General features: G+C 40.3%; 52 protein-coding genes and 2 other annotated features (1 of these 54 cut by a window edge). Of the genes, 19 read left to right on the plus strand and 33 right to left on the minus strand.

Annotated elements, in window-relative coordinates; all coding sequences use genetic code 11:
* Window positions 1-2,877, minus strand: partial view of a SpaA isopeptide-forming pilin-related protein gene (locus EBQ12_RS15325; RefSeq protein WP_125590546.1) — the 5' portion only. It extends 3,267 nt beyond the left edge of the window; only the first 2,877 of its 6,144 coding nucleotides appear in the window; the start codon lies at window positions 2,875-2,877; the stop codon falls past the left edge of the window.
* A 707-nt stretch (window positions 2,878-3,584) separates the two neighbouring features.
* Here EBQ12_RS15325 and EBQ12_RS15330 point away from each other — a divergent pair.
* The gene (locus EBQ12_RS15330; RefSeq protein ID WP_125590548.1) at window positions 3,585-5,093 is read left to right on the plus strand and encodes an AcpB/EbpR/MafR family transcriptional regulator; all 1,509 of its coding nucleotides are present in this window, start codon (window positions 3,585-3,587) and stop codon (window positions 5,091-5,093) included.
* 56 nt (window positions 5,094-5,149) lie between these two features.
* Here EBQ12_RS15330 and EBQ12_RS15335 read toward each other — a convergent pair whose 3' ends face one another.
* The 12 genes from EBQ12_RS15335 to EBQ12_RS15390 all read right to left on the minus strand — a co-directional run bounded on the left by EBQ12_RS15335 (window position 5,150) and on the right by EBQ12_RS15390 (window position 18,038).
* Window positions 5,150-5,431: a hypothetical protein gene (locus tag EBQ12_RS15335; protein WP_017366847.1), complete on the minus strand. Its 282-nt coding sequence runs from the start codon at window positions 5,429-5,431 to the stop codon at window positions 5,150-5,152.
* 356 nt (window positions 5,432-5,787) lie between these two features.
* On the minus strand, window positions 5,788-7,071 hold the full coding sequence (locus tag EBQ12_RS15340) for a hypothetical protein (RefSeq protein ID WP_125590550.1): 1,284 nt from the start codon (window positions 7,069-7,071) through the stop codon (window positions 5,788-5,790).
* A 26-nt stretch (window positions 7,072-7,097) separates the two neighbouring features.
* Complete coding sequence (locus EBQ12_RS15345) at window positions 7,098-7,664, minus strand: hypothetical protein (RefSeq protein WP_125590552.1); 567 nt, start codon at window positions 7,662-7,664, stop codon at window positions 7,098-7,100.
* A 173-nt stretch (window positions 7,665-7,837) separates the two neighbouring features.
* Window positions 7,838-9,757, minus strand: coding sequence for a threonine--tRNA ligase (gene thrS, locus EBQ12_RS15350; protein ID WP_125590554.1), 1,920 nt, complete (start codon window positions 9,755-9,757; stop codon window positions 7,838-7,840).
* A 51-nt stretch (window positions 9,758-9,808) separates the two neighbouring features.
* Window positions 9,809-10,035, minus strand: a binding site (T-box leader).
* Between the two features lie 38 nt (window positions 10,036-10,073).
* Window positions 10,074-10,297, minus strand: a binding site (T-box leader).
* Between the two features lie 74 nt (window positions 10,298-10,371).
* Complete coding sequence (locus EBQ12_RS15355) at window positions 10,372-11,556, minus strand: DUF1835 domain-containing protein (RefSeq protein ID WP_125590556.1); 1,185 nt, start codon at window positions 11,554-11,556, stop codon at window positions 10,372-10,374.
* A gap of 273 nt (window positions 11,557-11,829) precedes the next feature.
* Window positions 11,830-12,660 carry a DNA alkylation repair protein gene (locus tag EBQ12_RS15360; protein ID WP_125590558.1) on the minus strand — a complete coding sequence of 277 codons (831 nt, stop codon included), beginning with the start codon at window positions 12,658-12,660 and terminating at the stop codon, window positions 11,830-11,832.
* A 190-nt stretch (window positions 12,661-12,850) separates the two neighbouring features.
* Complete coding sequence (locus tag EBQ12_RS15365; protein WP_125590560.1) at window positions 12,851-14,038, minus strand: MFS transporter; 1,188 nt, start codon at window positions 14,036-14,038, stop codon at window positions 12,851-12,853.
* A 26-nt stretch (window positions 14,039-14,064) separates the two neighbouring features.
* A complete protein-coding gene (locus EBQ12_RS15370) occupies window positions 14,065-14,892 on the minus strand; it encodes a MerR family transcriptional regulator (protein ID WP_025206945.1) in 828 nt (275 codons plus the stop codon).
* Between the two features lie 134 nt (window positions 14,893-15,026).
* Window positions 15,027-15,545 (minus strand): hypothetical protein, encoded by a 519-nt coding sequence (locus EBQ12_RS15375; RefSeq protein ID WP_125590562.1) that lies wholly within the window; start codon window positions 15,543-15,545, stop codon window positions 15,027-15,029.
* Between the two features lie 26 nt (window positions 15,546-15,571).
* A complete protein-coding gene (locus EBQ12_RS15380; protein WP_125590564.1) occupies window positions 15,572-15,982 on the minus strand; it encodes a DUF6508 domain-containing protein in 411 nt (136 codons plus the stop codon).
* A gap of 322 nt (window positions 15,983-16,304) precedes the next feature.
* Window positions 16,305-16,610, minus strand: coding sequence for a hypothetical protein (locus EBQ12_RS15385; RefSeq protein WP_041506592.1), 306 nt, complete (start codon window positions 16,608-16,610; stop codon window positions 16,305-16,307).
* A 12-nt stretch (window positions 16,611-16,622) separates the two neighbouring features.
* Window positions 16,623-18,038 (minus strand): lipase, encoded by a 1,416-nt coding sequence (locus EBQ12_RS15390; protein WP_125590566.1) that lies wholly within the window; start codon window positions 18,036-18,038, stop codon window positions 16,623-16,625.
* A 50-nt stretch (window positions 18,039-18,088) separates the two neighbouring features.
* On the opposite strand from EBQ12_RS15390, the gene EBQ12_RS15395 reads away from it, so the two are divergent.
* Window positions 18,089-18,451 (plus strand): DUF1433 domain-containing protein, encoded by a 363-nt coding sequence (locus EBQ12_RS15395; RefSeq protein ID WP_024720253.1) that lies wholly within the window; start codon window positions 18,089-18,091, stop codon window positions 18,449-18,451.
* A 272-nt stretch (window positions 18,452-18,723) separates the two neighbouring features.
* Here EBQ12_RS15395 and rlmD read toward each other — a convergent pair whose 3' ends face one another.
* Together rlmD and EBQ12_RS15405 are read right to left on the minus strand one after the other, a co-directional pair.
* Entirely contained in the window at window positions 18,724-20,109 is a 1,386-nt protein-coding gene (gene rlmD / locus EBQ12_RS15400; RefSeq protein ID WP_373368004.1) for a 23S rRNA (uracil(1939)-C(5))-methyltransferase RlmD, read from the minus strand.
* Between the two features lie 102 nt (window positions 20,110-20,211).
* Window positions 20,212-21,081, minus strand: a complete 870-nt coding sequence (locus EBQ12_RS15405) for a DNA-3-methyladenine glycosylase family protein (protein WP_125590568.1) — start codon at window positions 21,079-21,081, stop codon at window positions 20,212-20,214.
* Window positions 21,082-21,514: 433 nt separating this feature from the next.
* Between EBQ12_RS15405 and EBQ12_RS15410 the strand changes: the two genes are divergently transcribed.
* The 3 genes from EBQ12_RS15410 (at window position 21,515) to EBQ12_RS15420 (ending at window position 23,633) form a co-directional block, all read left to right on the plus strand.
* Window positions 21,515-22,015 (plus strand): stress protein, encoded by a 501-nt coding sequence (locus EBQ12_RS15410; protein WP_125590570.1) that lies wholly within the window; start codon window positions 21,515-21,517, stop codon window positions 22,013-22,015.
* A gap of 130 nt (window positions 22,016-22,145) precedes the next feature.
* On the plus strand, window positions 22,146-23,105 hold the full coding sequence (gene corA, locus EBQ12_RS15415) for a magnesium/cobalt transporter CorA (protein ID WP_007496624.1): 960 nt from the start codon (window positions 22,146-22,148) through the stop codon (window positions 23,103-23,105).
* A 33-nt stretch (window positions 23,106-23,138) separates the two neighbouring features.
* The gene (locus EBQ12_RS15420; protein ID WP_125590572.1) at window positions 23,139-23,633 is read left to right on the plus strand and encodes a DUF2716 domain-containing protein; all 495 of its coding nucleotides are present in this window, start codon (window positions 23,139-23,141) and stop codon (window positions 23,631-23,633) included.
* A gap of 232 nt (window positions 23,634-23,865) precedes the next feature.
* Here EBQ12_RS15420 and pdaA read toward each other — a convergent pair whose 3' ends face one another.
* Both pdaA and EBQ12_RS15430 read right to left on the minus strand, forming a co-directional pair.
* Window positions 23,866-24,657: a delta-lactam-biosynthetic de-N-acetylase gene (gene pdaA / locus EBQ12_RS15425; RefSeq protein ID WP_039168013.1), complete on the minus strand. Its 792-nt coding sequence runs from the start codon at window positions 24,655-24,657 to the stop codon at window positions 23,866-23,868.
* A 102-nt stretch (window positions 24,658-24,759) separates the two neighbouring features.
* A complete protein-coding gene (locus EBQ12_RS15430) occupies window positions 24,760-24,951 on the minus strand; it encodes an SE1561 family protein (protein WP_003218031.1) in 192 nt (63 codons plus the stop codon).
* A gap of 147 nt (window positions 24,952-25,098) precedes the next feature.
* Here EBQ12_RS15430 and yfkAB point away from each other — a divergent pair, with 147 nt between their 5' ends.
* From yfkAB to EBQ12_RS15450, 4 genes are all read left to right on the plus strand, one after another.
* Window positions 25,099-26,220 (plus strand): radical SAM/CxCxxxxC motif protein YfkAB, encoded by a 1,122-nt coding sequence (yfkAB, locus tag EBQ12_RS15435; protein WP_017358799.1) that lies wholly within the window; start codon window positions 25,099-25,101, stop codon window positions 26,218-26,220.
* Window positions 26,221-26,227: 7 nt separating this feature from the next.
* Window positions 26,228-27,064 carry a mechanosensitive ion channel family protein gene (locus EBQ12_RS15440; protein ID WP_025206933.1) on the plus strand — a complete coding sequence of 279 codons (837 nt, stop codon included), beginning with the start codon at window positions 26,228-26,230 and terminating at the stop codon, window positions 27,062-27,064.
* A gap of 91 nt (window positions 27,065-27,155) precedes the next feature.
* Complete coding sequence (locus tag EBQ12_RS15445; protein ID WP_224562626.1) at window positions 27,156-27,566, plus strand: nuclear transport factor 2 family protein; 411 nt, start codon at window positions 27,156-27,158, stop codon at window positions 27,564-27,566.
* A gap of 132 nt (window positions 27,567-27,698) precedes the next feature.
* A complete protein-coding gene (locus EBQ12_RS15450; RefSeq protein ID WP_007496614.1) occupies window positions 27,699-28,418 on the plus strand; it encodes a YebC/PmpR family DNA-binding transcriptional regulator in 720 nt (239 codons plus the stop codon).
* 374 nt (window positions 28,419-28,792) lie between these two features.
* Here EBQ12_RS15450 and EBQ12_RS15460 read toward each other — a convergent pair whose 3' ends face one another.
* From EBQ12_RS15460 to EBQ12_RS15470, 3 genes are all read right to left on the minus strand, one after another.
* Window positions 28,793-29,575: a YfkD famly protein gene (locus EBQ12_RS15460; RefSeq protein WP_017366830.1), complete on the minus strand. Its 783-nt coding sequence runs from the start codon at window positions 29,573-29,575 to the stop codon at window positions 28,793-28,795.
* 67 nt (window positions 29,576-29,642) lie between these two features.
* Window positions 29,643-30,710, minus strand: coding sequence for a calcium/proton exchanger (gene cax / locus EBQ12_RS15465; RefSeq protein WP_035391339.1), 1,068 nt, complete (start codon window positions 30,708-30,710; stop codon window positions 29,643-29,645).
* 65 nt (window positions 30,711-30,775) lie between these two features.
* Window positions 30,776-31,153, minus strand: a complete 378-nt coding sequence (locus tag EBQ12_RS15470) for an OsmC family protein (RefSeq protein ID WP_058214339.1) — start codon at window positions 31,151-31,153, stop codon at window positions 30,776-30,778.
* A 75-nt stretch (window positions 31,154-31,228) separates the two neighbouring features.
* Here EBQ12_RS15470 and EBQ12_RS15475 point away from each other — a divergent pair, with 75 nt between their 5' ends.
* Together EBQ12_RS15475 and EBQ12_RS15480 are read left to right on the plus strand one after the other, a co-directional pair.
* A complete protein-coding gene (locus EBQ12_RS15475; protein ID WP_058214340.1) occupies window positions 31,229-32,392 on the plus strand; it encodes an MFS transporter in 1,164 nt (387 codons plus the stop codon).
* Between the two features lie 14 nt (window positions 32,393-32,406).
* Entirely contained in the window at window positions 32,407-32,916 is a 510-nt protein-coding gene (locus tag EBQ12_RS15480; protein ID WP_125590574.1) for a GNAT family N-acetyltransferase, read from the plus strand.
* Window positions 32,917-33,123: 207 nt separating this feature from the next.
* Here EBQ12_RS15480 and EBQ12_RS15485 read toward each other — a convergent pair whose 3' ends face one another.
* The 3 genes from EBQ12_RS15485 to EBQ12_RS15495 are packed head-to-tail and all read right to left on the minus strand — an operon-like array spanning window position 33,124 to window position 34,784.
* On the minus strand, window positions 33,124-33,942 hold the full coding sequence (locus EBQ12_RS15485) for a YihY/virulence factor BrkB family protein (protein ID WP_125590576.1): 819 nt from the start codon (window positions 33,940-33,942) through the stop codon (window positions 33,124-33,126).
* A gap of 18 nt (window positions 33,943-33,960) precedes the next feature.
* Entirely contained in the window at window positions 33,961-34,293 is a 333-nt protein-coding gene (locus EBQ12_RS15490) for a hypothetical protein (RefSeq protein WP_019743536.1), read from the minus strand.
* Window positions 34,294-34,313: 20 nt separating this feature from the next.
* Complete coding sequence (locus EBQ12_RS15495; RefSeq protein ID WP_008341755.1) at window positions 34,314-34,784, minus strand: low molecular weight protein-tyrosine-phosphatase; 471 nt, start codon at window positions 34,782-34,784, stop codon at window positions 34,314-34,316.
* A gap of 174 nt (window positions 34,785-34,958) precedes the next feature.
* Here EBQ12_RS15495 and EBQ12_RS15505 point away from each other — a divergent pair, with 174 nt between their 5' ends.
* Window positions 34,959-36,314 (plus strand): alanine/glycine:cation symporter family protein, encoded by a 1,356-nt coding sequence (locus tag EBQ12_RS15505; protein WP_007496593.1) that lies wholly within the window; start codon window positions 34,959-34,961, stop codon window positions 36,312-36,314.
* A 75-nt stretch (window positions 36,315-36,389) separates the two neighbouring features.
* Window positions 36,390-36,605, plus strand: coding sequence for a DUF1128 domain-containing protein (locus tag EBQ12_RS15510; protein WP_008341757.1), 216 nt, complete (start codon window positions 36,390-36,392; stop codon window positions 36,603-36,605).
* Window positions 36,606-36,712: 107 nt separating this feature from the next.
* On the opposite strand, the gene EBQ12_RS15515 is transcribed toward EBQ12_RS15510, so the two are convergent.
* Window positions 36,713-37,231: a type 1 glutamine amidotransferase domain-containing protein gene (locus EBQ12_RS15515; protein ID WP_007496591.1), complete on the minus strand. Its 519-nt coding sequence runs from the start codon at window positions 37,229-37,231 to the stop codon at window positions 36,713-36,715.
* 254 nt (window positions 37,232-37,485) lie between these two features.
* Here EBQ12_RS15515 and EBQ12_RS15520 point away from each other — a divergent pair, with 254 nt between their 5' ends.
* Window positions 37,486-41,766 carry a multifunctional 2',3'-cyclic-nucleotide 2'-phosphodiesterase/3'-nucleotidase/5'-nucleotidase gene (locus EBQ12_RS15520; RefSeq protein WP_125590578.1) on the plus strand — a complete coding sequence of 1,427 codons (4,281 nt, stop codon included), beginning with the start codon at window positions 37,486-37,488 and terminating at the stop codon, window positions 41,764-41,766.
* 97 nt (window positions 41,767-41,863) lie between these two features.
* Here EBQ12_RS15520 and EBQ12_RS15525 read toward each other — a convergent pair whose 3' ends face one another.
* The 7 genes from EBQ12_RS15525 to EBQ12_RS15555 all read right to left on the minus strand — a co-directional run bounded on the left by EBQ12_RS15525 (window position 41,864) and on the right by EBQ12_RS15555 (window position 50,296).
* Window positions 41,864-42,298 carry a hypothetical protein gene (locus EBQ12_RS15525; RefSeq protein ID WP_048002063.1) on the minus strand — a complete coding sequence of 145 codons (435 nt, stop codon included), beginning with the start codon at window positions 42,296-42,298 and terminating at the stop codon, window positions 41,864-41,866.
* A 66-nt stretch (window positions 42,299-42,364) separates the two neighbouring features.
* Window positions 42,365-43,081, minus strand: a complete 717-nt coding sequence (treR, locus tag EBQ12_RS15530; RefSeq protein ID WP_125590580.1) for a trehalose operon repressor — start codon at window positions 43,079-43,081, stop codon at window positions 42,365-42,367.
* 19 nt (window positions 43,082-43,100) lie between these two features.
* Window positions 43,101-44,801 (minus strand): alpha,alpha-phosphotrehalase, encoded by a 1,701-nt coding sequence (gene treC, locus EBQ12_RS15535; RefSeq protein WP_125590582.1) that lies wholly within the window; start codon window positions 44,799-44,801, stop codon window positions 43,101-43,103.
* 15 nt (window positions 44,802-44,816) lie between these two features.
* Window positions 44,817-46,250, minus strand: coding sequence for a PTS system trehalose-specific EIIBC component (gene treP / locus EBQ12_RS15540; RefSeq protein WP_017358785.1), 1,434 nt, complete (start codon window positions 46,248-46,250; stop codon window positions 44,817-44,819).
* A 162-nt stretch (window positions 46,251-46,412) separates the two neighbouring features.
* Window positions 46,413-46,799 (minus strand): DnaJ family domain-containing protein, encoded by a 387-nt coding sequence (locus EBQ12_RS15545; protein WP_008341761.1) that lies wholly within the window; start codon window positions 46,797-46,799, stop codon window positions 46,413-46,415.
* Window positions 46,800-46,881: 82 nt separating this feature from the next.
* A complete protein-coding gene (locus EBQ12_RS15550; RefSeq protein WP_125590584.1) occupies window positions 46,882-48,606 on the minus strand; it encodes a methyl-accepting chemotaxis protein in 1,725 nt (574 codons plus the stop codon).
* Between the two features lie 31 nt (window positions 48,607-48,637).
* Entirely contained in the window at window positions 48,638-50,296 is a 1,659-nt protein-coding gene (locus EBQ12_RS15555) for a pyridoxal phosphate-dependent decarboxylase family protein (protein WP_007496575.1), read from the minus strand.
* 578 nt (window positions 50,297-50,874) lie between these two features.
* Between EBQ12_RS15555 and ltaS the strand changes: the two genes are divergently transcribed.
* Both ltaS and EBQ12_RS15565 read left to right on the plus strand, forming a co-directional pair.
* Complete coding sequence (ltaS, locus tag EBQ12_RS15560) at window positions 50,875-52,857, plus strand: lipoteichoic acid synthase (protein ID WP_125590586.1); 1,983 nt, start codon at window positions 50,875-50,877, stop codon at window positions 52,855-52,857.
* Between the two features lie 102 nt (window positions 52,858-52,959).
* Entirely contained in the window at window positions 52,960-53,547 is a 588-nt protein-coding gene (locus EBQ12_RS15565; protein ID WP_125590588.1) for a YjgB family protein, read from the plus strand.
* A 42-nt stretch (window positions 53,548-53,589) separates the two neighbouring features.
* Here the strand turns inward: EBQ12_RS15565 and EBQ12_RS15570 are convergent, their stop codons facing one another.
* Window positions 53,590-54,093: a DoxX family protein gene (locus EBQ12_RS15570; RefSeq protein ID WP_007496570.1), complete on the minus strand. Its 504-nt coding sequence runs from the start codon at window positions 54,091-54,093 to the stop codon at window positions 53,590-53,592.
* Between the two features lie 194 nt (window positions 54,094-54,287).
* Here EBQ12_RS15570 and EBQ12_RS15575 point away from each other — a divergent pair, with 194 nt between their 5' ends.
* Window positions 54,288-55,046 (plus strand): DUF817 domain-containing protein, encoded by a 759-nt coding sequence (locus EBQ12_RS15575; protein WP_050827055.1) that lies wholly within the window; start codon window positions 54,288-54,290, stop codon window positions 55,044-55,046.
* 18 nt (window positions 55,047-55,064) lie between these two features.
* Here EBQ12_RS15575 and nagE read toward each other — a convergent pair whose 3' ends face one another.
* Window positions 55,065-56,429 (minus strand): N-acetylglucosamine-specific PTS transporter subunit IIBC, encoded by a 1,365-nt coding sequence (gene nagE / locus EBQ12_RS15580; protein WP_125590590.1) that lies wholly within the window; start codon window positions 56,427-56,429, stop codon window positions 55,065-55,067.
* A gap of 190 nt (window positions 56,430-56,619) precedes the next feature.
* On the opposite strand from nagE, the gene map reads away from it, so the two are divergent.
* Together map and EBQ12_RS19400 are read left to right on the plus strand one after the other, a co-directional pair.
* Window positions 56,620-57,369, plus strand: a complete 750-nt coding sequence (map, locus tag EBQ12_RS15585) for a type I methionyl aminopeptidase (protein ID WP_008341769.1) — start codon at window positions 56,620-56,622, stop codon at window positions 57,367-57,369.
* A gap of 123 nt (window positions 57,370-57,492) precedes the next feature.
* On the plus strand, window positions 57,493-57,654 hold the full coding sequence (locus EBQ12_RS19400; protein WP_008341770.1) for a hypothetical protein: 162 nt from the start codon (window positions 57,493-57,495) through the stop codon (window positions 57,652-57,654).
* Window positions 57,655-57,671 lie beyond the last annotated feature (17 nt).

A 57,671-nucleotide genomic window follows, 5' to 3' on the forward strand; every position in this document is an offset into this window, starting at 1 on the left:
ATACAGATGAAATGAGTTTTCTATTATGGCTTGGTTACTGCTCGGATGGTCTATAATCGTCGCATCTTGGACTGTTGATTGACCAAAGTTGATATTCAGTTTCCAATCAATGACTTTCCCTTGTTGATTTCCTGATTTGCTCGTGTATTTCCCTCCATTTGGAATGGACACCACAGCATTCACATCTGATTCTTTCGTCTTTCCATCATAAAGGGTCGCTTTATTTTCGTAGGTTTTCTGTACTAAATCCATTCCTTCAACACTTGTTTGATACGTGATTTTGTATGGGGAATCAATGGCATGTTTGAAAATGACTTCGAAGCCTGATTCTCCCTTTTCATTTTCAAGGAATTTGATGTCATAATGTTCTTTCCCTAATACCTCTTTTTCTTCCGCCCCATTTTCTCCGCCTTGTAAATCAAGCGAGTAGACGATAATTGAATCTTTAAGCAAACGCTGATTTCCTTGAATGAAATCCTCGATTTTCGCCTCTTCTAAATGTTTCAAGTTATAGTTCACACCGATATTCCATGTGATCTCTTTTTTCTTTGCATCATATGTTCCGTTTTTGAACCCATTTGACTGCGTGTATGTGTCAGGCGTAAAGACAGCTTGATTTTCCTTCGTCAAATCCTTGCCATCTTCATTTACCCATTCAAGTTTTACATGGTTACGCAGGTTCTTTTGATCTTTATCTGCTCTTTTTTCATAATCAAAAGACGTTGTATATGTGACGGTATGTTCTGTCTTGATTTCTTTCGTAAATTGAATATCAAATCCATTTGCATGTTCAACGATTTGATAATCTGTGCCTTCTTCAAGCACTGTATTACCTGTCGTCACTTTTAAACTATCTTTTTGCAGCGTCAATCCTTCGTTTGTGAACGTATCTTTTAATAGTAGATTGTTCATGGTTTGTTGATCTTTGTTGAAGGTGATACGCCATGGAATGGTTTTGTTCTTGTAATTCGGTGTTCCGTGGTTTTTCGTTAGGATTTGCTGATCAATTCTTTGCTTCGCTTGTTTGCTCTCTTTGCCAGCTGTCACAGTATTGATAATCTCTTCAGCTTCGAAAATTCGATCGGTTGCTTTTGTTTGATATGTGATGAGATAAGCCGATTGAATATCTTGATTGAATTGCAAGGTAAACCCGTTTTGTTCATCCTTTTTTTGAGGTTGAACCACGTAATTTTCAAATGCTTTTGTTCCTGCTTCGTTGCCGTTCTGATCAATTGTGACTTCTTTGACTTGAATTGAGTCAGATATTAGCGCCTGTGTACCGTTAAAGAAGTCTTCTATCAAAGCATCCTTTTGAGCCAGCTTTTTTTCGTTATAGTTATACCGAATTTCCCAAGTAATCGTTTGTGTGACTGGATCGTAGTGGGCGGCTTTTTTATTTAAAGGACTGCCTCTTGTCACATTCACTGTTCCTTCTGCTGAACTAATCACTTTATCAGCAGAAACAAGGGACGCTTTATTACGAAACGCAGACTGATCTTGATTCGTAATGTCCGTTTCATACATTAAACGGTAAGCGAGATGCACGTCATCTTTAAATTCAATCGTGAAATCTTGACCATCTGCTGTTTGGCCGATTGTGTAGTGGTTTTCGTCAAGCAGCTGTCCAAGCGATGTTTCACCATTTAGCTTTGTATCTACACGATAAAGCTTGATTGAATCTTTTTTTAACGCTTGACCTTCTTGAATCGGATCTAACAGTTTCGCTTGTTTCACATCACCTAAGTCCATATTAAAATCGACTGTCCATTGAATGGTTTCAGCATTGTAAGATCGATTGGGTTCTCCCTTTTTAGAGACATTTGGACCATTTGGAATGTATTGAATCGGGATCGATATCGTATCTTTGCCTTCAATCGGGGTAATGACTACTTCTTTTTCTTCAGTGATCACTGTTTTTTTATCTAATTGTGTCCATACTTGAAGTGTTCCTTGGATATTTGAATATTGTTTAATAAAATCTGTGAACTCGATGGAGGCATTTCCGCTTTCATCTACAGAAAAATAACCGATGGTCGATTGATTAAATTTCATCTCGAGACGATCGATTTTTTCATAAATGACTAATTCCTCTGGAACCTTGAAATGGAATTCATCCCCGCCATTATAGCTATGACCATTTGGGATCGCCCACTCATAGTTAATGGAAATAAGCGAGTTGATGTCAGGCCTTTCTACTGAATTTCCTTCTTGATCTTCAAATATCAATTGCGCATCAGTGAGAAGATTTTCTTGGATCGTCATTTGTTTTGAGACACTTTGCAATCCTACACGTTTAGACACGTTCACTTTGTTTTTTAGTAACTCATCTTCATCGCTTTGTGTCTTTTGAACAGTTTCTTGATTGTTAGCAACTTTGTCTTTCTCCGATGAGGTTGAATCATCTTTTGAAAGGTTTTCTTCACGCTCGTTTTGCTTTGTTTTCTCTTTTTTCTCAGCTATACTGGTGACGTCAATAACTATAGATCCTTCTAAATTCGGATCAAGCTCAATATCCTCATTGAATGTGACCGTCACTTCATTTTGTTTCGAAACGGTATACTCACCAACAGGTATGTCATCGACAGTAATGAGTTCTTTCTGCTCCTTCTCTACCTGAATGACTGAAGGAAGAGAGAGAATATAAGGATATTGCTTTTTGAGATCAATTCCTTTAATAGACCAATGCACAATGGCCTTTCTAACTTGCTGATCTTCTATGCTTGATAACTTGTTGCCTTCGCTATCAGCAAACTCAATATTCCCATAAATATTCTCTTGAGTGTCTTTAGCTTGTGCCCCTGCTAAAGGCAAGATTCCTAATATACTAGACTGTATGACTAACATGGTCATCAGTGCCACCGACAATATTCTTTTCAATACATCCACCCTTTTCTACAATTATTTTTCAACAACGATTAAAAAATCATTTGTATACTGTCTGATCAATCACTCCGCTTCTGATCAAATTTTTCTAAAAATTGCACCTTAAGACCCTATGAATAAAATGAGTTGATGAATCATGAGTTTGAAAGGTCATCATGAGTAGTAGATATAGTAGTTGGATAGGGGTCTATAGCAATGGGGAATAGTGAGAGGGAACATAAAAAGAAGACATGTGAATTTTTCTATTTATACTGGAATGAACACCAAATGATTAGTACATGCATATATAAGCATGTATTCACATATAGAACGTTCATATAAAACAAGCATGACTCATATGGTATGTATGGTGAGATAGTTCAGCATCATATAGATCGCATTCCTTCTACTCCCTTTCATATGGTAATCAAAAAGCCGATGCTTTTTATTCTTACATTTACCGTTTAAGCAGCAAAAAAATAAACAAAATGATCCATTTTTATAGGATTCATGGCATACTTATCACCTTTTAAAAGAAAAATATGGAGAATCAGCGAATAACATTTGTTTTCGTCTAATTTTTTTCTCTTTTATCGTCAAAAGTGAAGACAAAACGATTTAGGCAAAACATTACAATCATTTCATGCCTATTTTGAGCTCAAATGTTCTTCATCTGAACTTCATAATATAGAGGCAAGTCAAAGGAAGGAGTTAGTTGTTTGATGGAGCTCATTGATAATAAATCAAAGAGATGGATAAACATTTTAAAATTGCTTGTATCCAAAAATAAGTGGTGGAGCCTTCAAGAGATATCGAATGAAAATATCGGCTCGGTTCGTGCGATTCAAAGCGATTTAGAACAAATGAAATCGTTCCAAACCGAGAACGGAGAGCCGTTAATCCACATAAAGCCAAGACAAGGCATTTCCATTTGTTATACCGAGACAATTCGAGTGGACTACTTTATTAAAGAAATTTTAAAAGATACGATTGAAATCCGATTGATTGACGGCATTTTTTTCGAAGAAAACAGATCTTTCTATGAATGGATGGACACGCTTAATATCAGTAGATCCACACTGTATAACACGATTCATAAAATCAACTCGATCCTTACATCCTATGACATTGAGTTACGTCCAGATAGTATGCAGTTTCATGGGAATGAGAAGGAGATTCGTCAATTCTTTGTTGAATTTTTGTTTGAAGTGTATGGAAGCCGCCTTTGGCCATTTGATGATATTCAAAAACAAGACGCAGTTCATTTATTACAAGAACTATTTCAGGTGCTCGAAGTCAATGTACCAGATGTCGCGATAGATAAATACTGCCTGTGGCTCGGCGTTTCCATTCACCGAATGCGAAAAGGTTTTACAATCAGCCGTAAATATACATACTCAATGAATGAAGAAAAACAAACCTCTACGGCTAAAGGAATCTATGATCAAATTAGAAGATGGGAAGAGCACATCTGCCGAATGGCCAAAGACGTATTTGATGTGACGCTGGATCATCATGAATTTGTCTTTTTGCTATTGATCGAACCAGCTATTGGACACTTTAAATCAATTGAAACTGTCGAAGAAAAATTGACGTTCTTTCAGTCGCATACACCACGCCTCTATGATGCCATTCATTCATTTATCACCCAGTTGGAGTCGATTTTTCATCAAGAAATAGCAAATCGTAAGGTGATGACACTCGTTCTTCTCCAATATTATGTGTATTCCAATGAAATTACCGTGAGAGATGGATTCCTTTTCAAAAAGAAATCGAGCTATTTATCAGAGGTGAAAAAACAGTTTCCCTACTTCTATTCGAGGATTAGTCATATCATCCAAGAGTTAAAAACAGACGATATCCTTGCTTCTTTTGTGAAAAATGAACGGGAATTGATTCGTATCATTACATCTTCTTGGAGAGGGCTTGTTCATTTGGAGATGGAACGGAGAAACGTGCTGAACATTTTTGTTATTTCAACATTAGGTTATTATCATAGTTTGTTTATTGCTGATTTAATTAAATTAAGCGTGCCTCCTCTCATTCACATTTTCACAAGTCCAGAAAATTCGTTAAATGATGTCACGATGGATCAACTTGGGGTTGATATGATTGTGACCGATACTGAGCTTCCTCTTCAATTCGGTCGATCTACGCTGCTGATCAGCTCTTTTCCAACAAAAAAAGAATTGGACAACTTACACCGAAGATTGGTTGATATGACAAACTAATGTTCATCATAAAAAAAAGCTGCTGAGACATTCTCAAGCAGCTTTTTGGTTCTGTATTAATGAAGCACGATTTGTTCATTCATCAAATCAATGGCGTAAAGCGATTGCCCATATTCATCTAATAGAAGGTATACTTTGAGCGGGGCAGTGGTTTGATCTGTTTGCTGCGTGAATAGGACACAAGTGAATTTTTCAATCCCATCTGGCAGCTTGCTTTTCAGAAAAGGATGAAGAATAGGAGAGATTCGAAGGGTATCAACATCTTTCAGCCAAAGCTCATCTTGTAACGCAGGATAATGGTCAACCAAAAACTGACGAAACACTTCCAATGTACTCAAGGTAGATATCCTCACTTTCTTCTAACTTGGCTTCAAACTCACCTAAAAACAAACGGAACCAACTCATCATATGATCTCGGCACACGTATTTTCGCATACGGCTTGAGACATGATCACTCACTTTTTAGACATGAACTGTAGATCGACTGTACTGTCACGAATGTTCAATATGTATAACGTTTCCTATGTCATCTCATTGACTCCACCACGAATTCAAACAATGGACCTATGATCATATTCTTACCTGTTTTCTTTCGTGATGAAACGACAACTTCCTGCTACAAAATTCCATTTTTCTGCAAAAAAGAGGGAGATGGGACAAAAAAAAAGAACAGCACTGACTGTTCTTTTGGAAGTTATGAAAAGTCTGTCAAAGAGAACACTTCGCCGCTCACTGCATCAACGCCATCATGACAATCGAGCTTGCCGCATAAAACATATTGTTTTTGCACATCGTCATAGACATAGATGGGTGTCAGTTCGAGGCGTTCTCTCAATGTTTCAAAGGCTTCTTTCTGAGTTATGGTGATTTCACTAGCTGTTTGAGATGGATTGAGTATCCCACATACTTGAAACATCTCTTTTTTATCTATGTAATTAATGGCTTCAAAAGTGTTGGCATCAATGAAGACCTTGATTTTATCCATAAATCCACAGCCTTCTTGCTCATTCGTTTTTAATATCGCATGGATGTATCCATGATCACGTTGGAGTGTTTTTAGAACCCACTTCCCTGTATCGTTTGAATATTTTTGCGCCAAAAAGGTTCGAACCGCTTTGATACACTCATCCTGGTCTTCTTTTGATATCGGGAGGGAATCTGGTGACGGTTCCAATGAGAAAGCTTGTTCAGCTGAAATGTTCTCATGAATGTCCATTTCCTTTTTTTCAAAGGCATTGTTTATCGGTTCATTCCACTCAATGACTTCATTCATGTGTATACAATGCGTTTCTTCACGCCCAACCTCAAACGGAAGAGTTCCTGTTCCATCGTTCTTCACATAGATTTCTTCTAACGCATAAATAGAACGGATTTGATTGTGCTCGAAGGAAGGCCATTGAAACATCTGCACTTGCTGCTTGGCTAAGTTCTTCACCTGATCAAGGGAAAGCACATATTTCTCATCTTTCAGTAATGTTTTGGCTAAAAATGGACCGTGGTGTGTAAAGTACATGAGCTGTCCATGTTCATTCCATTTCACTTCGATTCTGCCTGAAGGTGCTACTTTCACACCATCTATTGCTTCTTCGAAAGAAAGTTCCCCTTTCTCCTTCTGATGCATATGAAAATGCTCTCCATAGATCAATCCTGTTTCTTGTTCGATCCATTGAATGACATGAGCTGGATAAGGTCTCTTAAACGTGACACCATGCTGCGCATAGGTTTTGTCCATAACAAAAATAACCGACTCGGTCTGTCCTGTATTCAAGTTCACTTCAATGACAGCTGTGCCGTCTGGGTTTAGATCATCGTCCTCGGGTTCCGTTTCATGAGAGGGAAACCATTCCATATTCAATGTATACACCGTTTCATTGAACATATTGACGTAGCGATGAAAACTGTGTCTTTTTAGATAGTAAAGATCTAATCCAAATGTCACTTTTGTCTGATCGATTAGTTGTTGAATGTTTGCATTCAATGAATTCACCTCAAAATGATGATGTTTTATGGAAGAACAAAAATAACGATAAAGATGAAGATGATGATTGCCATAAAAAATCCTAAAGCGATTGCCATTATATTTGACTCTTTTGTGTAGCCTGTTAATTCACCTACAGTCGATCGGTCGATTTTTCTAAAACGAAAAAGCATGCTTATATTTAAAATGGCTAGAACCATCAAAAACAAGAAAATGATCAATGCAGGATCGACGTCACTGAATGCATTATCCACATTTTGTAAAGTGAATGATTGAATAAACATAATGACACTCAATATGATTTTCCACACATGATCTAACCGTTTTTCCTTTTCCCACTCTTTCCCTAATTTCTCTTTTTCATAAATAGCTACCTGCTCTAAAATAGGTATGAAAGACTTTGTTGTTCCTTTTCTGATAAAGCCTAGAATGCCTTGGATAAGGATTAAAATTCCTAAACAAAAAAGGAAATGTGTCAGTTGGATTTTAACAATTTGAATCAACATAAAAAAAATGATGATCATAAGTCCGACAAATAAATTAGAGATAACGATTTGTTTTGTCCTCATCTTTTTTAGTGCAGCTTGTTCCATGTGATAAACTCCTCCTCGTTTCAAATTTTTCTGATAAACGCTCTATCCTTATTACGATTTTAACGAAAAAATGTTTCAATATTTTCCCTTTCAATTGTCAATTCGGCTTTTTCACAAATGAAAAGACGCCCACATTCAATGGACGTCTTATCCTTCTTCATGAAATCAGCACATCATATTTGAGCTGTTCTGTCTTTTATTTGCTGGGCTGCCAGGTGTTTAAAGTCATCAATAGACAGCAGCTTTGACATTTTTTCTCCATGTTGTCTGATGTTCAGTGTTTTTTCTTGCATTTCTGTATCTCCAATGACAGCGATATAAGGAATTTTTTGCATTTGTGCTTCTCTCATTCTATAGCCGAGTTTTTCATTCCGTTCATCGATTGTGACTCTAATTCCGATATTTCTTAATTGCTGCTGCACCTCTATGCAGTAATCAAGGTGAACGCTTGAGACAGGTATGATTTGTACTTGGATTGGTGCGAGCCATAACGGGAAGACGCCGGCAAAATGTTCAATGAGAATACCAAGGAACCGGTCAAGTGAACCAAAAATGGCACTATGAATGACAACTGGCCGCACCTTTTCATTTTTCTCGTTGATATATGTTAAATCAAATTTCTCTGGCATTTGAAAATCCAGCTGAATTGTGGCGCACTGGTGGCTCCGCTTTAGTGCATCTTGAATATGAAAGTCGATCTTCGGACCATAAAATGCCCCATCTCCTTCATTTAAGTAGTAGTTAATCTTTAACTGATCAAGCACATTTTTTAGCGCTATTTCGGATATATCCCAAATAGCGTCATCCCCTAATGCTTTTTCTGGGCGAGTGGATAGTTCGACTGAATACTCAAAACCAAATGTCCGATACACATGATCAACTAATTGAAAAATCCGTTTGATTTCAGCTTCGATTTGATCTTCTCTTAAAAAAATATGGGCATCATCTTGGCAAAATGTTCTGACCCTGAACAATCCATTTAATGCTCCGCTAAATTCATGACGATGCACTTGACCAAATTCAGACATTCTAATTGGAAGGTCTCTATAGGAATATAAGTTATTTTTGAACATGAGCATATGCCCTGGACAGTTCATCGGTTTTAAAGCAAAACTTGTATGGTCTACTTCTGAGAAATACATATTTTCATGATAATGATTCCAATGCCCTGACTTTTCCCAAAGTTCTTGGTTCATCATAAATGGAGTACTTACTTCTTCATATTGCGCTTGACCTCTCACTTCTCTAGAAAAGGCCATTAATTCATTTCTGACAATCTGACCTTTTGGTAAATAAAACGGCATGCCTGGCGCTTCTTCTGAAAACATAAAGAGGGATAACTGTTTCCCTAATTTCCGGTGATCACGTTTATTTGCTTCTTCCATGAAATGAAGATAATCAGTTAGATGATTCGGATGCTGAAATGCTACACCATACACTCGCTGCAAGACATCCAGATTGCTATCTCCCCGCCAATAAGCCCCTGCCACACGCATTAGTTTAAATGCCTTTAAATACCCTGTAGAAGGCAAATGAGGTCCACGGCACAAATCTATAAATTCTCCTTGCTGATAAATCGTGATGGCTTCTTGTCGAGGGAGACTTTTTAAAATATCCAGTTTATATGGATCATGTGCAAACATCACTTCAGCTTCTTTGTAAGAGACCTCCATTCTTTGAATAAGGTGATTCTCGTTTATGATGTTTTTCATCTCTTTTTCAATCATTGCCAAATCCTCTACGCTTAACGTTTGATTCAGCTTCATATCATAGTAAAATCCATTCTCAATGACAGGTCCGATCCCCAGTGTCACATTGTCATATAACCTTTTCACAGCTTGGGCTAATACATGTGCAGCTGTATGACGTAACACTTCCAGCCCTTCTTTTGAATCAAGTGTTAGAATCGAAACCCCCGCATCGTTGTTTAACGGATAACTTAAGTCCACTGTCTGATCATTGATCTTTCCCGCTACTGCTTTTTTTCTTAAACTTGGGCTAATATGGGAGGCAACCTCTGCGACTGTCGTACCTGCGGAGAACTCCTTGATCTTTCCATCTGGAAATTGAATTTTTACCATTTTTTCTCTCATCACTGACACACCTTTCTCTTTTTTGAAATAAAAAAACACACCCATCCCTCATAGAGGGACGAATGTGTAATCCGTGGTTCCACCCAAATTCCCATAACGCGCGTATTCGCTTTATGGCTCTGGCGCCGTAACGTGGCGTAGACGGTATTGGATACTGCGATGTTCCCCAATACAGCTCAAAGGTGGTAAGATAGCTTTTCTGCGTTAGGAAGATTTCACCGTGACTTCCCTCTCTGTGAACCGATAAAAGCTGCTCATGTCCTTTTCAAAGCAATCATGCTATAAAAGTAAACAAAAAAAACACACCCATCCCTCATAAAGGGACGAATGTGTGATCCGTGGTTCCACCCAAATTCCCATAATGCGTATTCGCTTTATGGCTCTGGTGCCGTAACGTGGCGTAAACGGTATTGGATACTGTAATTTCCCCAATACAGCTCAAAGGTGGTAAGACAACTTTTCTGCGTTAGGAAGATTTCACCGTGACTTCCCTCTCTGTGAACCGATAAAAGCTGCTCATGTCCTTTTCTTCGCTTTTGATTTCTCCATATATTACATGATGATGGGGAATGATGTAAAGATTTATTTTGTACAGTGCTATTGAATTTTATTCTTTAAATGAAATGTCTTGTCATTTCACTGGGGCTATATTCGACTTGATACTTAGGAGATAACGCATTCTTTACTTCTTCCGTTATACACTCCCCTGCTTGATTAAACTTCTTTTCCATTTCTACCCCTTCTGGCAGCAAGTCATCTGTTTCTTCATCAAACCAACAACCATACTGTATGGCCCAATTCCATATTTTAGAGAATAGTACATCGCTTATAGGTACATCATCTCTTTCTAAATGACATTGACAATGTCCGCATTGAAAAGGTTCGCCACCATAGGTTCCTTCAATTTTCACATAAGGTTGGTGCTCAAAATCACGACAGCATACCCATTTTTTGAAGTCCTGACCAAATGTTGTCAGTTTTATCGAGTAATAACGCATGGACGTTCGTTTTCCTTTCATAGCAAAAACACCTTGATCAATCAGCTTCTTTAGCCGATACTCAATAAAATCATCTCCGATATATTGTTCTAAATGACCAAGGACTTCTCCAATTAAGCGTGGAGTTACGATGTATTCCTCTTCTGGCTCGGACAGATGAAGCCGCTTAGCCATTTTTACTAAATAAGCATCAAATTCATCTTCTGATACGTTGAGCGTTTGTTCATTTCGCCATATCCTAAGTGTATGATCTGTTTCGGCAATGTGAAGCCACTCTTCTTGTAATCGTTCTCTTTCTTCCTTGGAAATGGTGTGAAAGTGATTTTTACTTTCATAAATGATTTTAAATTTTTCAGATGGGATTTCCCCAGTATGTCGAAGGTCCATGCGAATCGTCTTTGTATTAAAATGGTGATCATATGCAATCGCTGTATTAATGACAGAGACGTCCACGTTTTTTCCTTTTAATAAATAGATGGCAAATCGCAGACCTATTTGTTCGTGTGCATTGTTGCCTATCCATATCATCATATGTGAGCCATCTTTTACATCCTTCACTTGTTGAATCATTTTTTGCTGATCGATTACCATATCATCAAATCTACCAAACTCATTGGACATGACATGACGAAGCCACTCCATACGAGTCTCTTGTCCTTGACGTTCATGTAAGTGTGTAAGTGGGCCAATGGAGTAGATATCATCAAAGGTGATGATGTCTTCCACTGGTTTTTGCTTCATTTCACGTAATGCTTGCTTTAAACTACCAGCAGTTGCTGCCCCAAATACGATATGTATCATTATTCGTCTCCCTTTATCTTACATTTTATATCATCTTCGCCTATTCATGGTTCTTACGTCAATTCTATTGAGTCAATTTCATTCAAAAGTACGACGATGAGAGGATAAGACCTATATAAAGAATGCAGAATTGGGGAGACTAGATTTTTTATAAAAAATGAAGAACCCCACGAAATGGGGCAGTCAGTTTACTGAGTAACTTTGAGGCTTTCTTACTAATGATCTATTGATAGAAATACCCTCCAAAAAGGGAAATTCAGTTTATGTACTTCTTCACAAGTTCCCCTTCACAATCGTTCTTTTGGCTTTCTTGACAATCCTCCTAGTTGCTTTTGTATCAGAATCTTTTAACCACTGTTCACACAGGTTTATGACCCAATTTGGTTGTGTTTTACTAGCGTCATTGAGCCAGTTTCCAACAGAATCTTGAACATATGTTGATGGATCAGATTTGAGCAAATCTAGAATAGGCTGTGCCCTCATTGGCTCTTGTTTTAATGACTCAATATGCTTTGTCCACACACCCCTTGGGCGAATAGCTTCTACTGAGAATCGGCGAATATTTTCATCTTTACTTTTAGCCCATGCTGTTAAATGTTCTATACTTTGATCGAGCTGATCCGTTAGGCTTTCTCTCACTGACATCCACGCAATTTCTCGAACTCCAAAATGATGATCAGCTGCAAATGGTTGAATGTACGCCAATTTCTCTTCCAAAGTTGATAAACGGTGTTTGTTCATATAAGCAGCCCAACAGCGGACGCTATCAGATACATGGTGAGTAAATGCCTGTAGCACTTCCGCTTGTTTTTCCCCATTCTCTTTCTGTAGCCATTCATCTAACAATTGACCGATGAGACGAATTGCTTTCATTCCAGACTCAGCCTTTTGTTGAGTGATCTTAGATGTTAAACCGTCTAAATGATGGTCTAAACCAACGGATGGCAAAACATGACGTAATAGCGTCATATGATTGACAGCCAGCCATTCAGTTAAATTCACACTCTCTATTTTTCCCTGATTCAAAAGGAACAAGATGTCATGAGGGATATCAGTTCCCTTTCGAGCACCTTTTCGATTGATGATCTCCTCGCTTATTTGCATTTATTTTCTCTCCTCGTCTAGTGGTTCTTTTGTTTGATATTCATCGTTTTTAAAAGAAATATATGAATGCCTTCAATCTTTGGATATTGCCCCCTATTGTATCAAATAAACAACTTTACTGGTGCATTCTTCAAATTAAAAAGGAACTACCCGAAATAAGTAGTCCCTTCCATACAAAATTGAATTTAAGTTACCTTCCTTGTTCGATCACCTTCAAACTCTTCTTCTGAGAGATTCTGTCAAACGCCACCATCAAGATGGTCATGAGTAAAGCGAGAAGAACCGTTCCAGCACTGATCCAGCTCAGGTGCAATATAGATGTCCTGCTCAATACAATCCCCCCTAACCCCGAGCCTAAAGCAAATCCGAATTGAATAAATGATGTATTGACACTTAATGCGATATCAGGAGATTTCGGAACAAGGGTTACAAGATATAGCTGCTGCGCTGGTGATGTACTCCATGTAGCGATCATCCATATCATGATAACAGCCACCATGACCATGAGATTCCCTGTGACAAATGCTAGTAGCATGAGCATCATGATTTGCAAAGTGATGCCAGAAAAAATCGTGAAGATTGGTCCTTTTTTATCTGCTGCCATCCCTCCAAGGCTTGACCCCAAAAAGCTGCATATTCCCGCTAGTAATAAAATGCCACTGATTTCTGTGATGCTAAGGTTTGCTGATGCTTGCAGGAAGGGCGTTAAATAGGTAAATAACGTGGAATATCCCCCTACATAGAATAACGTGACTGCCACTGCAAGTAATATACGCTTGTCTTTTAAAATCGATAATTGCATACGAAGCGTCACCGGCTCTTGTTCTTTCATAGAAGGGATCCGCCTATACACCACAATCAGCGGAATAAGCGTGATCACTCCAATGGCTGCGAATAATGCTTTCCATCCGATCATACTGCTTAGAAATGTCCCGATTGGAACGCCTAAAACCAAGGAGCTGCTTAATCCCATTAAAATGATGCCGATCGCTGTTCCTCTTTTTTCCCGTTCTACAAGACGAGTTGCAACCGCCATCGCCACTACAATCGCCGTTCCCCCACTGATTCCTTGTAAAATTCTTGTGATCATGACCATTTCAAACGAATGGCTGATACTTGTGATGAAGTTACTTAAAATAAAAATGATCAGCGTCCATGTTAATATTTTTCTGCGGTCCATATTGATGGTTAGTGCGATGACAATCGGTGCACCGATTGCGGCCGAAAGTGCTAAAGATGTGACCAATAAGCCAGCAGTAGACGTTGTGACATGTAAATCATGTGCGACCATTTGAATAATGCCAGTAATGATGTATTCGATCGTTCCGATTAAAAAAGCTGCTAAAGCAAGTAAATAGACAACGGTTTTATTTTGCATCGTGACGTTTCTCCTTTGGGCCATGTTTACGATTTGATTTCATTCTTAATAGGAATTTGAATTTCAATGAGTCTGCCTTCTTCATTTTCTGACAATGGGTAATAGATTTCTCGGCCCGGCTGATCATCTTTCACGCGGTATCCGTTATGTTCAATCCATGTCGCCAGGTCAACACAAGCAGTTTGTGCGGATGGAGAATGTGAATGAAATAAGAGTGTTGCCATGGTGTCTTCTGCAGGTAACGTGCGAATTGTCATTCCCTGAGGAAGCGAGCACCTTAACGATTTGACGGAATACCCCACCTCAAATTCGAACTCACTTTCTTTATCCAGTGATTCTCTCCATAACACTACTTGTGGTCCCGAGATCGATTCTTGTTGATGTTTATGTAATAAATGATGAAACATTTGAAAGAATGAAGGGATTTCTTCAACAGTTCCGTTGGATTGAAAAGACATGATGCGTTTACTTTCAACAGATTTAATGATGACCTCCTGTTCTTTTTCAACACACCCCTCTCGTTTGATGAGGTGCATCCGCTCCTTAATACGGGCTAATTTCTGTTGTTCTCTCTCGATCAATTGCTGAATCTCACTCTCTTTCAAGAGAAACATGCCCTGAATTTGCTCTACTGAGATATCTTCACGAAGAAGCTGCCCCATTTGCTTTAACGTAAAGCCTAATTCCTTATAAAGAAAAATTCGATTGACCTCAAGTAACTGCTCAGCTGAGTAATAACGGTATCCTGAATCTTGATCGATCTGCTGAGGCTTTAATAAATCAATTTGGTCATAATACCTTAAGGTTTTGACAGGCACTTTACTTAACATAGAAAAATCGCCGATCTTGAACATCCTGCATCTCCTCCGTTTTGTTGATCTGATCACAGTATAAACCTTTCAGTTAAGGGGAAGGTCAACATGAAGTTGATTAAATTTATCAAAAGCACGAAAAAACCTAGATTTTAGAGAAATCTAGGTTTTGCTCATTATCCTACTATTTTTTCTAACAATCCCATCTCTTCAACAATCTTTATATCATCCATAAATCGTTGCAAACTTACTTTATGTTCTTTCTTTTGTAAATCTGTTGAATAACCTAAGCATAGATTAAAAATACAATCTAACCTTTGTCCGACTCCACTATAAAAATAATTCGTCAATATTCCATTATTTTCACTTGCAAGAACCACAACTGTAGCGATCTCTAATACATATTCTATATCTTCTATAGAAATCGTTCGATCCTTTTTCTTAGCAGTCATGAATTCATGACTATGAATAGAACGATTCCTACCTTCAAGTAAATTGAGTATAGACCTTTTATAGATGACATACACACTGTGAATATGATGTTTATCAGGACAATAGGGATCTTGTAAAATGAATTTTATACGTTCATCTTCTTTTTCCATTTTTATTGCATCAAAATCATATAATAAAATATGATCAATTTCTTCTATTTTCATAGGAGGAAACATGTGGGCTACATCTGTTTTGTTTTTCATTTGATCACCCCGAAAACTAGTCTCTCTTACTCCAAACGTTCCAATCTTTCAAGCCACTTGACAATAGTTCCGTTTGTAAAGAAATCGAGTATGACACCCTCGCAAAATCGTTCAGCTCTCAGAACCCCCATGATGAGAGCCAGTACACACTGCGCATTTACATTTGAGGTGTCCACATTCTCCATATCGTTCGTTCCACCCTCAATACCATTTTCTTTGAGGATCTCACTGTAGCGGGTAAGCCTCATTTCTTGATGTTGTTCTGCAAAGGTATAGACATCCTCGATAAAACGACGGACCGTTTCGGAATAATTCACATAGGGCATCTGAATCGGATGTTCCGCTGTTCCATCATTTTCTTTATCTATGACCCATTCACCAATATCATCGCCTTGAAGCATAGGGATATAGTTTGTTAAGATGTTAAATTGACTCAATCTCATCCTCCACCTTTCCATGAATTAAAAATTCTTTGATCGCTCTCTCTCAATAAGTTAATAAAAAAGTCCGTGATGATCGTACAAACGAGAAGCCAGTATTCAAGTCACAAACCATTTTTATTCATTTCACTCTTTACACTGGTACCATCGATACAACTGTCCCCACATGCACGGTATTAATCATCTTGCTTGTCAACGTTTATGTGTCATATTAAATAATAAGCTGATACCAGTTGTGAATAAAGCGTCAAGGAATTTATAAGACGATTCCCAAATAAAAAAACACCTCTGTCACATCGTTGCGAAGAGGTTATGTTCACTATTTTGTCTTTATACTTCTTAGAAAGGCACTTCTGTTCTCTGTTGCATTTGTCAGCATCTTCGCATTTTCATTGAGTCTTTGTATCAATGCATCCTTAGCTTTTCCTTCAAATGAAGAGAGTAAAGCAACATACACTTCAGCTACAACCTGTTGTGCTGAAGAAAAGTCTGACGCATGTTTTGTGTCTTCTTTTAGATTCTGACAATGCGTTTTTAAACTTGAACCTACAATTTTTTTTAATTCCTCATTCTGTTGTAATCGTCTGTAAAACTCATCTGCATCCATATTAACTCCATATGGCAATTGAAATCCTCCTTACAACCGTAACCATCTTGCTAATTCATTATCCTTATCTTTTAAATTCTCCGCCATTTTCACAATAAACTCACTAATATCCTCTAAATCTCTAATCAAATAATGTAGAGAAGCCTCAGTTTGATACTGTTCTTCTGAGTCATAAAATGCTGCTCCATCTTTCACAAAAGGGGCGTGAAACAATATAGCTTTTTCAACGTCACTTGGATCTAAATCCTTGAATTCTCCTAACCTCTTTCCGCAAATAGATTTCACGTCATACACCATTTTGCTGTGATCATGAGGGAATTGTTCAATTGCTTGTTTTTTTGTTTTTAAGTCTTCGATAGCTGCCTGTAATCGACGAGCTAATTCTTTTGCATATTTGGCATCCACTTTGATGGTTTGTCCATTCATACCTGAATAAGATGAGAACGATTCGATATTCTGGTTATAAACACCTTTGCTTCCATCCACACTTTTGATATGACCATTCTTATCAAAAGTAAAGTTCGACTCATTTAAACTATGAGTATCCGGATCTTTTGCGAATGCTTGGCCATAGAAGGAAGTAATCAAATTTCCTAAAACCCCAGGAACACCAAGCGGTGACACAAACCGATCTATACGCTCTCTTCGTGATTGACTGGGATCTTTCGTATAAATTGTCGTTCCGTTGTGCCTGTCATATTCCAACAACCAACCTGCCCCCACCATATCATCGGGATTAATGATGGCTTTATGATACAAATCAAATTCGCCGTTTCTAATTTTCTTCTGAGTTTCTTCATCATGCAGCTTAACAATGGAAGGGTTGTTAAAGGCTACACTGTAAACATGATTGTTTACACCAGCGTATTCCGCATCTGCCCCTCCAAGTGAGTGACCCGTTGTTGAAATCACTGTATTAGTGCCAGCATACTTTTTCACTTCATTGGCGACGAGCTTATCACCTTGATCAAATTGAGATGTCTTAGTGACAATTTTGTAATCCCCACTTTTCAACAACATGGCTTGTTCCATACTACCGTTATACTTGGTAATCGCTTTAGAGTTTTCAGGTGCCTCTTTTTTCATGATGTATTTGACTTTCCTTTTCGGGTCTTGACCCATTACCACGTTGCCGCCATCTGCACTTATCACGTCAGCTTTGATTTGTTCTTGATTTGTTCCTTGAAAACCTACGACAACATTCTCAGGCTCTTTTGGTTTAACCCATTTACCTTCTTTTTTCTTGGCTTGGACAAATACGTAAACATCTAGGCCTGTGTCTGGGTCTTTTTTGATTTTGTCTACGTAAAAAGCCTTTTTTGATCTAACTTGGATTGGAATTTTATTTTCATAGGCTTCTTGCATTATCTTTTCATTATATGTATTTTGGCTTAGAAAATAATAGTCCTTATCTGATAAATTAGGTATGTCAGTCTTTGTATTCATGTACAATGCCCCTTCTCTCATGTAAAATCTAAGATAGAAAGGATGGTTTTATGAAAAAATACATAATTATCCTTATGACTTTGGTTATTATAACACTTGGAGGGATATTTATGAAGGAACAACACGACAAAAAAACAGCTGCCCAAGAAGCTAAAAAAGAAGAATTGTATTCCTTGGCTAAGAAAAGAATGACTGACTTTATTAAAACAAACTATAATGATATCAAACGAATTGATTTTACTAATGATTATGAGGTAAACCCAATGGGGGGCATTTCAATTAATGGTTATTTAAATGGAAACAAGGACAAAAAAATTTGGGGAATATATGATAAGGCAAACGATGAAGTAGGTTCATTTATTGTTGATGCTAAAGAAAAACCTGAGTGCGAAGATAAAGTATGCGAGTATTAAAAAGAGGATAAATCATCGAATAAACAAAAACGTCCCCTCGAAATTTCAAGGGGACTATTTGTTTACTTCAAGAAGGCTTCGAGCTGCGCCTTTTTCTTTGGTTTTGGACCATAGATACCATCTGCGATAAGACCATGCATATATTCATATAAAACTTTCATTGATAAAACATGACTGGTGATATTTATGCTCACTTAGAAAAAAATTTGGTGATTACTTCATATTAGAAGGTTAAATGATCATAATGGCCTTTCGCAGTTCTTTGCCCACTATTATTTAAGGACTAAAGACACCACACACTCCACATGCGCCGTATGCGGAAACATATCCACTGGCTGCATGTATTCGATCTTATAGTCTTTTGACATGTATTCGAGGTCTTTTGCTAGTGTAGATGGGTTGCAAGAGACGTAGACAAAGCGTTTTGGTTTGACTTGTTTAACCGTGTCTAGGAAAGTGCGTTCGCAGCCTGTTCTTGGCGGGTCGACGACGATAACATCGGGACGGAAGCCTTCTTTGACCCATTTTGGCAGCCAGTGTTCGGCTGTGCCTGTCACATAAGTTGCATTTTTCATGCCGTGTTTTTTGGCATTTTTCTTCGCGTCATCAATTGATTCTTTGATGACATCCATACCTCTTACTTCTTTTGCTCCATCTGAGAGCCACATTCCAATGGTTCCAACGCCGCAATACGCATCGACTACCTTTTCTTTGCCAGTCAGTTTGGCCGCTTTTTTCGCTTCGTCGTAAAGCTTTAATGTCTGCTTCGGATTCAATTGGAAGAAAGCCCGTGCACTCAATTCAAATGAGACGTCTCCTAAAAATTCTTGGATGACCATGTTGCCAGCTAGGAGCGATGTTTTATGCCCAAAGATGACTGACGTTTTTTCGCCATTGATATTGTGCATAATAGACGTCACTTCTGGCAGACGTTTTTGAATGGCTTCGGCGATTTCTTTTTTCTTTGGAAACTCAGGCTTTGATGTGACAAGGACGACTTGTACTTCACCTGTTTCAAAGCCGACACGCACAACAATCGAGCGCACGTCGCCTTTTCTTGTCCGCTCGTTGTAGACAGATACGCCGAATTTCTCTAAAATTTTGCGGACGACACCTGTTGTTTTGTTCGTTTTTGGATGCTGGACGATACATTCCTTGATTGGGACAAGTTTATGAGAATTCAGTCCATAAAGCCCTGCGATGATGTCGCCGCTATGTGATCTTCCGACTTGGAACTGACTTTTATTCCGGTAGTGCCACGGATCTTCCATACCGATTGTTGGTCTAATGTCGATCTTTTCAACCGACAGCTTTGTATGACGCTCCATTGATTGAATGACAATATCGCGTTTTTCCTTTAACTGCTGCTCGTATGCCAAATGCTGAAGCTGACAGCCTCCGCACTCTTCGTATACTGGGCACGGCGGTTTCACTCGATGTTCTGAGCGCTTGCGAACTTTCCTCACCGTACCTTCTGCATATTTCGCTTGAACATTCGTTGCTTCAACTACTACTTCCTCACCTGGAAGTGCACCTGGGACAAAGACCACTTGCTTTTTAAAATAACCGACCCCTTCCCCATTAATGCCAAGGCGTTTAATGGTAAGCGGGAACTGCTGCCCCTTTTGCAGAAGGGCTCCTTGCTGTTTTTCTTTCACGTTTATTCTCTCCGTTCTATTTAAACCTTTATCGGTTGTCCTCATTTTATTCCATCTGAATAGTATATCACGACTTGGACGAAGAGAGAAAATGCCTTTCAATTATTTATCTGTCTCTATACTTCTCCATAAATAAAGGGAGGCGTAGCTTAAATAAGGTGCCCACTCCTTGCTTAAAACTGCCATCTCTTCTTTTGTTGGCTTTTCTGGCAGGTCAAAGTGACGTTTGATCGCATTTTGAATCCCGATATCTGCCATTGGAAAGAGATTTGGTCTTCCAAGTCCATTCATGAGGACATTTTGAACCGTCCAAGGTCCAATTCCTCTAATCGGAAGCAGACGTTCTTCAATTTCAATATCCGTTAAGTCGTGTAATTCTTCTAAATTCAGAGAGCCGCTCACTATTCGCTTTGAGACATCAATCACATATTCCGCTTTTCGCTGACTGAATTGCAGTTTTCTCAAATCATCGGTTTCAAGTGATGCAATGGTTTCCGGTAAAGGATCAAACCAGACGCCGTCGATTTGCTCACCATACGTATGAACAAACCGTTTCGTCAGCTCATAAGCAAATGCAAGATTGAGCTGCTGATGAATGATGCATTTCATCAAGCAATGATATAGATGGAAATCCAGCATAAGCGGCGTTCCGATATGACGGTCAAAAATGGACGCAAGATTTGTTTGAGCAAAATGGTCATGCACGGCATGTAATTGATGCTCCATGCCAAATATCCGCTTCACCTCAGAAAGGATCGCTTCCTCCGGCCCGTTTGCCTGTACCCGGAACGAAGGTGCTTCTTTTGTTCCTGTCGCTTGAACGACTGCAACGTACGGTTTATGATTCAGCCTCATCGGTACTTTGATTTCTCTTTTATCCAGATCGACCGCCTTTAATGGATCGCTCGACAAACGTCTCAGCACTTGATCGAAGTGATAGGGCGGTTCAACCAATAGGTGTTTTTCCCACATGTTTTTCCTCTTCCTTTCTGTCAACACACGCAGATGTGATTGTTTCACTTTGCATGAATGATTCTCTATATTGAATACTTTTAAATATAAAGAGTACAAGAATTTATCAGTTATATCTTCCTTATTTATGGTCATTCTCCTTTTGGATAGATGAAAATTTTTAGTCGAATTCAGCTAAAATTCGACAGCAATCTTCAACATTTTAGGATCATTTTCCTTAAATTAGAAATAGAACCTATGGGTGATATCTTCTATTTCAAAAATATTTGTATAATTATGACATATCAAGGAGGTGAACAAAGGAATTAGCGGATTAGGCAATCATTTGTTTCATCTTGCAGGAACATATTTACCTCATTGATAACCGGCTTCACCTAGTTTCACGTTTTACTAAAAGAAGACCCAAATTTTAAAAACAAAGGAGATCCGACCAATGAAAAAAACAATTCTTTCTGTTGCCCTTGCCACTGCTGTTTCTTCGACACTACCAGTATTCGCTGACGCTGCTGAAAAAACATCATCAGCACCCGTCTCTACTACACTACAGCAAACTGTTTTAAACAAAGCTGCTGAAGAAAAAGCTACTACAAAAGCAGGAAACGTAAACATTAACTTTGATGTACTAGGAATCGCAGATGCTCTATTTAATGCGGCAAATAATTATAATAATCGTGAAGGTTTTGTAAAAGGTTTAATGGAATCTGCTTTCTATGCTGCTGGAGAAAAATATAATGTGTTAGTATTTAATCTAGCAAATAAGTATGATAACCGTCTAACTGGTGTAAAAACTTTTGCCACTGCAAATCTTAATGGTGTCAATTTTGGTATCTGGGTATTCCAAGGTGGTACGTTCGTTAATTATGGTGACGGGGGCTATATTAACTGGGCCTATAAAGGCTGGTTGACTAGAAACGGTGGTACTCTCAATTTCTGAACTTATTAATGTCTAAATCATACACGCACATTGAACCGATCTCAGGCGATGAGATCGGCTTTTTTATGGCGAAAACGTATAAATTCACCGCTGCTGCTTCATGATATAATGCAAGTCTGGAGGGGTGCACATGCTGAAAAAACTTGCAGTGACAAAAAACGGCGACTTGATTGAACATGCAACATTGCAGCAGCTTTCAAGCCCCGATATTGCCTGGTATTGGATTGATTTTTATGCGCCAACGGAAAAGGAAGCAGCACTGTTAAAGGAATTTTTTCAGTTCCATCCGCTTGCGATTGAAGATTGCTTCCATTATTTACAGCGGCCGAAGCTTGATTTTTATGAAGGGTATTTATTTTTCGTCCTTCATGCCCTCAATCAAAAAACACTTCGATCTGAAGAAGTCGACCTGTTTGTTGGAGAAAACTATATCGTTACTTTTCATTTGAAGGAAGCACCCTACATTGATCGAGTCATCCGAAAGCTCAAAGGGTCTGATAAAGCACGAGAGAGCGGTCCAGAGCATATGGCTTATATGCTGATTGACCAGCTCGTCGATGATTATTTTCCTATTATTTATCAAATTGAGGACAGGCTCAATGAAATCGAGGATGAAGAAGGGCATAAAACGTATGGTACATTAATGAACGAAGTATTCGGTATTCGATCCGATTTGCTCAAACTGCGCAGAACCATTATCCCGATGAGGGACCTCTTATATCGAATTGTGAACACGAATATGATGAAAAGCGATGCAAACCGGCAAGCATATTTTAATGATATTTATGATCATTTATTGAAACTAACGGAAATCGTTGAGTCAAACCGTGATATGACGGCCGATTTACGAGACAGCTATCAAACACTAAATTCCAATCGAATGAATGCCATCATGATGACACTGACCATTGTCTCGACGATTTTTATTCCACTGACCTTTATTGTTGGGGTGTATGGGATGAACTTTGATAACATGCCTGAATTACACTGGAAATATGGCTATTTTGGCGTACTGATTTTCATGGGTTTGCTTGTCTCAGGGATGCTTTTGTGGTTTAAACATAAAGGATGGTTTAGGATTTTCAAATAGTTTTTTGAGAGAAGTGCTTGAAAGGGAGATACTATGGAAAACTGGATTCCACTGACAGACAAAGAACTAAAGTACGCATGGAAAACATTTGATCAAAAGTTTAAATTTAACCCAAGCATCTCTCGCTTTCCTGGTTTTCAAGCACCATCTCCTTACATCACATATGATATCTCTGCTTATTTCGAGGACCCTTCTCTCCTAAGTGCGGATGAAGACCTTGAAAAGAAGGCACTGCTGTCTTTTCAGGAGAATATCACCGGAACGGACGAATATATGCAGGTACTTGATTGGCAGCACGACTGCTATTGGATCACACCATACGGCTCATTTGAAAAAGATGAATTTGGAGAATGGAGAGTTCCTGTGCTCCCAAATGGAGATGACTATTTCTTTTTATCAAAAGAGATGACTTGGGGTTTACTAGGACATCCTTGGGAGCAAAGCATCACGATTTTCGGTGAGGGCTTGATTGACTCCTTTACTCGTCATCGTCCCCTTTTGTTCCAGCGTAAAATAAGAGAAGGATAAGTCAAAAAGCTTGCAGTGTCTGCAAGCCTCAGATTGTTGACAAAGGGCTAAAATGAACTTTATTTTAGCCCTTTGTCTTCTTTTCAGCGTGATAGAAAACCTTTGCAGTCTAGGAAGGACGAGTACTGGCGCGGAGCGAATTTGACATTCGTGAGCACCAGCACGCAGGACTGCGGGCGAATGCGAGGGTTTGGCTACACGCTGAAGCTTGCAGATATCTGCAAGCTTTTTTCTATAGCTGAGGAAGATGCCATACTTTTTCAAGCATGAGATCGTCTAAGCTTTTAAAGGTATATCCTTGTTTTTTTAAAGCAGTGATGGCATCATCAAGTGCCTCGGCATTGTCCCTTGAGACGGTATGAAGTAAGTAAATGGCACCCGGATGCGCCTGTTTCATCATTTGATTGTACGCATACTGTTTTCCTTTTTGATGGTGGATGTGCCAATCTACAAACGCTACTGACCAGAAAACGGTTTGGTAGCCAAGCTGTTTCGTTTCCTTTAGTACCCTTTCACTGAACACCCCGCGCGGTGGACGAAGGTAGAGATTATCTTGTTTTCCTGTGATTTTGTATACCGCTTCATTGACACGATCTAGCTCTTCTTTGATTTCTTTCGTGCTCTTTGTTGTTAAATCTGGATGGTGATAGGAATGGTTGCCAATAATATGACCTTCCTCTGCCATACGTTTGACGAGCTTAGGCTGGTCCTTTACGAAGTGCCCAGTCACAAAAAAGGTGCCCGGTACTTGATGTTTTTTCAGCACGTCCAAGATTTTGGGTGTGTACCCATTTTCATAGCCATTGTCGAATGTAAAATAAATCTCTTTCTTTTTCGTATTTCCTAAATAGAAAGCATCATATTTCTTTAAGAGTGTCGTCAGTTCCTTGCCGGCATCTGCTGGCTTGTGCTCTTTGCTTTTAGCAAATCCCCAATGAATCGGCTGATTAGACACGGCTTCTAAGTTTGAAAAAGGCATCGATACAAAAAGCGCACATAGACAGATCAGTATGCATTTTTTCATTTACGTCACTTCCCGGTTTTTCTTCTATTGTGCAGAATATACCGGGTACTCATACACTTTTTGACCTGCCAATTTAAAGAAAAAAGCCCGCATCAGCGCGAGCTATTCTTCCTTCCAATCGGTTTTAAACCGTTCATATTTCGCTTCCAGGTCGTCGATCATCTGGATGAGTCTGTCTATATCCTCAACGTCTGTGGATTCAGGATCTAATGAATCAATCACATTCATAAACATATCTAATCGGTTCTTTAAATAATCAACCTGCTGTTCTTTGCTGTCTGCTGCCTTGCCCATAGATACACTCCCTTTAGCATTTGTTTATAGCTTATCTTTTTTTCCTTTGTAAATCAATTGTGTCCCCTCTTGCGTATAACGGTGATGGGGCTTAAAATTAACTGTTGGCGGGTCTATGTTTGCCCGAATGAAAAGGAGATAGATACCATGAACCAAAAAACAGCACTTCGTCCGATTACACCTGCATTCGACCCTTGGGAAGCCTATCTCGATGTGCAGGATTACGGAGAAATGAAGCTGACAAATATTGAATTGACGACAACGACGTTGTGTAACATGAGATGTGAGCACTGTGCGGTTGGTTATACTTTGCAACCAAAAGATCCGAATGCACTGCCACTCGATTTACTGCTTCGCCGTTTAGATGAAGTACCGCTCTTGCGTTCCCTTAGCATCACAGGCGGAGAGCCGATGCTGTCTCTGAAATCTGTACGGGAATATGTCGTTCCTTTATTAAAGTATGCCCATGAACGCGGCGTCCGTACCCAAATTAATTCGAATTTAACACTTGATTTGGCTCGATATGAAGAGATTATTCCATACTTGGATGTCCTACACATTTCACATAACTGGGGAACAGTCGAAGAGTTTGCTACGGTTGGTTTTGCAATGATGGACCGAAAGCCAACCTTTGAGCAGCGCGAGAAATTGTTTAACCGCATGATTGAGAATAGTCAAGCACTTGTGAAAGCGGGTGTAACCGTATCTGCTGAAACGATGCTGAATAAGCGTACGCTTCCTTATATTGAACACATCCATCGTCAAATCGTGGACGAGATGAAATGCCAGCGTCACGAAGTTCATCCGATGTATCCAAGTGATTTTGCCAGCGCCCTTGAATCATTGTCACTTCCGCAAATGCGGGATGCGATTCATCAGTTGCTCGATGTTCGTGATGAGAACACATGGATGCTGTTTGGCACATTGCCATTTTATTCATGCAGCACAGATGAAGAAGACCAGCGCCTCTTGACTCGATTGCGTCAAGCGAAAAATGTGACAGTACGAAATGACCCTGATGGCCGTTCACGGTTGAATGTGAATATTTTTGATGGGAATATTATTGTGACAGACTTTGGCGATACACCGCCATTAGGAAATATTGAAACCGATACGTTGCAATCAGCTTATACACGCTGGATGAACACAAAATTGGCAAAAGAACTGAATTGTCATTGCCCAAGTGTGCAATGCCTTGGTCCAAATGTTCTTGTGAAAAACAGTTATTATCAAGATGTTGATTTTACTTCTCGTACAGCCAGGGGGTAACCGATAGATGGACGAAACATTTCTGACAGTGGTCAAGAACAAATACATTGAAATTCTCCTTGTTGGACTCATTCTTTGGCTTGCCGTCTTTATGATCAACAAAGCGCTTCAGATTTTCTTTAAACGAACTGAATTCATTGAAGATAAAAAGAAAAAAACGATTGAGAGCTTGGTCAAATCGGTTTCAAAGTATACAGCTTCCATATGTTTTGTCTTATATGTGATTTCTCTATTTTTTCATGACTTTGGGAAGATTCTTGCGGGGGCTGGTGTTGCTGGAATTGTCATTGGTTTTGGCGCTCAGACCTTGATTCGTGATATTTTAGCCGGCATCTTCCTCATTTATGAAAGGCAAATTCATAAAGGTGATTATGTGACGGTCAATAATCTTTTTAACGGAACCATTGAAGAAATTGGTCTCCGGTCTTTGCAAATTAGAGAATGGAGCGGCAAGCTTTTAACCATTTCAAACGGAGACATTCGTCAAATCCAAAACTACAATATGCACTACATGCGTATCACAGAGTCAGTCTTGATCAGCGCAAACCAAAATCCTGATATTGCTTTCAAGGCGCTAGAAACAGCATGTGATCAGTTAAATCAAATGCATCATGATTTACTGAAAAAAGATGAATTCCAAAACGCCATTGAACCTTTTCAGGTTCATGGCATTATGGGGCTCAATAAATTGAATCGCGGGATTGAGATCACCGTAAAAGGAATGGTCGAGGATGAAAAATACTTCGAAGCCGCCCTCGCTGTGCGAAAAGAAATGATCACACAACTTCATCAGCATGATGTGAAATTGCTTGAGGATCTCGTCTATCCACAGCCTGCAAAATAACCTCATTTGTGATGGGGTTATTTTTTTGATTGTTTTTAGTTAACCGGTTAATTATAATATTATATAGTTAACCAATTAACTAAAAGGAAGGATGTTTACATTGAGAAAAACTGAAGCGATTTTTTTTATTAAGCAAATGTATCAAGAGGTGTTAATCCAATTAGATATAGAAAAGGTGGAGACTTATTTTTCTTCAGATTATCAGCAAGTCACTGATGGAAAGGTCTCTTCCCTTGATGAATTTAAAAAACATCTCTCCACATTAAAAGTCATGACCAAACAGCTCGACATCCCCGCCTTTCATGATATGTTGTTTGATGAAGAGACTCAGCAAGGGTGTTTTCGTTACACTGTACATGTTGAGCTGTCCACAGGAGACCATGGTCTAATAGATGTGATGGCGTTATTTACTTTATTAGATGGTAGAATCATTCGGTGTGATGAGCTGACTAGACCGCATGAGAAAAATAAGACGCTTGAACAACTTGGACATATCAGCTAAGGAATTCTTTTCTTTTCAGCCGTCTTACTTCTATCCTCTTGACTGATTCATGTATAATAGAAAGCAGATTGATTTCATGCAGCATGGGGACCCTCATACTGTGTATTTACTAAGTGAAAGAGAGTGAATAAGATGGGTCGTAAATGGAACAACATTAAAGAAAAGAAAGCATCAAAGGATGCCAATACAAGTCGTATTTACGCAAAATTCGGGCGTGAAATCTATGTGGCTGCCAAGCAAGGTGAGCCAAATCCAGAATCAAACCAAGCACTTCGTTTTGTCCTAGAACGTGCAAAAACATATAGTGTCCCAAAACACATTGTGGACCGTGCAATTGAAAAAGCCAAAGGTGGCGCAGAAGAGAACTTCGATGAGCTGCGTTACGAAGGATTTGGTCCAAACGGATCAATGGTGATCGTTGATGCCCTGACCAATAACGTCAACCGCACAGCGTCTGATGTTCGTGCAGCATTTGGGAAAAACGGCGGAAATATGGGCGTCAGTGGATCTGTTGCTTACATGTTTGACCAAACAGCGGTGATCGGTGTCGAGGGGAAAAGTGAAGAAGAAACGCTTGAACTTTTAATGGAAGCAGACATTGATGTACGTGACATTATGGAAGAAGATGATACGGTGATCGTCTATGCTGAACCAGATCAATTCCATCAAGTTCAAGAAGCGTTCAAACAGGCAGGCGTAGAAGAATTTACTGTCGCCGAAATCACAATGCTGCCTCAAAACGAAGTGACATTAGATGATGAATCGAAAGCACAATTTGAAAAACTCATCGATGTATTAGAAGAGCTTGAAGACGTGCAGCAAGTTTATCATAATGTGGATTTAGGGGAATAATCAGCTAAGCCATCGTAGTTGTTGGATTCATTCAACTTCCGCGTTGGCTTTTTTATTGTCTAGGTAAGGTTTACGTTCTACTCAAGACCATGTAATATGAAGAAACAGTCGTTTCCACAAATAACCAAGGAGCTGAGTTTCATTTTTAAAACATGGTGGTTTTCGTATTATGGCTTTATGATCCTCCCTTTTATTGGCCTATGCTTAATTTTCAACAATTTGACGATATTCACTAAAGTCTTTCTCTTTCTTTTCTTTGTATGGTTTTTATATAACGCCTTTGATTTTTACATTCATGAAATGAAAAAGAAAAAAGATAGGACATCTTAATCAAAAAACAGTCATCTCCCCTTGGTAAGAGGAGATGACTGTTTTTAATTCATCCCTTGAAACCCAAACGTCAGGTGATCCTGAACAGGAATCCAAGCGCCAATTCCTTGTGAGGTCACGTTTTTCACGACGAGTTTGCGTTTATTTCCTTTGAGCACAAGATACACTTCTCCGTAAGTAACCTTTCCTTTTTCGTTAATGGCTGGAGCGTATGCATGCAGGGTTGCTGCTTTTTTCGGAGATACGTGGTAGGACTGATCTCGCTTTGTTCCTGCACCAATCACTGTGTCGAAGGCGAGCGGAAGTTTTGTTTTTTGGATGGCTTTTTGCATCATCAATGTTTTCACATCTTCTGGGTTTGGTACTTTTGCTGTGAGCCCTCCACTTACTTTTACTTGTTGCTTTTGCACATATTTGCCGATGGCTGTTTTGTTTCCGCCTCTATTATCAATGTGATTCGTGTTCACTTTTTTGTATTCCCAATTGGCGACGGTTTCGTTTGAATCATAGCTAAGTGCCCATCTTCCAAGAAAAATCGTTGCCCTGTAGCCAACTGCTAACGGTGTACCTGAGATACTGGATTCATTCAACATTTTAATCAAATGTGTATTTTCAATTGGTACACTTGTTGTTTTAAATAATTCGGCCGTCAGCTCGCTCGGCTGTAGCAGCGGTTGATCTTGTGACGCATTTGGATACGTATTTTCCTTTGAGATACTGGCGACAGACGATGGCACCTTAAACGGCTTTGCTGCCTCGGCTGGAAAACTGTATAGAAAACTTAAGGATAAGAGAACAACAAACATGATGCGGGGCATCTTTTTCATATCATCACTCTTTCTCATTCATTTTTCCATAGTATTTTCCCGAAAGACGTCCCTTATCCACAAAAGATTATAAAAGGAAAAATCCAATCGCCATAATGAAATAGGCAGCGAGCAATGTAGCACCTTCAAACCAGTTCGTATCCCCATCATTTGAAAGGATGACCGTCAGTAAAACAGAGGATGCCATGGCAATGAGCTCTGGTAATGAGAAGATCAGTGGCATTTGCTTTTCAAAAAACAGAGAGCTGATCACAAGGATCGGTGCGACCATCATGGCGACTTGAAGCGTAGAACCGAAAGCAATTTCGACCGCGACATCCATTTTGTTTTTATACGCCATAATGACGGCAGATGCGTGTTCTGCTGCATTACCGACAATCGCAACAATGATGACCCCGATAAACAGTTCACTCCAGCCAAACTGTTCTCCGACTGTGTCAAATGTATGGACGAGCCGCTCTGAAATATACGCCACAGCAATTGTCGCAAGGAGTAAAATCGCCGTGGCAAACTTCCCAGACCATTCTGGTGTCTCTTCTTCCGTCGCGGCTTCCCCTTCCGCAATTTCTTGCTTGGCAACATAAACACCTCTGTGGCTGACCAGTTTGAAATAGAGTGCTGCGACATAAAGCAAAATCATCACAATGCTAATGCCGATACTTAAAACAAATTGACGATCTTCTGCCATCCCCATGGAAAAGACTTCTGGAATGACAAATGCCACAATAATCGCAAACATAAGCAGCCCAGAGTTATGCCTTGCATCGTGGACGTTGAACTCTTGTCGTTTAAATTTCAATCCGCCAACGAAAAAAGACAGTCCAGCCACGAGCAGTAAATTGCCAATCACTGAGCCAGTGAGTGAAGCAAGGACAATGGCAGTGAGTCCTTGTTTTAATGCAAAAAATGAAATGATTAATTCCACTGCATTTCCAAAAGTAGCGTTTAACAAACCGCCAATTCTTGGTCCCGCTATAATGGCAAGACTCTCTGTCGCTCTTCCCATATAACTTGCAAGACCGATGATGGCGATACAATAGACGGCGAACATGACAGCCTGCGGGAAATGAAGAAAACTGCCAATCACAGATAATGGAACACCGATTGCGACAATCACTAGAAACAAACGATTCATACAGCCAATCTCCTTTACATCATATCTGACTGTTATTCTTTCGTGAGTGCCGGCATCATATACATTTAGATTCGTTCGTGTGAAAGGGTGATATCGATCGTTCCTTTCACGGATTGCACCATGGAACAATGCTTCAACGCAAGTTTCATTACTTTTTCCAGCTGTTCATCAGAGGTGCTGATGCTTTCAAAGATCATATGTAAATGAATATGAGTGATTTTGTTTACAGTTCCTTCTCTTGTCGTTTCAGGTGTAATGGTCAGCCCTTGATAGGATATTCGTTTTTTTCGGCATACATGAATGACCATTTCTCCAAAACAGCCCGCAATAGCCGAGGTGAACAATTGATACGGCCTGTATCCCGCTTCTTCATTTCCCGAAATAGACAGCTGCCTTTGATCAGCATTTGCGACCCACCGATCATTTTCGTATATCAGCTTCATTCCTTTTCCACCTTTCTATTGAAACCCCTATGGTTCCATTGTACGATGAAAGCATGAACTTGTAAGGAGCTTCTTATGTCGAGAATTCATTTTATGATTTTAATTTTACTTGTATCCGTATCTGGTTTTTCACAGGGAGCGTTACTGCCAGTTATTTCGATTATTTTCGAACATGCCGGCACTTCCCCGACGTTAAACGGACTGCATGCCACCGGTTTATATATCGGCGTGCTGCTTGCGTCTCCTTTTATGGAAGCGCCGCTGCGCCGCTTCGGATTTAAACCATTGATCGTCATTGGGGGCGCTGCTGTCTTTTTAAGTTTGTTTAGCTTTGTCTTTATTGAATCTTATGTCGTCTGGTTCTTCTTGCGGCTGATGATCGGCATCGGTGATCATATGCTTCATTTCTCCACACAGACGTGGGTAACCTATGCCTCATCATCTAGAAATCGCGGGCGAAATATTTCATTGTATGGGTTATCCTTTGGACTCGGTTTTGCCGCTGGCCCTTTTTTAACACCACTCATTGAAATCAATCCATCCTTGCCGTTTATTGTGTCTGGTGCAGTTAGTTTGTGTATTTGGCTGCTTGTGTTTGTTTTAAAAAATACATATCCTGATACAGGTGAGATGCAGACGTCAGAGCAGACAAATAGTTTGAAGCGCTTCAAGAAGGCGTTTCAATTTGGCTGGGTAGCGTTTATGATGCCGTTTTGCTATGGCTTTTTAGAAACGACGCTCAATAGTAACTTCCCTGTGTATGCGCTGAGAAGCGGGGTGACGATAGATGCTGTTGCGTTTATTTTACCTGCGTTTGCGATTGGGAGTATTGTTTTTCAGCTTCCTCTCGGGATGCTGAGTGACCATTTCGGCAGACGACGCATGATTTTAGTTGTGACACTCGTCGGTTCATTCTTTTTCCTTTTAGCAGGGATTTTCATTCAGTCCGTTTTGGCTGTTGCGATCTGTTTCTTTATCGCAGGTATGGCTGTAGGTTCGACCTTCTCACTTGGCATCAGTTATATGACGGACTTATTGCCAAAGCATCTGCTGCCTGCTGGGAATTTGATGTGCGGGATGGCGTTTAGTGCAGGAAGTATTCTCGGTCCGGTTCTTGGTGGATTCTTTGTGCAGACGTTCGAGGGCATGAATTTACTTTACCTTGTCAGCATTGTGATTTTATTTGTGTTTTGTTGTGTTCGATTTGGGAAGACGCTGGCAGTGGTTGAAAGTAACTAAATGGAGGATCTATTTTGTTTACATTTAACATTTCAGATGACTTAAAATTGGCGTGTTTACAAGTAGCCGATGCAGAGGCATTATTTGCACTTATCCAGCAGAATAAAGATCACTTGGGAGAGTGGCTACCATGGGTGAATCACTGTCATCGCATAGAAGATGTTCAATCATTTATTCAATCTGCCCGCGCTGCCTATGCTGAAAAAAAAGATATAGAAGCGGGTATCGTATTAAACGGTCAAATAATTGGGGTATTCCGCATGACGTTTCAGCATCGGATAGGCAATATTGGGTATTGGATTGGTGAAGATGCGCAAGGGCAAGGTATTGTGACCAAAACAGTGAAATGTATGACAGATGCCTTTGCTCCTGAAGTCGATGGATTTGAAATCTTTTGTCCTGTTGGGCATGTCAGAAGTGAACGTGTTGCGATGAAAGCAGGCTTTCAGCTCGATCCAAACTATCAGCCAAAGCCTGATGCAACTTTTCTCCTGAAGCGTTATATACGGAAATTGAATCATTAAAAACTCCCCTGCACCTATGCAGAGGAGTTTTTTCATCTAGTGATACCCATTTTGCCCATTCGCACTTCCGCTTGTTTTGTGCTTTGGCTGATGGCCTTTGTTTTGTTTTGTGTTGCTTCCGCCTTTTTTCGATTGTTTAGACATTCGGTATTCCCCCATCCGTAAAGATTGAACATGTTCGTTCTTCTTTAGGATGCCCGGTTTTCTTTACAGCTTGCCTGGTACGATTTTACGCTTATGTAAAAGCGCATTGAGCTCGCCGCCGAGGATGATCATAATGCCGGTTAAATAAAACCAGATCATTAATATTATGATTCCCCCAATGCTTCCGTACATCGCACTATAGTTGGCAAATTCGCCTACATAAAATGAGAACAGCATGCTGACGAGAATCCAGCCAACAGATGCAAATATGGCGCCTGGCAGCACAAATTTCAATTTCAGCCTGATGTTAGGGGCAAAATAATATAGGGATGTAAAAACAATCAGTAAAATCAGTGGACTAATAATCCATCTCATGGCGGTCCAAATGGTGAGAAACGCATCTGACTGCCCTACTAATTTGGTAACGAATAAACCAAGCTCTTTTCCAAAGACAGGCAGCATCAAGGCAAAAATAATCGTAAGCACCATCGCAATGGTTAAGATGATCGATGTTAAACGTACGAGAATGAAGGAACGATTTTCCTCAACTTCGTAAGCGTGGTTAAATGCTCTGACCACCGCATTAATGCCGTTTGATGCAGACCAGAGTGCCGCAATAATCCCGAATGACAACAATCCGCCGTTACGGTTATTCAGCGTCTCTTCGGCAATGGATTCAATCATTGATAGCGCTCCCTCTGGCGCATAACCAGAAATGACGCTTAGAACATCCTTTGATGTCAGCGGCAAATAACCAACAAGCGTCAGCACGAAGATGAGAAACGGAAATAATGAAAGCAAAAAGAAATACGCAAGCTCAGCTGATTTTGCCGGTCCTTCATGCAGCAAAAAGCGTCCTATTAACGCTTTAACAAAACCCATACGCCTCATCTCCAATGATCAATCTTTCTGTTTCTTTTGAAAGTGATCCTTTGTTTCTTCAATAATCTCTAATACCTTTGGTGTTGTTTCCTTTAACTGATTCACTTGTTCATTCAGAAAAGACAAATCATCTGAGACTGTTCTCATCAATTGCTTCGTTTCTTCCATTTTTTCCTTCACGCAAGCAGACATCCTGCCCGGCTCCAGGCGGTATTCATCCAGCTTTTGCTGGCAGTCATTCCATTTTTCTTTCAGTGCAGTTCTTGTTGGACGATGAAATAATGTCAGCAATATGCCGCAGGCTGCGCCTATAACAGCTCCCCGAAGCACGATTTGTTTGTTCTCTTCCATCTCATCTGATCTCCTTTCCGTCAAAGGTGTTTCTCTTTTTTTACATACGTCAAAAAACGATCAATTCCTGTTTCAATTAAATCATGTACTTCCTCAAAGTTCCCAGTGTAATAAGGATCTGGCACATCGTCTCGATCGTCGTCTTCTACAAAATCAAGAAGACGGCCAATAAAGTGATGTTTTCCATAGCCGGCTAAACTGCGGAGGGCGCCAACATTTTCAGCATCCATCGCAATGATATAGTCGTATGTGGTGATATCCTTATCCATGATTTGTCTTGCAGTCATTCCTTCATAGCTGATGCCCTTTTCATCAAGCAGCTTTCGTGTTCCTTCATGCGGAGGACTGCCTTGATGCCAGCCGCCAATGCCTGCTGAATCAATCACAAAGTGTTCACTCAGCCCTTCGTCTTCGACTCGTTTTCTAAACATCGCCTCTGCCATCGGTGACCTGCAAATATTGCCGAGGCACACAAATAATACATGAATCATCCTTCATTCTCCTCCTATCTTTTCCCTAAGAGTCCCATTGGAAAACCTTTTCTCTATCATATCAAGCCCTTTTTCTTTTGGAAACTTTGCAAGAAAAACTCCCATCGGCATTGACAAATTACACAAAAACAGGAGAAACTTTAGGAGAATTACACAAACAAAGGGGGACATTAGATGGGAATCATTGAGCAATTTGTCACGACGATGAACAATTTTTTGTGGGGGCCTCCCCTGTTAATTTTAATTGTTGGTACTGGAATCTACCTCACCTTTCGCGTTCTCTTCATTCAAATTAGATTACTTCCTTATTCTTTAAAGCTCGCTTTTTCAAAACAAGACAAAACATCAGAGGGAGATATCTCCCATTTCCAAGCATTAATGACGGCGCTTGCTGCAACTGTCGGTACAGGGAATATCGTCGGTGTTGCCTCAGCTGTCATTGCAGGTGGTCCTGGTGCAGTATTTTGGATGTGGTTTGCTGCATTTTTCGGGATGGCCACCAAGTTTGCAGAAGCTGTTCTTGCTGTAAAATACAGGGTCAAAAACGAAAAAGGCGAAATGTCTGGCGGACCTATGTATTATTTAGAGCATGGCTTAAAACAGAAATGGCTAGGGGTGCTATTTGCTGTTTTCGGTGCCAGTGCTGCCTTTGGGATCGGCAACCTGGTACAGTCTAATTCCATTTCAGGCGTCATGAATTCTACTTTTCAAATTCCAACATGGGTAACAGGTATCATCATTACCGCCTTTACGGCACTCGTGATTTTAGGCGGAATTAAAAGTATCGGCCGAGTGACATCTATTTTTGTACCAGTCATGGCTTTATTTTACGTCATTTGTGGGCTCATCATTCTTGTCATGAATGCTGATCTTGTTCCTGGCGCAGTCAGTCTTATTTTCTCAGATGCCTTTACAGGTCAAGCCGTGGCAGGTGGTGCGATTGGAACCGTTATTCGTTGGGGTGTCGCGCGAGGCGTCTTTTCCAATGAAGCTGGTCTTGGATCAGCACCAATTGCTGCTGCAGCTGCGAAAACGGATATGCCTGCCCGTCAAGCGCTCGTCTCTATGACGCAAGTGTTTATTGACACCATCATTGTTTGTTCTATCACTGGCATTACGATTGTCATGGCAGATATGTATTTAACAGAAAAAAGTGATGCGCTGACTTCGTTATCCTTTGCTCACTTCCTCGGTCCAGCTGGCTCAACCATCGTGGCAATCGGGCTGCTCCTGTTTGCCTATTCAACCATCATTGGCTGGTCCTATTATGGAGAGAAATGCTTTACATATTTGGCGAAGGATTCGTACGTCATGTATTACCGTATCGTGTTTGTGATAGCTGTCTTTTTCGGTGCCGTGTTTAAGAATGACTTCGTCTGGGGCGTAGCAGATATGCTCAATGGACTGATGGCCATTCCAAACTTAATTGGACTCATCGGTTTATCAGGTGTTGTGGTGTTTGAATCCAAACGAATCATTGATAAGATCAAAGAGGAGAAAAAGGAAAAAAACATTTCAGTGTCGTCATAATAGCCCTTTTATTCTTTTGCTTTTCTGTTAAAATAGACATATTATTCGACACATGCAGGAAAGGACGTGCCGCCCTTGTCACAGCAAAAAGCGGCTGAAGTCAATCAGCTGATTGAAGACATTTCGCAAAAGCTCAATATGCTGAATATTGGAGTCATCAAAGCCGAAGACTTCAGTCCAGATAAGTATGAAGATATTGAATTTCTTCACCAAATGGTGATGAAAAAATCTTCATTCAGCCCAAGTGAAATGCAAGCCATTGCAAGCGAGCTGAAAAGCTTAAGAAAATAATCGTGCACCTGATACTGAATTGCGGTTGACGCCGCTTTCTTATATCCATGCACAGAAAAAGCCAGCACCTCGCAAGGTGCTGGCTTTGTTTATCCTGTCAAAACTACTTATTTGGCGAGCAGTTTTAATGATTCACGGTTAAATGCTGGAATGTCATCAGGTGTACGGCTTGTGACAAGCTGATCCTGACAAACGACGACTTCTTCATCTTTGAATTTGGCGCCTGCGTTTTCCATATCTACTTGAATGGATGTATAGCCGGTCGCGCCTCTTCCTTCCAGCGTCTTCGCTGTAATAAGCAATTGCGGTCCATGACAGATCGCAAATACTGGTTTTTTCTCGTCCATAAAGGCTTTTGTGAATTGCACGTAGCGATCATCCGCACGCAGAATGTCTGGTGAGAAGCCGCCAGGAATCAGAAGTGCATCGAAGTCTTCTGGTTTCACGTTATCGATAGACGCATCGACTCTTACTTCTGCCTCTCCTTGCTTTCCTTTCACTGTTTTTCCTTTTTCGTTTTCAATGACTGTGATCTCATGGCCTGCGTCTTTAAAGGCTTTTGCAGGCTCGGTGAATTCAACATCCTCAAAGTAATCTGTTAAGACAACTGCAATTTTCTTACCCATGTAGAAACCCTCCTGCTTGATTATCGTTTACACTACACACTATACCCCCGCCAATTGAAATCAAACATCCTATCCCTATGAGAAAACCCCCTTTCAGAAAAATAAGCATTTAGACTCATTCACATTCCCTTAACAAGGTAATTCGTATGATTTATGTTATCTTTACAATAATCTGCAAAAAATAACTACAAAAGTTAACGAAACATTTCTACAATAGGTATTGTGGTCAAAAAAATTAGAAAGGCGGAGATCAGGTGAAGAAACAAGCACATAGGTCTAAACGAAGGAAAAACCTGTCTATTCTGCTCACTTCCATGATGTTGATTAGTCTCATTCTCCCAGCAGTACCTACTCATGCAGAAACAGAAAGCGGCAGCACCGTAAAGGTCAGTATCTTAGCCACAACGGATGTTCATGCGAACATGATGAATTACGATTACTACAGTGACAAAGAAACAAATGAATTCGGTTTGGCAAAAACAGCCGAGCTGATTGACAAGCACCGTTCACAAAATCCCAATACACTCCTTGTTGATAACGGAGACCTGATTCAAGGAACCCCTCTTGGAGAATACGTTTATAAAAATGAAAAAGACAGCATCATCAATCAAACAAAGGTTCACCCCATTATTCATACACTCAACAAATTAAAATATGATGCAGGTACACTCGGCAATCATGAATTTAACTACGGTTTATCTTTTCTTGACGGTACCATTGCGGGCGCCAACTTCCCGATTGTCAATGCGAACGTCAAAAAGTTAAACGGAGAACACCGATTTACTCCTTATGTCATTCAGGATAAAACCTTTAAAGATGCAAACGGAGCCTCACAAACTGTGAAAGTTGGTTACATAGGATTCGTTCCACCCCAAATTATGACGTGGGATAAGAAGCATTTAGATGGACAAGTCCAAGTGCAGGACATCGTCGAATCTGCCAATGAAACCATTCCTGAAATGAAAGAGAAAGGCGCAGATGTCATTGTCGCTCTTGCTCATACAGGAATTGAAAAAACCGCTTCACCTAAAGGATCAGAAAATATGATCTTTGACCTTGCCACGAAAACAAAAGGTATCGATGCCATTGTATCAGGCCACCAGCATGGCACATTCCCAAGCGCTGAATATAACGGAGTCGACAAATTCAATGTCTCAAAAGGAACCATCAACGGCATCCCAGTCGTCATGTCAAAAAACTGGGGTAGCTACCTCGGGGTCATTGATTTAACACTAGAGCCAGACGGCAGCAACTGGAAAGTCACAGACGGAACAGGCAAAATCGAATCCGTTGCCGGGGTGACATCTCAAAACAGTACAGTGAAAAATGCCATTCAAACAACTCACCAAAACACCCTAGATTACGTCAGAAAGCCAGTTGGAAAAACAGAAGCAGACATTAACAGCTTTTTCGCTCAAGTGATGGATGACCCTTCTATTCAAATCGTGACAGATGCCCAGAAATGGTATGCACAAGAAAAAATGAAAGATACTTCGTACAAAAACTTGCCGATTCTCTCTGCGGGTGCGCCATTTAAAGCCGGCGGACGCAACGGTGTGAACTATTATACAAATATCGCAAAAGGTGATTTAGCGATTAAAAACATCGGCGATCTCTATCTTTACGATAACACCGTACAGATTGTAAAACTAAAAGGCAGTGAAGTAAAAGACTGGCTTGAAATGTCTGCTGGTCAGTTTAACCAAATCAAACCAAATACTTCAAATGAACAGCCTATTTTAAACGAAGAATACCGCTCATATAATTTTGATGTGATCGATGGTGTGACGTACCAAGTAGATGTCACACAGCCTGCTAAATACAGCACAACAGGCACACTTGTTAATGCTAATGCGAACCGCATCAAAAACTTGTCTTACAACGGAAAACCCGTTTCTGACAATCAAGAATTTTTAGTCGTGACAAACAATTACCGTGCATCTGGCGGCGGAGGCTTCCCGCACCTCACACAAGATAAAGTCGTGCTCGCCTCAGCAGATGAGAACCGCCAAGTGCTGATGGATTATATTATTGAACAAAAAACCATTAACCCAAGCGCTGATCAAAACTGGTCCATTACACCAGTAAAAGGCGCAACAGTCACCTTTGAATCTTCTCTACTTGCAAAACCGTTCGCAGAGAAATCAAGCAGCGTCGACTTTATTCGGAATGCCAACACAGACGGACTTGGCGTGTACAAGCTAGCGTTTAAAGATGATGGTACAACAGAACCACCTGCAACAGACAATTGGCATTTAACGGTGATGCATACAAACGATACACATGCCCATCTGGATAATGCAGCAAGACGCGCAACCAAGATCAAAGAAGTTCGCGCCCAAAGTGAAAACAATATTTTATTAGACGCTGGAGATGTCTTCTCTGGTGATCTCTATTTCACAAAATGGCAAGGACTTGCCGATCTGAAACTGATGAACTTAATGAAATACGATGCCATGACGTTTGGGAATCATGAATTTGACAAAGGTCCATCTGTCCTACGTCAATTCCTGACAGGTGACGCATCCAGTGTAGATGCTCAAAACCGTCACCAGTTTGAAAAACCGACCTTCCCGATCGTGTCATCAAACGTGAATGTCTCTAAGGAAAAACAGTTAAGCGACTTAGTGAAAAAACCAGCAACATTTAAAGCTGGTGAGAAAAAAGAAGCTGGCATTTACCCTTACATTCTACTTGACGTAAATGGTGAAAAGGTCGCTGTATTCGGTCTAACCACTGAAGACACAGCCATTACATCCAGCAGTGGTCCAAACATTCAATTTCAAGATGCATACAAAAAAGCAAAAGAAACAGTCAAAACCATTCAAACTGAAGAAAAAATCAATAAAATTATTGCGCTCACACATATTGGCTATAACCGTGATCTAGAACTGGCTCAAAAAGTAGATGGCATTGATCTCATCATTGGTGGTCACACCCACACCCTTATTGAAAAATTAAAGATCATCAATAAAAAAGAACCAACGATTGTTGCGCAAGTAAAAGACTACGGACAATTTTTAGGAAAAGTAGACGTGGCCTTTGACAAAAAAGGCGTCGTACAGCCAAAAGAATCTACTTTTGACCTCATCACGATCGACGACTCTGTGAAAGAAGATGCGGACGCAAAAGCGATTCTTGATCAGTACAAAGCAGATATCCAAGATTTAAAAACCGAAAAAGTCGGGACGTCAGATGTCTTCTTAGATGGACAACGTGAACACGTCCGTGCAAAGGAAACGAACCTTGGAAACTTTATTGCAGATGGCATGTTAAAGAAAGCACAAGAATCTGCTGGTGCTGACCTTGCCATTACAAACGGTGGCGGTATTCGAGGCAGCATTGAAAAAGGAGATATCACATTAGGGGATATTTTAACCGTGATGCCTTTTGGAAACACACTATATGTCGCAGATTTAAAAGGCATTCAAATTAAAAAAGCGCTTGAACAAGGGCTTTCAGGCATTGAAGAAGGCGGAGGCGCATTCCCTCATGTAGCCGGTATTGAATATACGTTTACACTGAGTAAACCGGCTGGCAGTAGACTGATTGATGTCAAATTGAAAGATCAAAAGGGCAATCTGACTGACATTGATGATCAGAAAACATACCGCGTGGCGACTAACGCATTTGTCGGCACAGGCGGTGATGGCTACAGCGTCTTTACAGAAGCGTCTCATGGTGAAGACTTAGGCTATGTTGACTATGAAATTTTCAAAGAGCAAATTGAACAGGCAGACGGTCATATTTCTCCAGTCATTGACCATCGAGTGAAAGAAGTATTCCTTCCTCGCTTGAAAGGAAAAGGCGCCTATGACATTCAAGATGATGAGAAATTCCAAACGTATGTGCAGCATACGAACAAAGCATTGCTCTATTTAGACAAAGCAACCGAAGCGAAAAAGGTTCAATTGTCTCTATCAAAAGGGCAAGTAGCTGAACTGAAGAAACGAGAGCAAGATCCAAACGTCACCATCTATCATGATAAAGTCGGTCTAGCATTACCGCTCTCCAATTTGTCAGAGCAACAAGCAGATATATCAATGGCAAAAACAAATAAGGTGAAAAACGCATTAACCGACACATACGATTTCCAAATCAAACAAGATCAGAAAAATGTGTCTACCTTTAAAGATCCCGTCACACTGTTCTTTACATTAGACGCACCTGAAAAAGCGAAGAAACCAGGTGTCTATTATGTCGATCGTGAGAAAAACCGCTATGCCAAAACAAGTAACGGTTCATTCGAAAACGGGATTGTCTCAGGTAAAACGGAGCACTTTAGTGAATACACCGTACTCAATCAAAGTGAAGCGGCTGGAACAGCTCCAGACCAAAATGGCGGAGACGGTGGAACTTCTGCTCCAGGCGGATCGGATCCAAATCAAGATGGAAGCGGCATGCCAGGCGGCACTCTGCCGAATACTGCAACGATGATGTATACAGCGGTATTGATTGGCTTACTCATGCTCGCCTCAGGCGGTATCCTTTATTACTACCAGCGCAAGCGCACACGAAACAAAGTATCATCTTAATCGAAAAGGACAGAGCATTGGCTCTGTCCTTTCAGATTGAGGACAAAGGGCTAAAATGTACTTTATTTTAGCCCTTTGTCTTTTTTCCATCTCACTATCAATCTTGGGATAAATACATCCAATGACGGTCATCAAATTTTTTCACATCATCTGACCCAATATGACGCAGCATTCTATTAAAGAACGTGATATCATCTTCATCATCAACGGCATATAAATCCTCTTGAACATATTCTCTCGTAATGAAATTCGTTAAGTTCGTATTATTCACAAATTCAGCAAAGTACGATTTCACAAGGGTTAAATCTTCTTCATTTAATGTTTCATCACTGATAATTGAAATATGAAACACATTCAAAATCGCTTGAATGTCTTCTTCATCCATATCACATAATGGCTCTAATTTTCTATCTTCTTCCGTAAACGGTTTTCGTGTGTCTTCAATGATGACATAACATAAAATCCTGTGATCTTTCATCACGCTAAAAATTTCTAAATCTCGTAATTTGAGTGGTCTATTCAGTCTGATCATTTTTCCTCCTGAGATGTTGCTCTCGCTATACCCTACAACCTGAAATAGACAGAGCCTCGGCCCTGTCTACTTCTCTCTTCTAGCAAAATCCACGAATCTGAAACGATCTAGCCGGTGGCGGCTTTCGGTGTATTGGAATAGACTCGTATCCTCCAAGAACACATAATTCTTCACCAACACCACATGATCAAACCCGTTCAAATCGAGATACCTTTCATCCTCTTCTGTACATGGCTCGACCACAAATTCCTTTTGTGCGTAGCTAATCGAAACCCCAAGTTCTCCTTCAATATACTCGTAGATCGATCCTTCACAAATGTCCTTAGACAAGACCGGCACATGTTTTTGCAAAAAGTAATCTTTGTCTAAAATGACTTCTTCTCCGCTAATATTGCGAGAGCGAATGACTTCCCAAACGTCCTCCTGCCCACTGATTTTCAGCTGAGACTGAATATACTGATCTGGCTTGATTAAACCGAACTCATGAACCGTTGTTACCGTCTTGCGTCCAAGCGTTTGGGAAAGCTCTTTAAAGCTGACAAGACCCGAAACTGGGAACTGCATTTTCTCTCGATTCAGCAATACTGAGCCTTTCCCACGAATTTTTTGGATATAGCCATTTTGCACAAGGATGTTTAATGCCTTTCTCACCGTCTCACGGGATGTGTCATACATGACAGACAGCTCATGTTCTGATGGGAGGATGCCTTTATCCTGCCATTCACCTTGTTCAATTCGTCTTGCGAGCTGATCATAAATCACTCGAAACTTATTCTCTTTCATTTTCCTTCCGCCCCATTTACTAGCGTTTGGTTAAATGATAAACGATTGACTCATATGGGCGCAACGTAAATCCCTTGAAATCTGCCGGCACATCCTCATAATTGGACAGCAGGACTTGCCCTACCATTTCATTGACATCCTTTGCAAGCTCATCTGGAAGTGTAAAGTCCGTCTCGCCTGCATAAAAATGGTTGATCACGAGAATCTTCTCATCTTTGCCTTCTCGGACATACGCAAACACCTTTGGATCATCTGCCAGCAATAAAGTAAAGCTCCCATAGGTGATTACATCAAGTTCCTTACGAAGCCTGCAAAGGGCTTGATAATGATAAAAAATCGACGTCTCATCTTTTAAGGCAGCTTCTACTGAAATGTCGTTTTGAGCTGGTTCAATCCAAGGCGTACCTTTTGAGAATCCCACATTTTTTTCCGACGTCCATTGCATAGGTGTCCTTGCGTTATCTCTTGATTTGACCTGTAAAATCGCCAAAGCTTCTTCCTTTGTTTTCCCTTTTTCAAGCATGACTTCGTACATATTGAGTGATTCGATATCGCGGTATGACGAAATGTCCTCAAAGCGAGGATTCTTCATCCCAATTTCTTCACCTTGATAAATATAAGGAGTGCCTTGCATCAAATGAATGGTGGTCGCCAGCATCTTCGCTGATTGCTGATGGTACGTGCCATCATCACCGTATCTAGACACGATGCGTGGCTGGTCATGGTTGCACCAAAAGAGTGCGTTCCAGCCGCCGCCCTCATGCATTTTCGTCTGCCATTCTGACAGAATTGATTTCAACTCTAGAAAATCAAATGGTGCAATGGCCCACTTTTCACCGTTAGGATAGTCAACTTTTAAATGATGAAAATTAAACGTCATATCCAGCTCCTGCCGATCAGGTCTTGTATACCGAATGCAGTCTGCAATATTCGTTGAAGACATTTCCCCCACGGTCATGCTATCGTATTTCGAAAACACTTCCTGGTTCATTTCATGCAAGAATTCATGAATTCTCGGCCCATCTGTATAGTACATACGTCCATCACCTTGCACTGATTGCCCGGCATCATCTAAAAAGCGTTGATCCTTTGAAATGTTATTGATGACATCCAGTCTGAATCCATCGATCCCTTTTTCAAACCAAAAGTGCATGATGTCATATACTTTCCTGCGCACTTCATCATGTTCCCAATTGAGGTCTGCCTGGGTAACATCATATAAATGAAGATAATAGTCACCTGTCGCTTCATCTAATTCCCACGCTGGGCCGCCAAACTTTGACTGCCAGTCATTCGGAGGAGAGCCGTCCGCTTTCGGCTCCTTCCAAATATAATAGTCTCGATACGGGTTCTCCTTCGACTCTCGGGAGGCTTGAAACCACTCATGGAAAATCGACGTATGGTTCACGGCTAGATCCATGATGACACGGATCCCTCGTTCATGTGCTTCTTTCAGCATGTGCTCAAAATCAGCCATTGTGCCGTACATGTCATGGATTTTTGTATAATCACTAATATCATAACCATTGTCATGCTGTGGTGACTCATACATAGGGGTCAGCCAAATACAATCCGCCCCTAGCTCTTTGATATAGTCGAGCTTTTTCGTCACGCCATTGATATCACCTGTACCAGAGCCTGTTGTGTCTAAAAAGCTCTTCGGATAGATTTGATAGACCACGGCTTTTTTCCACCACGGTTCGTTTGTTTGTTGATTCAATTTCCTTCACCACCACTAGTTAAGTTCTTGTGATACATCCTTCTTTTTAAGTTTTGCATATAAAAGGGTACCAATGAATGGGACGATCAGCACAATCACCATTCCGATGGCAAATGCCCCCCAATATTTCGGAATGATCGAGAAGATTCCTGGAATGCCTCCAACGCCGACTGAACTTGCCAGTACCCCTTGTGAGGCAATAAACATACCAGCTATCCCTGAACTGATCAGGGCAAAAATAAACGGGAATCTATAGCGCAAGTTCACCCCAAACATCGCCGGTTCAGTAATGCCCAAGTAAGCAGAAATACTTGATGTCAGCGAGAGCCCTTTTTGCTTTTCATCTTTTAAGACAAACATCATCGCAAGTGCCGCTGATCCTTGAGCAATATTAGACAAGGCGAGCATTGGCCATAGGAACGTGCCGTGCAGTTTTGAGTTAATCAGCTGAATATCGACTGCTAGGAACGTATGATGCATCCCTGTAATGACTAACGCTGCATACAATCCGCCATATAAAAGACCGCCAAGTGCTGCGAATTGCTGGAATACGGTGACGAGTCCAGATGTTAAAACGTTTCCGATCGCAAATGTAACGGGACCAATGACGATAAATGATAAAAATCCAATGAGTAATAATGTAATTGGTGCAACAACTAACAGCTGAATACTTTCAGGTGTCCGTTTTGTTATAAATAATTCGAGCTTTGCGAGTAAATAGGAGGCGACGAGTATCGGAAGAACCTGCCCTTGGTAACCTACCTTTTGTACTTCAAGTCCAAACAAATTCCAAACAGGAATGTCACCTGTCTTTTCCGCCGCTCCATACCCCCAAGCATTCAACAGATCTGGATGTACAAGCATCAGTCCAAGGACCATCCCTAAAAGCGGATTACCTCCAAACCGCTTGACAGCCGACCAGCCGATTAATGCTGGCAAAAAGGTAAAAGCAGTACCTGCAATCAAGTTGATCATATTCGCTAAATCCGCCCATGCCGGATACACATCCACAATGGATTTTTGATCAAAGAAAATATCAGGAGCTGTTAAAATATTATTAATCCCCATCAATAAACCGGCTGTCACGATAGCTGGAAGGATTGGAATGAAGATATCTGCAAGCGTTTTCACCGCACGCTGAAGTGGGTTTAATTTCTGATCAGAGGCACGCTTGACGTCCTCTTTTGTCGCTTCGCCGATTCCCGTCTGTTTGACCATTTCGGCATAAACCCGATTCACCACTCCTTGACCAATGACCACTTGGTATTGGCCATTCGCTGAGAAAGATCCCTTCACTTCATCAATTTGTTCTAGTGCTTTCTCATCCACCTTACCTTCATCTTTTAGCACAAAACGAAGTCTTGTCACACAATGTGTGGCTTGATCAATGTTTTCTTTGCCGCCAATGGCTTTCACAATCTGATCTGCCGCTGCCTGATAATCAGCCATGCTATCCCCTCCGAGATCGTTTTTTTATAAGAAAAAAGAATCAAAACTTGTATATACATGTTCACTTCATATTTTATATTTGTATATACATGTAGTCAACAATAAAATGTAGCGCTTTCATAAAAAAAGCTCCCTCAATGTGCTCAAAGAGGCAGCGTGTCATCATCTTTTTTTATGCTCCGTTAGTTTTTCGTAGACCCTATTCTTATAAAAGGAGGAGGCTGGTCGAGCAAACGTTTGGCGCTTGGATGTGAGTTCATCAAGGCGTTTTTGTTTTTCCTCACATACGAGAGAGAGTTTTTTTCTTTCTTCTCCATCTATACTCGTTTTCAGTAACTCTTTAACCGTCATTAGTTCTTTTTTCAAAGCTGTTTCTTCCCCGGCAAAGCCAGCATTTTTCATGATTCGATAGCCCATCCTCAGTTCTTCAGGTACATGAGCAGCATCATCCTTTGGCAGAGGTTTCCCAAAACCTGCTAGTCCTTCAAAAGCTCCATGGTCCATCGCCTTTTTGATCCGTTCTTCTGACAATCTCTGCGCAAAATCCATGACACGTCTCCTTTCAGATCGTCTGATATTTTGGTTAAGCATAGCAAAAAAGCTGACTCTCTCACAAGAGCCAGCTTTCTCGTTATTTTTTGTCGATTTTAAAAGTAGATACCATTTGTGCCAAGTCCTCTGACATGTCAGAGAGCTGTTCAATCGCACTTGAAATTTGCTGCATGCCAGCACTTTGCTGTTCTGTTGCTGCCGCTACTTCTTGAGAGCTTGCCGCATGTTCTTCTGACACGACCGAAATTTGTTCAATCGATGTAGAAATTGTTTGATAAGCGCGTTCTACCTGCTGAATAGATTGAAGCAAATTGTTCGTTCTGCTTGCAAATTGAGACACTCCATCATAAATACCAGCGAAGTTCTGCGAGGTGCCTTTCATTTGCTCACGGCCTTCTTCCACTGCTTTACTGCTTTCCTCCACGCTTTCAAGGACACGCTGACTATTTTCCTGTGTGCCAATGACTAAGTCTGAGACCGTTTTAGCTGCATCAGCTGACTGTTCAGCTAACTTACGGACTTCATCAGCCACAACAGCAAATCCTTTTCCTTCTTCTCCTACACGGGCGGCTTCAATAGAAGCATTCAGTGCAAGCAGATTCGTTTGCGCTGAAATGTCCGTAATAATGGAGATGACACTTTCAATTTCTGTTGAATGTGATTGCAATTCTTCTGCCGCCTGCTTTGAGCTTGTCATCATGTCGTGTAACATGTTGAGATGTTCAAGCACATGCTGCACCAATTTTTGACCAGATTCTGACTGCTCTTGTACTTCTGATGAAACAGATTTCATTTCATCCACTTCTTTTGTCACGCCTTCGATTTGAGTATCAATTTCCGCAACAGATGTTGTGCAGTCTGTAATGTTTGCGACTGAATCATTGATTCCTTCACTCATATTCGTCATCGCTTCTGACACTTGTTGTGCACTTTGACTAGATTCTGTTGTCACTGTGCGAAGCTGCGAAGACATTTTCGACACTTCACTTGATGAGTTTGAGATCTTTCCAATAAGCTCTTTGATCCGTCCCTGCATTTTCTGGAAGGAAGCTGCTAATTGACCGATCTCATCTTTACTTTGAACTTCTACCATGCCAGTTAAATCACCATCTGCAATTCGATCTGCTGATTCCATTAATGAACGTGCTGGTTTTGCAATTCTTCTTCCCATGAAGAATGAGAAGAGTAATCCACCGATGAGCACAATCGCAGATGCTACTGTAATATAAATTGTCAGCTTTTTCGTTGTTGCTGGAACAACAGACGCATCTAAGTCAATTCCTAAAATCCCCGTGAGTTCACCGCCTGAATCTTTAATTGGTAAAAAGACGGATTTATGAGTCCCATACGAATCAACGTAAATGTCGCTTTTGACCATTTTATCTTCAGAAAGAGCTTGTTTCATTTCATCTGAAAAGACATAATCTTGATCAAAATCATTGTCTTCCCCTGTTAGTACGATGATTCTTTCTTTGCCGCCCTTATTTGATAACACGTATAAGTTCTCAAGCGTATGATCTTTTTGTAGTTCTGTGAATTTCTTTTTGATCTCCACATAAATAGGATCATCCTTCCCGCTAATGCTAAGGACATTTCCATCAATATGATCGATTTCTTTTTTCGCTGTATCAATATCTGTTGTTAATCGATAATCAAATTGCTTTAATAATTGGGAAGATAAATCCTGGCTAACTAAATAAAATGTTAGAACGAATAATGCAACGGTTGCGAGTAATGTTACGACAACGACTGACATGATTTTGGAGGAAATCGTAAGTCCCCCAAACTTCCTTTGTTTCGCCATTTTTTTCTACATCTCCACTCTCAATTTTAATTTAAGCCTCTACACTTTCAAATTGTCCACAAACAGATGCAATGACATCTTTTAAATAAGATACGATATGAGGGATATGCTCCGGTAACGTATAAGGTGAAATCACAAAAAATTTACTCACACTTAGATAGAATTCTTGACCTTCTTTGGCATTGACTTGTAAAAACTTCGTTGTATCACCAAAGAACATTTCGTCTCTTTTCTCTCCAAGCTTTTCAAAGAGGATTTTGTTCAAATCATTGTTGCGCTCAATTTCCATAGCAGTTGCTTCTCCAGATATTTCTTCCTTAAAACGAGGAGAGCCGTCTAGGTAAATTCTAAACAATGTAGCCATTCCGACATTGTCATCATTGACGACTTCTGCTTGTGGAATTTCCTGACGGAGCGCTTCTCTAAATGCAAGGTTCACCTCTAAAAATTGACCGAGCAAGCGCTGGTATCCTTCAATTCCAAACGTTAGCAGCACACTTAGCATGCTGATGGAGCTTCCCATTCTTGAGCATTCAAGCGTATAACCGGTATGGTATTCCCCGTATCCTCTATGTCCAACATATGGTGTTTCTTGTTCTTCTAGGTCCAAGCGCTTTAAGTCAGCAGCGTTTTTCACTAAGAATAAACTAGATGTGTACGGTGTTTGTCCAAGTTTTTGAAAATCAAAACACATCGTGTCAGCAAGAGAAAGATGCTGAAACTTTGCTTTGATTTCTTTTAACATACGAAGAACACCGTCTGAGAATTGCAGCGGGTTTTCAGATACATCATACTCATTAAAGAAAGCAAAGAATCCACCAAGCGCCGAATCTGCATGAATATGCGGCACCTTGAGACCATACTTCTCAGCAATGGCTTCTGCCGTTTCACGCACCCCTTTTACATCATCAATTGCAATGGCATCTGTTGTTCCGGTTGTTGCCACAATATAAACGGGAATTCCGCCATTTTGGGCAACACGTTCCATTTGACAACGCAAATCTTCCATATCCATCGAATGATCTTTATTCGTCTTAATTCTGATTAAGTTGTCTGTGCCAATCCCTGTTGCTTCCATTGACTTAAATAAGCTGTAATGTGCTGCATCAGAACAAAACGCATAAAGATTTTGCGGGACACCTTTTCGTAATGACTCCGGTGCAACTTTCGCAATCGCTAAACGAAGCCCTGAGAAAATAGCCCCTTGACCTCCCCATGTTGTGTAGCCCCCGCTCACATTTGGATCATATCCGATGAGCTTAGACATCATTGAGACCACTCTGACCTCAGCTTCCGCCCCTGCTGGTCCATACACATCCCATAGGTTGTTTCCGTTAACCAGCATAGCCGTCAGCATGCCTAGAATTCCTGGTGTACTTGCCATTGGCAAAATGTTCGTGAAGAAATACTTCGTGTGGTATGGATGATTATGTAAAAGCTTCAGTAATTCTTCATTCACAAGTTCCGCTTGTTGTCCGTTCATCGGAATTTGACTTGTTTCAGTGAGCTTTTTGTAAAAGTCCTCCTCGCGATTCTTTTCACCTTTTAGGTGAGCACGGTTCGGATCCTTCAGGTCATCGACCCCTGAAATGATCTGTTCCATTAATTTAATGAGTTCTTTCCGCTCTTCTGCATTTCCGTCCTCACTCGGAAACCAGTTCTGAACGAGGTTCTGTGCTCGTACAGTCATATACTATCAATCCTTTCAATGGAAGATTTCCTGTCACTGTCTATATCGACCCCGTTTCAAAAGTTTATAGTGTCGAACTGTTCACTTAAGTATATTTAGATAATTTGTTCACCCATCAAAAAGAATAAAACCCTTACAATACACATCAAAACCATTATGTTTGTGAAACAACAATATATATCAATATACTTTCTTGAAGGAATTATTATCCAGACAATTCAGCGGTTTATTCATTCATTTTTTTTACTTAACCTGCATAAACATTAATAAACACTGGAAATCCGCCTAAATACACCATTGTAGAAATCAAATTAATTCTTTAGGCTTGTGTCTTTTTACCTGTTTTATTGATATAGCAACAGGAAAAATACAGAATTTTCTGTAATTATTAGGATGAATTTCACAAAAAGTTTTTCGGAGATCGAATATTTTCGATGTCTTCCCATTTCTAGCTCGGACAGGCTGCCTTAGGTGCTCACCGGTTATGACTTTTCTATTTGTGCATTTCATGGTATATTCTAATGGTTCGTTTTCTTTCGTTCCGCCTCTTCCGTTTAACGGAGAAAAGGAGTGTTTAAATGAAAACATTTATTCAAAAAAGGGGCCTCGGCTTCTTTGTAATTGCAGCCATCTTGTTATGGCTCAAGACGTATACAGCTTATTTAATCGAATTTAAACTTGGTATATCAAATGTGCTTCAGCATATTTTGCTTTTTGTGAATCCTATTAGCTCCAGCTTGTTCTTTCTTGGCTTTGCTTTATTGTTCAAGAAAAAATGGCAGCCTGCCGCTATCATTGTGATTCACTTTTTCATGTCTTTTTTACTTTACGCAAACATCGTGTACTATCGATTCTTCAATGACTTTATCACGCTGCCTACAGTGATGCAGGCAGGAACGAATGGCGGACAATTAGGTGATAGTGCATTTTCACTCATGCGTTGGACTGATATGTTTTACTTTCTCGATACCATCATCTTGATCGTACTCGCAGTCCGCATGAAAAGACAGCAGCAAACAAGTACAGCAACTGTACCTGTTCAAAAAACAAAATCGTTTAGACTCGTTCTTGTGTCCTCTGTTCTGATCTTTGTTGTCAACTTAATCGCAGCAGAAATTGATCGCCCAGAGCTTTTATCAAGATCGTTCGACCGCAATTATTTAGTCAAATACTTGGGTGCTTATAATTTTACGGTGTTTGATGCCATTCAAAATGTGAAATCAAACAGCCAGCGTGCCCTGGCAAATTCAAGTGACGTAACAGATGTAGAGAATTATCTAAAGGCGAACAGCGCTGATCCTAACCCGGCTTATTACGGGAAAGCGAAAGGCATGAACGTCATTACGATTTCTCTTGAATCACTGCAAAACTTTGTCATTGATTACAAAGTGAATGGAAAAGAGGTCACTCCTTTCCTCAATTCATTAGCCCATGACAACAAAACGTTTTATTTTGATAACTTCTTCCATCAAACAGGACAAGGAAAGACATCTGATGCGGAATTTATGATGGATACGGGGCTTTTCCCATTATCACAAGGCTCTGTGTTTATTAACAAAGCTCAAAACACATATCAGGCGCTTCCTGGCATTTTGAAAAAGGACCAATACACGTCCGCAGAATTCCACGGGAATACGAAAACGTTCTGGAACCGAAATGAAATGTTTAAGTCCTTTGGATATGACAGATTTTACGATTCTGAGTACTACGATATGAATGAACAAGATACGAAGAACTATGGATTGAAAGACAAACCGTTCTTCAAAGAATCCATGCCAATGCTTGAAAATCTAAAACAGCCGCTTTATTCGAAATTCATTACGCTGTCAAACCACTTCCCATTTGGTATGGATGAAGGTGATACCGATTTTGAACCTGGCGACTTCGGAGACTCTGTCGTTGATAACTACTTCCAATCTGCTCATTATTTAGATGAAGCCATTGAACAGTTCTTTAATGACTTGAAGAAATCCGGTCTCTATGACAATACCGTCGTCATTATGTACGGTGACCACTACGGCATTTCAGAAAACCATAATGAAGCGATGGAAAAAGTGACTGGCGAAAAAATTGGAGATTATGAAAATGCCCAGCTTATGCGTGTGCCGCTCTTTATCCATGTGCCAGGCGTAAAAGGCGGACAGATTCATAAATACTCTGGTGAAGTCGATGTTGCGCCTACTCTTCTCCACCTGCTCGGAGATGATACGAAGAACTATTTAATGTCTGGTTCTGATATCTTATCGAAGAACTTTAAAGAGCTTGTGCCATTTAGAAACGGAGACTTCGTGTCTAAGGACTACACGAAAGTAGGCAACAACTATTACAGCAACAAAACAGGTGAAAAAATCGAGCCGACTGAAAAGGCATCACAAGAAAACGAAACGGTGAAAAAGATGCTAGAGACATCTGATAAGATTGTCACGGAAGATTTACTCCGTTTCTACAAACCTAAAGGCTTTACACCAATTGAACGCAATGATTATGACTACACAAAGAAAGTACAGGATGAAAAAGATTCCTCTTCCGCCAAAGATGAATCCAGCTCGTCTTCCAAATAACTTTTTCATTTAAGGCCCCAGCCGATCCAAGATCAGCTGGGGCTTTTTACGTTTGATCCACATGGCACCGGGTATAGTTGAAGAAGGAGGGATTGATTAATCATGAAAAAAACAGCAGCTTTTGTCGTGACCGCTTCACTCGCTTCTTCCACCTTATTCGGTTTTAGCCCGGCGATTTCAGCGCACGCCCTGACCCAAACGCAGGCAGAACAGTCCATTCCTCAAGGGCCGAAAGCAGCGCTAAACAGCATTTATCAGCTAGCACATCAAGGACAAATGCCATACTATGCAGAAGGACTCAAAATAGGGGTTCAAACAAAAAAAGACGTTCGGCATAAACTAGGACAGCCTTATCCAGAAACCGGTCAAAGCGGCTTTGATTTGTATCATGCTGAGATGGGCAACCCTGGATTTGCTTTTCACTATGACAAAAAAGGCAAGATTAACGAAATCCGTTATTTTGGAACAAATGTAGAAAAAGAAACGAATATCGGAGGAATGACTCCTTCCCTATTAAAGAAACAGCTTGGACCTGCAGATTCAGTCAGCACCATCCCACAAACAAAAGAGAAAAAATACGTTTATCAGACCGGTAATTATGAGCTCGAATTTATCGTCGGACATGATCCAGATATCAGTCAGCACGAGCTGACTGTGGTGCATATTAACCTCATCAAAGCCGGTTCCTAAATAAAAAGCATCCTGAGTTTTCACTCAGGATGCTTTTCTTTATTATGATGCCACTTCTAAATGCGGCTTTCTTTTCAATTTTCGCTTAAGGACTGGACCTGCTACATAATCAAGGCCAAGTTTTCCGGCATTTCCTTTCGCTGCCATAATGAAGACGGCGATTAGAAGAAGAAGCGGGTTAACAGAAACGGTTCCAGCTAGTAAGAAAGAGACATTCATCACGCTTCCAAAAAAGGCTGCTGTTGTTGTGAACAATCCAACAATTAGTCCTAGACCAACTAAGATTTCTCCCCACATGACCATGGCACTGAAGAGTCCGGCATTTGGCAACGCGACATTTTCTAAAAACCAGACATAGAACGGATAAACAAGATGTCCATCTTTCACAACAGGTTCAGCTATGGCAAATTGCAAATATCCTGATGCATCGAATCCGCCTGTTAGTTTTCCAATACCAGATGTCAGCCAAGTCCATCCGATATAAAGTCTTGCTGCCAAAAGGATAACCGCTGCCCATACATTCGTTTGTAAGAATTTTGTAAACATGATGATGCCTCCTTTTAAATTATGTGAAATATTTCACATTTTCTTTATGATCTTATTATACTACTTAATATACATTTGTGATCCTTTTCACATATATATTCACAAATTGTTCATGAATATCTAGTCGAGGTAAACTTTCCCCTTGCTATTGCCGTCTAAGTTATTTCAGACAGTAAAAAGGGGTTACATTTTGTATGAAAACATTATTTCATTTTGCTTATTTACAGGCCATCTCTTGTCTATTTCCTGTCATGATCTTTACGGCGCTTGCCCTATCAAAGGTCGTGTCTATTCCTTTTCTTCATCGATATGATGTTATTCTTCTGCTTTGCCTCATGGCACAGCTTCTCATGCTGATGCTACGGCTTGAGACGCTGACAGAGTTGAAGGTTATTTGTCTCTTTCATGTGATTGGAATAGGCTTAGAAATCTACAAAGTACATATGGGTTCATGGTCCTATCCTGAAGAAGCTTATACGAAAATTTTGGGGGTTCCGCTCTATAGCGGTTTTATGTATGCGAGCGTGGCAAGCTATATTTATCAGGCACTGACTCGGCTTCACGTGAAGGTGAAAGCATGGCCTCAGCCGTACCTTTCGATTGGGATCAGTTTATGTATTTACCTCAATTTCTTTACTCATCACTGGATCTATGATTTACGCTGGTGGCTGACATTACTCCTAGTGGTTGTGTTTCGAAAAACAGCCGTTTCCTTTCAGGTCGGTTCATCGACCTTTCGTATGCCGCTTGTTATCTCGTTTTTGCTGATTGGCTTTTTTATTTGGGTGGCCGAAAATGTCACGACCTTTTTAGGAGCATGGCAATATCCAAATCAGCAGCATGCTTGGTCTCTCGTCCATCTTGGTAAAATCAGTTCATGGTTTTTACTTGTTGTCATCAGCATTGTACTGGTGATCGAACAGCGAAAACAAAAAAACGTTCAGCCCATTTGATCTGGCTGAACGCTTTTTTTAGTCCCGATCGACTTCCTTGCGAAGATCATCGGCGACAAATTCGACATTTGTTCCAATGATGATTTGTACGGAAGTTTTTCCTGACGTCAGTACCCCTTTGGCACCTGCTTTTTTCAATGTACCTTCATTTAATAAATTGGTATCTTCTACTGTTAAACGAAGACGGGTCGCACAATGGTCAATTGTGGTGATATTGCCTTTGCCGCCTAGTCCCTCTACGAGCATACTTGCTCCGGCAGTATGTGTATCATCCCCTGAAATATCTTCGATGTCATCATCTTCCCTGCCCGGTGTTTTTAGCTTTAACAATTTAATCAGGAAATAGAAAACAACAAAGTAAATCACGCCATAGATGACCCCAACCACAAGTAACAGAATGGGTTTTTGCGCAATTCCAAAACTTAAAACGTAATCAATCGCACCCGCTGAAAAAGCGAAACCGCTATGAATGCCTAAGGTGTTGACAATAAAGAGCGAAAGACCAGTTAATATCGCATGAACACCATATAAAAGTGGAGATAAAAACATAAATGAGAATTCAATTGGTTCTGTGATTCCTGTAATAAATGACGTCAGTGCCATTCCAATCATAAGACCGGCTGTTGCTTTTCGTTTTTCAGGCTTTGCGGTCACAACCATCGCGAGACATGCCGCCGGCAGCCCAAACATCATTACTGGGAAGAAACCAGTCATAAAGACACCTGCACTTGGATCTCCTTTGAAGAACCGCGCTAAATCACCTGTCGCTCCGCTGAATTCACCGAATTGAAACCAAAATAGATTATTCAACACATGATGAAGTCCTAATGGAATGAGCAGGCGGTTAAAGAAGCCAAACAGCCCGGCACCCGTTGCTCCAAGACTTAAAATCCACTCCCCTAAATCATTGATCACACTTTGAATTGGAGGCCATACATATCCAAAAACGGCTGCTAATAGAATGGTAAAAAGTGCTGTCATAATTGGCACAAGCCGTCTTCCACTAAAGAAACCTAAGTATTCCGGCAGTTTCGTGTCCTTAAATTTATTGTAAACGTAACCTGCCAAAAGTCCGCACAAAATACCACCCAATACCCCCATATTGTTGGTCGAATTGATCGACGTGGTACCAGCTGACAAAATAAAATAAGAGATCGCTCCAGATAACGCCGCTGCTCCGTTACCATCCTTTGAAATACCAATCGCTACACCCATAGCAAAAATTAAAGCCAAATTCGCAAAAATTGCATTTCCTGCCGCATGAATAAACGGGATGTTGAATACATCTTCTCGCCCAATAGCCAAAATGATACCCGCTGCAGGAAGCACAGCGATTGGAAGCATAAATGATTTTCCTAACTTTTGAAAAAACTGAAACACCATCTTATTTCTCCCCCCTTCGTCATCATCATGAACAAATCTCTCATGATGTTCATAAAAAATATATCATATGCACATCTAGTTATCTATACCAATTTGTCCACATCTCACCCAAATCTCAGCCTTTACTCTTTTGGCGTAAAATGTGGTAAGCTATTGAATAGAATGAAGTTATAGAAAGCGGGAATGAACAGTGATTGTCAAACATGATCATGAGTTAGAAGCCTTAAAAAAAGTCGGCCGAATTGTCGCTTTGGCAAGAGAAGAAATGAAAAGCCAAGCGAAACCAGGCATGTCTACAAAAGAATTAGATTTGATTGGGAAAAAAATATTAGAAGAGCATGGAGCCAATTCAGCTCCTGAAAAAGAATATGATTTCCCCGGTACGACTTGCATCAGTGTCAATGATGAAGTCGCACATGGCATTCCAAGTGAAAAAACCATTTTACAAGAGGGCGACCTCATTAATATTGATATCTCAGCAGAGCTTGATGGATATTATTCCGATACTGGGATTTCATTCGTTTTAGGTACAGGAGATGCTCGTCTTGAAGCATTATGCCAGTGTGCAGAGGATGCATTCCTTGAAGGATTAAAGCATGCGAAAGCCGGTAAAAGACAAAATCAAATTGGCCGTGCGGTCTACAATACAGCGAAAGAACAAGGATTTACCGTCATTAAGAACTTGACAGGGCACGGTATTGGGAAAAGCCTGCATGAAGCACCTAACCATATTTTGAACTATTATGATCCATTCGATAATGCTTTGTTTAAGAATGGGACAGTCATCGCCTTTGAACCTTTCATTTCAACAAATGCTGAATCGATTTATCAAGCAGATGACGGCTGGACATTTAAAACACCTGATAAGAGCCTGGTCGCACAGATTGAACATACGATTGTGATCACAAAAGACGAACCGATTATTTTAACAAAGCTGTAAGCAAGCGGGTCCCTTCCTTCACTGGAGGGGATTTTTTCATATCTCTTTCACGAATCTGTCACGACTAAACAAAAATGCCTGTGGTAAAATAGGCAAAGATATGCGAAAGGGGTCTTATTTGATATGTGGTTCATCATCATCGGTGTTATCTTCTTTATTGAAAGTATTATTTTAACGGTTGTAGGTATTAAGAAAAAACAATCCATGATGACCTACCTCGGTATTGTCATCATGATTATGACAGTCGGCATGATCATCGTTACCCTCAACCCGCCAAATTCATAAATGATTATTTCCAGCAT

It is taken from the genome of Bacillus sp. 2B09 (assembly GCF_003946835.1).
Lineage (GTDB): Bacteria > Bacillota > Bacilli > Bacillales > Bacillaceae > Bacillus > Bacillus altitudinis.

What these genes read in the sequence shown, in the direction of transcription:
- EBQ12_RS15360 (WP_125590558.1), bottom strand. Translation starts at nt 12,660, where the DNA reads ATGCAAATAAGCGAGGAGATCATCAATCGAAAAGGTGCTCGAAAGGGA.
- EBQ12_RS15365 (WP_125590560.1), bottom strand. Translation starts at nt 14,038, where the DNA reads ATGCAAAATAAAACCGTTGTCTATTTACTTGCTTTAGCAGCTTTTTTA.
- EBQ12_RS15555 (WP_007496575.1), bottom strand. Translation starts at nt 50,296, where the DNA reads ATGACTGTACGAGCACAGAACCTCGTTCAGAACTGGTTTCCGAGTGAG.
- EBQ12_RS15450 (WP_007496614.1), top strand. Translation starts at nt 27,699, where the DNA reads ATGGGTCGTAAATGGAACAACATTAAAGAAAAGAAAGCATCAAAGGAT.
- EBQ12_RS15390 (WP_125590566.1), bottom strand. Translation starts at nt 18,038, where the DNA reads ATGAATACAAAGACTGACATACCTAATTTATCAGATAAGGACTATTAT.
- EBQ12_RS15375 (WP_125590562.1), bottom strand. Translation starts at nt 15,545, where the DNA reads ATGAAAAACAAAACAGATGTAGCCCACATGTTTCCTCCTATGAAAATA.
- EBQ12_RS15410 (WP_125590570.1), top strand. Translation starts at nt 21,515, where the DNA reads ATGAAAAAAACAATTCTTTCTGTTGCCCTTGCCACTGCTGTTTCTTCG.
- EBQ12_RS15370 (WP_025206945.1), bottom strand. Translation starts at nt 14,892, where the DNA reads ATGTTCAAGATCGGCGATTTTTCTATGTTAAGTAAAGTGCCTGTCAAA.
- EBQ12_RS15445 (WP_224562626.1), top strand. Translation starts at nt 27,156, where the DNA reads ATGTTTACATTGAGAAAAACTGAAGCGATTTTTTTTATTAAGCAAATG.
- EBQ12_RS15430 (WP_003218031.1), bottom strand. Translation starts at nt 24,951, where the DNA reads ATGGGCAAGGCAGCAGACAGCAAAGAACAGCAGGTTGATTATTTAAAG.
- EBQ12_RS15405 (WP_125590568.1), bottom strand. Translation starts at nt 21,081, where the DNA reads ATGTGGGAAAAACACCTATTGGTTGAACCGCCCTATCACTTCGATCAA.
- treP (WP_017358785.1), bottom strand. Translation starts at nt 46,250, where the DNA reads ATGGCTGATTATCAGGCAGCGGCAGATCAGATTGTGAAAGCCATTGGC.
- EBQ12_RS15420 (WP_125590572.1), top strand. Translation starts at nt 23,139, where the DNA reads ATGGAAAACTGGATTCCACTGACAGACAAAGAACTAAAGTACGCATGG.
- EBQ12_RS15395 (WP_024720253.1), top strand. Translation starts at nt 18,089, where the DNA reads ATGAAAAAATACATAATTATCCTTATGACTTTGGTTATTATAACACTT.
- yfkAB (WP_017358799.1), top strand. Translation starts at nt 25,099, where the DNA reads ATGAACCAAAAAACAGCACTTCGTCCGATTACACCTGCATTCGACCCT.
- cax (WP_035391339.1), bottom strand. Translation starts at nt 30,710, where the DNA reads ATGAATCGTTTGTTTCTAGTGATTGTCGCAATCGGTGTTCCATTATCT.
- EBQ12_RS15550 (WP_125590584.1), bottom strand. Translation starts at nt 48,606, where the DNA reads ATGGCGAAACAAAGGAAGTTTGGGGGACTTACGATTTCCTCCAAAATC.
- EBQ12_RS15470 (WP_058214339.1), bottom strand. Translation starts at nt 31,153, where the DNA reads ATGAAGCTGATATACGAAAATGATCGGTGGGTCGCAAATGCTGATCAA.
- EBQ12_RS15570 (WP_007496570.1), bottom strand. Translation starts at nt 54,093, where the DNA reads ATGTTTACAAAATTCTTACAAACGAATGTATGGGCAGCGGTTATCCTT.
- EBQ12_RS15440 (WP_025206933.1), top strand. Translation starts at nt 26,228, where the DNA reads ATGGACGAAACATTTCTGACAGTGGTCAAGAACAAATACATTGAAATT.
- EBQ12_RS15495 (WP_008341755.1), bottom strand. Translation starts at nt 34,784, where the DNA reads ATGATTCATGTATTATTTGTGTGCCTCGGCAATATTTGCAGGTCACCG.
- EBQ12_RS15355 (WP_125590556.1), bottom strand. Translation starts at nt 11,556, where the DNA reads ATGATACATATCGTATTTGGGGCAGCAACTGCTGGTAGTTTAAAGCAA.
- ltaS (WP_125590586.1), top strand. Translation starts at nt 50,875, where the DNA reads ATGAAAACATTTATTCAAAAAAGGGGCCTCGGCTTCTTTGTAATTGCA.
- EBQ12_RS15345 (WP_125590552.1), bottom strand. Translation starts at nt 7,664, where the DNA reads ATGGAACAAGCTGCACTAAAAAAGATGAGGACAAAACAAATCGTTATC.
- corA (WP_007496624.1), top strand. Translation starts at nt 22,146, where the DNA reads ATGCTGAAAAAACTTGCAGTGACAAAAAACGGCGACTTGATTGAACAT.
- EBQ12_RS15330 (WP_125590548.1), top strand. Translation starts at nt 3,585, where the DNA reads ATGGAGCTCATTGATAATAAATCAAAGAGATGGATAAACATTTTAAAA.
- EBQ12_RS15505 (WP_007496593.1), top strand. Translation starts at nt 34,959, where the DNA reads ATGGGAATCATTGAGCAATTTGTCACGACGATGAACAATTTTTTGTGG.
- thrS (WP_125590554.1), bottom strand. Translation starts at nt 9,757, where the DNA reads ATGAGAGAAAAAATGGTAAAAATTCAATTTCCAGATGGAAAGATCAAG.
- EBQ12_RS15525 (WP_048002063.1), bottom strand. Translation starts at nt 42,298, where the DNA reads ATGATCAGACTGAATAGACCACTCAAATTACGAGATTTAGAAATTTTT.
- EBQ12_RS15475 (WP_058214340.1), top strand. Translation starts at nt 31,229, where the DNA reads ATGTCGAGAATTCATTTTATGATTTTAATTTTACTTGTATCCGTATCT.
- treR (WP_125590580.1), bottom strand. Translation starts at nt 43,081, where the DNA reads ATGAAAGAGAATAAGTTTCGAGTGATTTATGATCAGCTCGCAAGACGA.
- EBQ12_RS15460 (WP_017366830.1), bottom strand. Translation starts at nt 29,575, where the DNA reads ATGAAAAAGATGCCCCGCATCATGTTTGTTGTTCTCTTATCCTTAAGT.
- EBQ12_RS15575 (WP_050827055.1), top strand. Translation starts at nt 54,288, where the DNA reads ATGAAAACATTATTTCATTTTGCTTATTTACAGGCCATCTCTTGTCTA.
- pdaA (WP_039168013.1), bottom strand. Translation starts at nt 24,657, where the DNA reads ATGAAAAAATGCATACTGATCTGTCTATGTGCGCTTTTTGTATCGATG.
- EBQ12_RS15515 (WP_007496591.1), bottom strand. Translation starts at nt 37,231, where the DNA reads ATGGGTAAGAAAATTGCAGTTGTCTTAACAGATTACTTTGAGGATGTT.
- EBQ12_RS15545 (WP_008341761.1), bottom strand. Translation starts at nt 46,799, where the DNA reads ATGGATTTTGCGCAGAGATTGTCAGAAGAACGGATCAAAAAGGCGATG.
- EBQ12_RS19400 (WP_008341770.1), top strand. Translation starts at nt 57,493, where the DNA reads ATGTGGTTCATCATCATCGGTGTTATCTTCTTTATTGAAAGTATTATT.
- EBQ12_RS15565 (WP_125590588.1), top strand. Translation starts at nt 52,960, where the DNA reads ATGAAAAAAACAGCAGCTTTTGTCGTGACCGCTTCACTCGCTTCTTCC.
- EBQ12_RS15485 (WP_125590576.1), bottom strand. Translation starts at nt 33,942, where the DNA reads ATGGGTTTTGTTAAAGCGTTAATAGGACGCTTTTTGCTGCATGAAGGA.
- nagE (WP_125590590.1), bottom strand. Translation starts at nt 56,429, where the DNA reads ATGGTGTTTCAGTTTTTTCAAAAGTTAGGAAAATCATTTATGCTTCCA.
- EBQ12_RS15490 (WP_019743536.1), bottom strand. Translation starts at nt 34,293, where the DNA reads ATGGAAGAGAACAAACAAATCGTGCTTCGGGGAGCTGTTATAGGCGCA.